This is a genomic window from Pseudomonas sp. SWRI99 (genome assembly GCF_014270125.1).
Lineage (GTDB): Bacteria > Pseudomonadota > Gammaproteobacteria > Pseudomonadales > Pseudomonadaceae > Aquipseudomonas > Aquipseudomonas hamedanensis.
Window position 1 is genome coordinate 115,344 of record NZ_JABWQR010000009.1, and the last position, 57,671, is coordinate 173,014.

Below are 57,671 nucleotides of genomic sequence, written 5' to 3' on the forward strand. Positions count from 1 at the left end.
TGGTGCCGAGGGCTATATCGATTACCCGACGTATCCCGCCTAAGAATCCAACACAACCTCCCTGTAGGAGTGAGCCTGCTCGCGAAGGCGTCCTGTCAGCCGACGAATGTTCAAGGTGACCCACCGCATTCGGGAGCAAGCCCCCTCCCACAGTGGATATGTGGCAGGTCAGGGATCATGCGGCGTGTCCGAAATCTCTGTAGGAGTGCATGGCCATGATTACAGAAACCTAGACCGCATGGCGCTGGCCAAGCAAGATGCGCTGTGGCAGCGCGGGCAACGGCTGCTGGATAAACTCGATAACGGTGAGGCGTTCTGAGATGCTTCAGGCGTCTGCAGCCAAGCAATTTCGCCCTCCCGCTTTGGCGCGGTACAGCGCCTGATCGGCTGCCTCGATCATCGCAGGCACTCCGTTCAGATGCATGCCTGAAGCTGCCGCAACACCAATGCTCACACTCACCTGGCCAAAGGGACTGCCCGGATGGGCAATGTTCGCCTGCCGCAAACGTTCGAGCATCAGTTGCGCCACCACCGTCGCGCCAGCGCTGTCAGTGGTCGGCATGATCACGGCCATTTCCTCACCGCCATAACGCGCGACCAGATCCGACGGGCGCCGCACGCAGCTTTCAAGGATCTTGCTGACCGCTTGCAGACAGGCATCGCCGGCGACGTGGCCCAAGGCATCGTTGAATAATTTGAAGTGGTCGATATCGATCATCAGCAAGGCCAGCGAGGTTGCGTCACGCTGCGCCCGCCGCGCTTCAACCGCCAGCGTTTCATCGAAACAGCGTCGGTTGGCCAAACCGGTCAGCGCATCCTTCATTGCCAGCAATTCCAGCTGACGATTGGAGGCCAGCAACTGCTGCTGGGCATCGCGCAAGGCCTCCTCCGCCTCGGTACGCCGACGTATATCGAGGATCAAAAACCAGCCGATCAACCCGGTCAGTCCCAATAGCCCGACCACCACCACCGCCGACAACGCCGCCTCGATGCGCCACGCTGCCAGGGCTTCGTCCTTGCCCAGCGCAACGGTGGTAATCAACGGCAGGCTTTCGCTTTTGCGAAAGGCGTAGAGCCGCTCGACGCCGTCCAGGCTGGAGGTGTACGAGGCGGTGCCGACCGAGCGGTCGACAAGGTATTTAGCGTAAATCGGCGATTTGGAAAAGTTGCGGCCCATGTCCTGCTCGCGGAACGGATAGCGCACCAGCAGCGTGCCGTCGGTGTACGACAGACCTATCGCGCCGTCCTGGCCGACGTCGAGTTTGCCGAACACACGGAGAAAGTTTTCCACCCCCAGTGTCACCGAGACGACGCCGGCAAACTGTCCCTCGGCGTCGCTGAAACGGCGGCTGATGGTCACAACCCATTCGAGATTGGAACGGCTCTGGATCGGCGGTCCAATGAACGGCTCGCGGCTCGGGTCGTCACGATGGTGGATGAAATAGGCGCGGTCGCTGCTGTTGGCGCCTGCGGGAATCGGCCGGTTGGAAGACATCAGCCAGTGCCCATGCCGGTCATAAATGGTGATGCCGCTGAGCTGCGGCATCAGCGACTGCTGGCTGTCGATCAGGGTCTTGATGCGCTGGATCTGCGCCGGGCCGTTGCCCTCCGCTTCCAGGCGTTCGACCAGCCCGAGCAACAGCAGTGAACTTTGCCGGACGATGCCTTCGGTGTAGGTGTTGAGCGCCTGGGTCAGGTTCAGACCATGCACGTTGACCTCGGCCAATGCGCGCTCACGCGAGGACCAGACTTTCCAGATCGTCAGCGAAGTCAGGGAGCAGCCAATGACCAACAGCAGGAGCATTACAAGACGGGTATCACGCTTCACGACAGTACCTTAAGGAAGTCCGGTTTCCATTCCAGCCATCAATCGAACATCGGCACTGACCGCGGCCACGTGTTCCGTGGCGCAAGCATACAAGCAGTCTGAAGCGGCTGCAGCAACAGAGTGTGCAGCGGGTTGGCCGGCGCTACGCGGCGGGTGTGGCCGGGGCCACGGGATTGAGGATTTCCAGCAGAAAATCGATGAATACGTTGATTCGGCTGGAGCCACGGTGGTTGGGCAAATACAGTGCGTTGATGCAACTGCTGGCGCTGCCGGGATTGACCTCGTAGTGCTCAAGCAAGCGAATGAGGCGCCCGGCGGCAACATCGTCGCGCACCAGCCAGTCAGCCAGCAGCGTCACCCCGCCGCCACCGATGGCGGCTTCGCGCAGGATGTCGGCGTTGTTGCTTTGCAGACGCCCATGGACGTTGAGTTGAATGGGCGCTTCGTCACTCTGGAAGGTCCAGTGGTGATGACTGCCGCCGTAATCGAAACGCAGGCATTGGTGTTCGAGCAGATCCCGGGGATGAGCCAATACGGCGCTGCGCGCCAAGTAATCCGGACTGGCGACAACCCAACGCTGGAACTGCCCGACGCGTTTGCTGACGATGTCCTCGCTGACCACCGACGAACCCAGGCGCACTGACACATCGATCTGCTCGCTCAGCAAATCGCTGACCTGATCGCTCAACGACAGGCTGATCTCCAGCCCCGGATGGCGCTCGAGCAAACGGCTCAGGTGCGGCGCGATAAGTCGACGACCGAACTCCACTGGCACGCTGATGCGCAATCGCCCCTGTGCGTCGCTGCCGCGGTCGGCCACTACCGCATCGGCTTCATCGATGGCATCGAGAATCGCCACGGCCTTCTCGAAATAGGTCTGGCCAGCGACGGTCACGCTGGTGTTGCGTGTGGTGCGATTGAGCAGGCTGGCGCCCAATTCGTGTTCCAGCCCCGCCACTTGCCGTGTCACTGAAGACGTCGAGATCCCGAGTTTGCGCGCCGCCGAGGAATAACCCCCGCAGCGCACGGTTTCAACAAACATCTTCAAGGCCAGCAACTTGTCCATAAGCGGAGTCCGGTGGTGAGGGAGCACCGGTGATTGTGCATCAGCGTTGGCCACACGTCTTGTACCGGCGTGCTTGGCGGCGTCTGGCGTGGGAAACAATTGCATCCTGGCATACCTCAAACCTGTGGGAGCGGGCTTGCTCGCGAAGGCGGCGTGTCAGTCAACAAATGTGCCAGCTGACCCACCGCTTTCGGGAGCAAGCTCCCTCCCACAGTAGTTATGTGGTGGGACGCGAGCAGGCGGTGCACTCGCCCCCCCTGTGGGAGTGAGCCTGCTCGCGATAGCAATCTGTCAGTTGATACAGAGTTGACTGACACTCCGCCATCGCGAGCGGGCTCACTCCTACATGGGTCTTGTGCAGTTCTTGAAATTCAAGTCCGGTCAGCCTTGCGGCCCAGGAACAACGCCAGCGCCAGCGCCGGCAGCACCGCCACCAACACGGCCGACAGGTTCCAGCCAAAATGCTCGTACAGCGGACTGGCGATCAGGGAGCCGAGGGCGCCGCCGACGAAGATGCTGGTCATGTACACCGCGTTGAGGCGCGCACGGCTGTGCGGATCGAGGGCATACACCTCACGCTGGCCAAGCACCATGTTCAGTTGCACGGCAAAATCCAGCAGCACCGCGCACACCACCAGCCAGACATAGCCGCTGCCCGGAAGCGCCGCGATCAACAGCGACACGGGCGCCAGCAGCAGCGCCACCAGCGTCCCGCGACGAGCATGCCCGGCATCGGCCAGACGCCCGGCAATCGGCGCCGCAATCGCCCCGACCGCACCGACCAAAGCAAAGATCGCCACCTGCGCCAGGGTAAAACCGTGATGGCGCATCAGCTCAATCGGCGCGAGGGTCCAGAACAGGCTGAAGCTGGCAAACAGCAAACCCTGATACAGCGAACGCTGACGCAACAGCGAATAGCGCCGGGCCAGGGCGAACACCGAACCGATCAACGCGACGTAGGTGGCTTTGTGCGTCGGCACCCGACGCGGCAGCGCCACAGCGGTAATCAATGCGATAACGGCCATCAGTGCCGCGGCGCTGTAAAACACCCCGCGCCAGCCGAACACTTCAACCAGCAGGCTCGACAGTGGCCGCGACAACAGAATCCCCAGCAACAGGCCGCTCATGATATTGCCGACGACTCGGCCACGGCTGGCTTCCGGCGCCAGATGCGCGGCCAGCGGCACAAGAATCTGCACGGCCACCGAGGTCAGGCCGATCAGCAACGACAACAGCAGAAACAGCGACGGCGAATGGGTCAGGCCGGCGCACAACAGCGTGACGCTCGCGGCCAGGGTGAAGCCCACCACCAGACGGCGGTTCTCCATCAGATCGGCCAGCGGCACCAGTAGCAACAAACCCAGCGCATAGCCGAACTGCGTCAGCGAAACGATCAGGCTGGCATTGGCGCTGGACAGGCCGATCTGTGGCGCGATCAGTTCGACGATGGGCTGCGCGTAATACAGATTGGCCACAACCGCGCCGCAGCAGAAGGCCAGAAACGCGACCATCAGGCCGGACAGTGAAGCAGGCTGTTCGGCCTGAGCCGCAACGGCAGGATTGCCCGTAAGCATGGTGACACCTCGTTGAGTTCGGGAAAGTTGCGCCAAGGCTACGGTCAGCCGACGGCAACGAGAATCCGTGCGCCGGGCAACGCACTGATGCGCCAGGCGCAACGTTGCTTTCGACGCAACGCGCTGTTGCGTGGACCGGTGATTCTCCGCCGCAAGTGCCTTCTCTACGCTTTGGCCCCAGGCGCAGACGTCCACGTCGGCGCCCTTCCCCGGCTGCTACAAGGAGCGTTTCCATGACCCGTACTTCACTCGTCCTGCCACTGCCCGCCGCGTTTTCCTGCCGACCATGAACAGTCATTTGCTCAAATCCAGAACCCTGTGGGTCAGCGTCGCCGTGCTCGCGGTGATCGGCCTGATCGGCGCCGTCGCGCTGATGTGGCGCCCGGCGATCGCACCGATCAAAGGCCCCACCTCATTCGATGCTGCACAATTGCAACGCGGCGCGCGGGTGGTCGAGGCCGGTGATTGCGCGGTGTGCCATACCCGCCCCGGCGGCGAATACCTGGCCGGCGGGCTGCCGTTAGTGACGCCGTTCGGCACGCTGTACAGCACCAACATCACCCCGGATGCGCAGACGGGTATTGGCGAGTGGTCGCTGCCGGCTTTCGAAAGGGCGATGCGCGAAGGCATTGCCCGCGACGGCCATTTTCTCTATCCGGCCTTTCCCTATGTGCACTACCGGCGCATGAGCGCAGCGGACATCGCCGACGCCTACGCCTACTTGATGAGCGGCCCCGCCGTACACGCTCCGGCGCGGCAGAACCAGATGAATTTCCCGATGAACATACGTCCACTGGTGTCGTTCTGGAACCTGCTGTTTCTGCATGGCGAACCGTTGACGCCGATGGCCGAACACAGCGCGGCGTGGAATCGCGGACGCTATCTGGTCGACGGCCCGGGTCACTGCGCCGGCTGCCATTCGCCGCTGAACCTGATCGGCGCGGAGAAATCCTCGGAATATCTTCAGGGCGGCAGCGTCGATGGCTGGAACGCGCCGCCGCTGGTGGGCCTGGGCCAACGCGCCAACCCGTGGAACCCTGAGCAATTGGTCGGCTACCTGCGCGCCGACGTCGTCGATGGCCACGGCACGCCGGCCGGCCCGATGCGTCCGGTCAGCCTGAGCCTGGCGCGTCTGCCGGCCAGTGAAGCCGAGGCGATTGCCGAGTATCTGCTGAGCCTGCAAAGCCCCCACGCAGTAACGGAAACCACCGCGAAAAAGCAGCCGAGTAGCCCAGCGGATCACACAACCGGCGCCCAGCTCTTCAGCAGCGCCTGCGCCGGATGCCACGCCCCCGCCGCGCCAATGCGTGAGATCGACGGACGCCCGGGCCTGCAAAACACCTCGGCGTTGCAAGCCGCCAGTTCCCGCAACTTCCTCAAGACCGTGCTCGAAGGCGTGCCCGCCATTCCCGGCTCGCCCGGCCCGGTGATGCCGCCGTTCGCCGCCAGCCTCGACAACGCCCAACTCGCCGCCCTCGCCGCTTACCTGCGCCAGCAAGCCAGAGCCGATCAGCCGTGGGCCGACCTCTCTTCCACTATTGAAGCGTTACGTCAGGAGACGAAATGAGCCAGATCACCCTCAACGTCAATGGAGCCACCCAAGCGCTGGAGCTGGAGCCGGACATGCCGCTGCTGTACGCGCTGCGCAATCACTTGAACCTCAACGGCGCCAAGTACGGCTGCGGCTTGGGCCAGTGCGGCGCCTGCACGGTGATTGTTGACGACCAACCGGTGTTCGCCTGCCTGACGCCGTGCGCAGGTCTTGAAGGCAAAAAGATTCGGACCGTGGAAAGCCTCGGCAGCGCAGAAAAACCCGGCGCACTGCAAGCGGCGTTCATCGACAAGCAGGCGGCGCAATGCGGCTACTGCATCGCCGGCATGTTGATGCGCGCACAGTCGTTGCTTGAACGCGATCCGCATCCGGATGAGCCAACCATCCGCGAGCACATGGCCGGCAATTTGTGCCGCTGCGGTACGCATCTGCGCATCATCGAGGCGATCAAACAGGTGGCCGGGCACAACGGGAGCCTGTCATGAGCGAATCAAACGGCTTGAACCCCAGCCGCCGAGCCTTCCTGCGCGGTGGCGCGTTGCTCATGGCGTTCACGCTGATGCCAGTGGCGCGGCGTACTTTGGCCGACAGCGAAGTCGACACTCTCGGCACCGTGGTGCTGGCCCCCGATCTGCCGGGCAGTCTGCGCACCAACCCTTACCTCGACGCCTGGATTCGCATCGGCGCCGACGGTATCACCGTGTACACCGGCAAGGTTGAACTGGGCACCGGTGTGAAAACCGCGCTGCTGCAAATCGCCGCTGAACGTTTGCAAGTGCCTGCGAGCGCGATCAACTTGCTCACCGCCGACACCGCGCTGACGCCCAACGAAGGTTACACCGCCGGTAGCCACAGCATTTTCGACAGCGGCACCGCGCTGTACAACGCCGCCGCGCAGGTGCGCGAAATGCTCGTCGATGCCGCCGCACGCAATTGGCAAATCGATGCAGCATTGCTGAACACCCGCGACGGCGTGATCGAAGGCCCGGCCGGGCAACGGATGACTTACGCCGACGCGGTCGGCCATGTCGATGTGCACCAATACGCCAAGGCGCAGTCACCGACGATGGCGGCGGCCGACTTCAAACTGATCGGGCATAACTTGCCGCGTCTGGACATCCCGGGCAAAGTCAGCGGCGGCGCGGCATTCGTGCAGGACATGCGCTTGCCGGGCATGCTGCATGCGCGGGTGATCCGCCCGCCGCGCCCGGGCTGCACGCTGCAAGCATTCGATGCCGCGCCCATCGAAGCGCTGAACGGCGTGGTCAAGGTGATCCGCGATGGCAGCTATCTGGCCGTGGTCGCCCGGGATGAATGGCAAGCGATCAAGGCCATGCGCAGCGGCATTGAAAGTGCCAAGTGGAACGGCGGCGAGGCCATTCCCGAGGCCGCCGGGATTCATGATTTGCTCAAGCGCTTGCCCTCCAAGCGCTATCCGATCAGCCATAGCGGTTCGCCCAACGGCGCCGCCGATGTGCGATTCAAGGCGCGGGTGACCAAGCAATACCTGATGCACGGTTCGATCGGCCCGTCCTGTGCGGTGGCCTGGTTCAAGGACGGCGTGCTCACGGTCTGGACCCATACTCAGGGCGTCTATCCGCTGCGCGCCGGCATCGCCGAAATGCTGCGCCTGCCGCCAGAACGCGTGCGCTGCATTCATACCGAAGGCTCAGGCTGTTACGGCCACAACGGCGCCGATGATGCCGCCGCTGATGCCGCATTAATCGCCATGCGCCTGCCCGGCACGCCAGTGCGCGTGCAATGGATGCGCGAGCAGGAAAATCTCTGGGAGCCGTACAGTTCGGCGATGGTCACAGAGGTCGACGCTGGCCTCAGCCAGGGCCGTTTGCAGGACTGGAACTACGAGCTTTGGACGACGCCACACAACGAACGCATCGTCAATGCCGGGCGCCTGTTGCCAGCGCGCTTGTTGGCCAAACCATTCGCCTCGGCGCCCTCGGTGCCGATCGCCCAGCCCGAAGGTGACGGCGATCGCAACGCGGTGCCGCTGTACGATCTGGGTTCAACGCAGATCAACATGAACTTCGTCACCGAAATGCCCTTTCGCACCTCGGCCATGCGCTCGCTGGGCGCGCACATCAATATTTTCGCTATCGAGGCGAGTATCGATGAGTTGGCGATCAAGGCCGGCATCGATCCGCTGGCGTTGCGTCTCGCGCACCTGAGCGACCCGCGCGCCCGTGCGGTGATCGAGCGTGTGCGTGACGAAATCGGCTGGCCGCACAAAAGCAGCGAGCCCGGCGCGGGGATCGGTTTCGCCTTCGCCCGCTATAAAAACATCATGGGTTACTGCGCCATCGCGGTGAAGCTGTGGGTGCATCCGCAGACTGGCGACATCCGGGTCGATCATGTGGTGACGGCGGTGGACGTCGGCCAGATCGTCAGCCCCGATGGCCTGCGCAATCAGGTCGAGGGCGGCATCGTGCAGTCGGCGAGCTGGACGCTCTATGAAAAAGTCGCCTACGACGCCGGCGGCATTCGCAGCTACGACTGGAGCGGCTACCCGATTTTGCGCTTCACGCAGTTGCCGAAAAAAGTCGACGTGCACTTGCTCGATCAACCGGGAGAACCTTTCCTCGGTGCCGCTGAAATCGTTCAAGGACCGATGGCCGCCGCCCTCGGCAATGCGCTCGCCAACGCCACGGGCCGGCGCTGGCTGAACCTGCCGCTGACCCGCTCCAGCCAACCCGCCTGAACCCCGCCCGCGTTCATCGCCGATGAGCGCGGGCGCCGTTGCGTTGCGCGCAAAACTGCGTAGCGCCGGCCACGGATTATCAGCCCCGCGCCCCCCGGTTAAGTTACCTGCACTGCGAGCGGCACCTGGCTGCCGCGCTTGAACCCAACTCATCGAAAACCGGAGCTACCCATGACCCGTCGCCTGTTTCAACCGATCGCACTTGGCCCTTACACCCTTGCCCACCGCGTGGCGATGGCGCCGCTGACCCGCTCGCGCGCCGGTCAACCGGGCGACGTCCCGACCGCGATGAACGCCGAGTATTACCGCCAACGCGCCAGTGCCGCACTGATCATCACCGAGGCCACGCAGATTTCTCAGCAAGGCCAGGGTTACGCGTGGACGCCAGGTATTTACACCGACGAGCAAGTCCAGGCGTGGCGTGAAGTCAGCACGGCGGTGCACGAGGCGCACGGTCTGATCTTCATGCAGCTGTGGCACGTCGGCCGCGTATCGCATCCGAGTTTCCAGCCGGACGCCGGTCTGCCCGTTGCACCGAGCGCACTGCCAGTGCCGGGCAAGACCTTTATCGTCGACGACGAAGGCCATGGCGTCTGGGGCGATGTGCCGGTGCCACGTGCGCTCGAAACAGCGGAAATCGCCGACATTGTCGAAGACTATCGCCGCGCCGCACGCAATGCGTTGAACGCCGGGATGGACGGCGTGGAAATCCATGCCGGTAATGGTTATCTGCTCGATCAATTTCTCAACAGCAACAGCAACCAGCGCAATGACGGCTATGGCGGCAGCGTGGAGAACCGCGCGCGCTTTCTGCTCGAAGTGGTTGCAGCCGTCGCTGACGAAGTCGGTGCCGAGCGCGTTGGCGTGCGCCTGACGCCGATGGGCCGCTTTATGGGCATGGGCGATGACACGCCCGAAGCGACATTCGGTTATCTGGTCGAAGCGCTCAATCAGTGGAATCTGGCGTACCTGCACCTGGTCGAGCCGGCCATGGTCGGCACGGTCAAGGACGAACACTTCGATCCGCGCTGGGACGCAATCATCGCCCAGTTGCGCAATACCTGGAACGGCGTGTTGATCCTCGCTGGCGGGTATGACGCAGCGTCCGCCGAGCAGGCGCTGATCGCCAATCGCGCCGACCTCATTGCCTTCGGCCGGCCGTTTCTGGCCAATCCGGACCTGCCGCGTCGTCTGCGCGATGGCCTTGAGCTGAACACGCCGGATCCGAGCAGTTTCTTCGGCGGCGATGAGCGCGGTTACGTCGACTACCCGTTCCACGCCTGAGGTCCGGCCTTCATAACTTTTAAGGTTTGTTTAAGGACTTTAAATGTCGCCCGCGGCCAGACTTTCCCCATCGATCAGGAGAGCCGCCATGAACCCGCAATCGGAGAAGTCAGACCCGCCCTGCCACCTGGCGCGCCCATTGGGCGCGCTGTCCGGCTGGCAGGAGCGTCGTGCCAAGGCCTACATGCTGCGCGACGTGAGCCGCAGCTTGCGCGTCAGCGAAATCGCTGAACATTGCAATTTGTCGCGCAGTCATTTTTCCCGGGCGTTCAAGATTGTCACCGGCTGCTCGCCACAGGAATGGATGCTGAAGATGAAGATCGACAAGGCGAAGGCTTTGTTGCTGACCTCGATGGCGATTACCGACATTGTGTATGAGTGCGGTTTTTCCGATCACTCGCACTTCACGCGCACGTTCGGGCGGTTGGTGGGAATGCCGCCGAAGGTTTGGCGTCAGGCCGTGTGTGGTGCGCGGCTGGCGGTGGTTGATGGCGATACGTGGCGGCTCAACGAGGGTTTGCTCAATTCGACGGTCTTGAAGCATTCGACGGAACTGCGGCCTTGATTTGATCTTCAAAGCGTTTTGTTCACTCCTCCCTTTTGGGCCGCGTTACCGCGGCCTTTTTTTTCGCTAGTCAGCCAGCACGCGCGTCGGGAGAGACTAGCGGCGTTCGAGCCTGGCACCCGATGCGAGCGGCAGCCTGAAACAAATCCGCGCACCCGCCTCGCTGTCCTCCACGCGCAACGTCCCGCCATGGGCGCCAATCACCGTCCGGCAAATCGCCAGGCCCATGCCCATTCCACTGCCCTTGGTGGTGAAGAACGCATCAAAAATCTCCTCACGCTGATGCTCGGCGATCCCCGGTCCACTGTCCTGAAAGCACACGCAGACCTGCCCATCGCTGATCGTCGATTCGATACTCAAGTGTCCGTCAGCAACGCCATGCCCGGCCATCGCCTCCAGTGCGTTAAGGATCAGGTTATAAATCACCTGCTGAATCTGCACCCGATCCCCCAGCACCGGCTCAGCAGCATTGAGTTGCGTGTGCAAGGTGACGCTACGGTTGTGCACGTCGCTGGCCGTCAGTTGCACGACCTCACCAATCAACGCATCAATCGACACTGGCAGCCGCTGCAACGGCGCCTGTTTGGCCAACGCACGCAAGGCCTGAACGATCTCAGTGGCCCGCGCGCTGTCGGAACGGATATCCTCCAGGCCCTGAATCGCTTCGGTCAGATCCGGCGTGTCGCGCTTGAGCCAGCGCAAGCTCGCCGAGGCATTGGAAGAAATCCCCAGCAGCGGCTGGCTGATTTCGTGGGCAATCGAGGCCGACAACTCGCCCATCATTTTCAGGTGCGAGTTACGCGCCAGTTCCGCCCGCGAACTGCGCAAGTCGGCTTCCATTTGCGCGCGCAAGCGATTGTCTTCGACCAGTTGCGCGTAGAGACGCGCGGTTTGCAGCGACACCGCTGCCTGCGAGGCGAGGATTTCCAGCATGGTCAGGCGTTCGGCACCGAACAGCTTGGGCACCAGACTGTTCTCCAGGTAAACCAGGCCAATCAGCGCACCTTGCTTGAGCAGCGGCAGGCACATCATCGAGCGCGTCTGCCGCTGGTGCAGGTCGGCGCTGTAGGCTTCGGGGCAATCGGCGCGGGCATCGTCGAGCACCAGCGGCGTGCGGGTGCGCATGGTGGCGTTGAGCACTGAAACCGGCGCAATGTGCTCCAATGAGCGGTCGTTGTCCTGACTGACCCGCACATTGCCTGCTTCCACGTGCGCAGCGGCGGCCAGTTGCAGCTCACCCTCGGCGACCAGCAGCAACGCTCCCTGATCGGCGCCGGCCTGGATCATCAAGTGATTCATCAGGGTTTCGACCAGCCGATCCAGCAACACTTCTTGCGAAACCGCGCGGGCCGCTTCAATCCCGACCTCCAGATCAAGGCGCCCGCGCGTCACCGGCGTTACGGTTTCCAGCGAGTGCTCGCGGGCGAGAAACGGGTGCAGTGCTTCGAGCTGCCGCGCCTTGGCTTCAGCCCCCCACAGTCCATAGCAGTCGCGGGCGACACGCAGGTGATGATGCATGCCGGAGACCAGGCCATTGAATCGGCAGACCTCGGCCAGTTGTTCATGGGCCAGTGCTTGCTCATGGATAAACCCGGCGGCGGCCGCGGCAATCTGCGACTGGTCGAAGCAGCGAATGGCAACCAGCCCCTCACCGCGAACGCGGGCCATTGCACCTTCGATCAGCAGCAGTTTGTTGCTGAATGTCGATGGATTGAGCTCAACCCACGGCAAAAAGCGCTGACGTTGCTGCGCCAGTTTCTCCAGCTTTTCGGCAACAGAACCCGGTGCCTCGGGACTGGCCAGCGCCAGGCTGTAAAACAGGTAGTATTGGGCCAGATCGATGTGCGCCGGCAACGACCAGGTCAGCGCCTCGGCCGCTTCAAAGCGTCGCAACGCATAGCGCACATCGCCGAAATAGAACGCCGACATGCCTGAGTACAACCACCGCCAGAACAGCGTGGGCTGCGAAACACGCTCACGATCGAGCGGGCCGAAGCGGTCATGTTCCAAGGTATCCAGTTCGCTGATCGAGCGAGGCTCAGGTCCGTTGCGCAAGTCACTGGCGAACGTCTGTTGCGCCAACAGAATGCGCTCAATGTCGATGTAGTGAAACTGCCGCACCCAGCTCAGGCCGAGGTCCAGCTCGTTCACCACACTGTGCAGCGGTTCGCCCATGAACAGCAGATCCGAGCCGATGTGATTACAGGCATAACACGACATGCCCAGGTCGCCACCGGCCTGGCCGCACTCAAACGCGGCGAAGGCTTTTTGTCGGGCATAGGTCATTGGCCGGGTCCACGGGCTGACCTGATCAAGCGCCACCAGCGTGCCGGCGCGCCCGGCTTCATAGCCGTGCAGGTCGGTGAGTGCCAAGGCCAGTTCGGCGAAAGCGACGCCGTCGACGTACTCGCCATAGCGGTCGGCGATCATTACGCCGTACCAGGCAAAACCATAGCCGCTGCTCGGCGTGGTGCCGTGCAGCAAGGTCAGTTCGACCATCTTCGCCAAGTGCAGAAAGGCAATATCGTCCTGCACGAAGAAGGAAGCGATCAGCGTGCTCAGCAGCTGCATTGCCACTTCGATTTGCGGGTCGCAAGCCTTGGGCAGCGCGGTCAGTTCAGCAATGCGCCGTGCGCCGACCAATTGCCGAACCCGCTCGAACGCTTCGCCCACTTGCGCCTTCGATGGCCGGCGCTGCAAGGCAATGCCCAGCAGTGCGAGCCCGTCCAGCGCTTCGCTGATCGCGCCATGATAATCGGAGTCCAAGGTGCGCAGGGTCGCCCGCAGACGATAGGTTTTGGCTTGGTCCAGCGCGGTACCGGCGTGGCACAGACAGTCATCAAGGCGCTGTTGCGCACCCGGCAGATCCGCCAGCAACATCGCGCATTCGGCCGCCAGCCAGCGCGCGGCGAAGGCTTGCGGGTAGAGCTGCGACCATCCCGCGTCGCCCAGCAAGCGCTCGGCAGTGCGCAGATAATCCACGGCCTGCTCGACAGCCGCGGTGTCGCGGGCGCGCTCGGCGGCCTCGACCAACAATTGAATGAAATCGGCGCGCCGGGGTTCTTGCAGACCATCAACCTGACTGCGCTGAATCTGACTGGCAATGTCGAACACCCGCGCCTGACGCTGCTCGCCCCAGTGATCGAGCATGGCGCCGGCAATGCGCGCATGCTCGGCGGCGCGCCCCTCCGGTGCTGACAGGGCGGCGGCCGCCTCCAGCACGCGGTCGTGGGGAAAGACCAGTTGGCCCGGTTCGCGTAGAAGAAGCCCGGTGCCGACCAGATAGTCCACGTCACGCGGCCATTGCGCGGGATCGCCCGGCAGCAAACGGCGCAACAGTGCGTCGTCACAGCGGCCACCGACATAACCCGCCGTGCGCAGCACTTCCCGGGCACTGGCCGGCAGACGCTGCAAGCGTTGCACCATCAACTCGGCGACATTATCGGCGTAGCGGTAGCCGTCCACGTCACCCTGATTCCAGACCCAGTGCCGCGTCCCGGCATCGAAACGCAGCAGGCGCTCATCGACCAAGGCGCGCGCCACCTGACTGACGAACAACGGATTGCCAGCGGTTTTGAAATGCACGACAGAGGCCAGCGCCGGGAGGTTGTCGACGTCGGCATCGAGTTCGACAGCCATCAGTTGCGTGACGGCCTGCACCGACAGCGGGCCTAACTCAAGGTCGGTGACTGGCAACGCCGGGGCTGCGCGTAGCTGATCAAGCCATCCGCCCTCGCCGTTCGGCAACTCGCCTTCGCGATACGCGAGAATCAGCAGTAAATGCCGCGTTGGCCGGGCAATGAAGGCTTGGAGAAACGCTTGGGTCGAATCGTCGGCCCACTGCACATCATCGATGAACAGCAACAGCGGATGCCCCGGCTGGGCGAAGACCTCCAGCACATCGAGCAGCGCCCGATTGACCCGGTCGAGGGCATGACGCGCCGGCATGTTCGGCAGTTCGGTGGTGGCGCCGATCAGCAATTCGGCTTCTGGCGCCAGGTCCACCAGCAAACGGCCACGGCCCTTGAGGGTTTCACTCAGTTGCTCGCTCAGGGCCTGCAAGGCCAGCCCGGGCTTGGCCAACACCTGGCTGATCAGCGAGCGGAAAATCTGTGCCAGTGGCGCAAAAGGCCGATTGTTCTGCGCCAGATCCATTTTGCCGGTGGCCCAGTAACCGGGCGCTTGCGTGCGCAGGCCTTGCTGGATCAGCGCCGACTTGCCCGCCCCCGGCGCGCCGGCGACCAGCAGCACGCGAGCCGTGCCGTCGCTGCGCACGCGCTGGATCTGTTCCAACAGTTGCGCGCGTTCGCCATCGCGGCCAAACAGCACGTCACCGCGCGTGGCCGCCGCCCGCGCATCGAAGGCACCGAGGCGGAACGGCTCGATCTGGCCCTTTCGCTGCCACTGGCGTAGACACCAGTCAAGGTCGGCGGCCAGCGATTCGAGACTCTGATAACGCGCGTCCGGCTCCTTGGCCAAGCCTTTGAGCAACACATGGCAAATGCCTTGCGGCAGTTCGGGAATATAGTCGGCCGGCGACAACGGCTCGACGGCGGCGTGCACATGCAGCCATTGCGACGCATCGCGAGCGGTCAGCGGCGGGCGACCGGTCAGGGCCTCATAGAGGATGGCCGACAGCGCATACACATCGCTGCGTTCATCGACGTTGACGCCATCGCGCTGCAGCTGTTCCGGCGCCAGATAAGGCCAGTGCTCGGGACTTGGCAGTTCAGCGACCGGCGTTTCCTGCGCCTGAATGTGGAAGCCCATCAGCCTGACGCTGTCGTCCGCGCCGACCATCAGATGCCACGGCAATAGAAATCCCTGTGGCAGCGAGCCTGCTCGCGCAGGGGTCATTTGAGCCGACATCTCTGTTGCCGGATCCACCGCTTTCGCGAGCAGGCTCGCTCCCACAGGGTTTGGCGGGGGGCCGGGATGGCGAGTGTGGGCCAGAGCAGTGGCAGCCGCGACGGCGATATTCAGCACTCGACCGAGCGGCAGGCCGGCGGCGTCGATCAGTCCAGCCAGCGGCGTGCCCCAGTGCGGATAGACCAACACGGGACCGTCGGCCGAACGAACAAGCGCCAACGGGTTGATCGCCCACTGCGAGGGCAACTGCACATGGAGACCGCGCTCCAGCCGCTTGCACAGCGCCGGTCGTTGAATCGGCGCGCGCACGGCGAACCACGCCTCGCCCGAGCGGCTGTCCTGGAGGGTGAACCAGGTCAGCTCATGGTCGCGGCGCAACAGGCTGAACCGGCAATCTTCAAGCCACGCGTCATCGAGCGCCGGGGCATCGTTAGCGCAGGAAACTGCAGGCAAAGAGGGCTGGCCGGGCATACACATTCACCACTGGAAATGGAATTCAGGCTGGTGACGAAGTATACGCAGCGGTTTTTGCAAAAGGGCCAGCCGCTGCGCCGATGTCCGTCGACGGCCTCAAGATGGCCGTCCAGAGCCTTGCACCGGCTCACGTGGTGCTCTGAAAGCGCGCGTCTTATCCCTCGGGATAATTGCTTTATCGCAAGCCGTCCCCTAGCGTACGAGCCAGATAACCCGGCGCCCCGCCTTCTCCTTTTCACCGCGACGCAGAGGCCTGCATGATCCGACTCGGCCAAGCCACGATTTCCCTGGAACGGCGCGAAGCCTTTCTCGATGGCCGGCCCCTGCGCGTGGGCGGGCGGGCGTTTGAAATACTTTCGGTGCTGATGCAGGCCGACGGGCGGATCGTCAGCAAAAACGAACTGATCAATCAGGTCTGGCCGGACATCGTCGTCGAAGAGAACAATCTGCAGGTGCAGATTTCCTCGCTGCGCAAACTGCTCGGGGAAAAAGAAATCATCCAGACGGTTCCCCGTCGAGGTTACCGATTATTGAAAGACCACGAACCCAAACTGCCCGTGTTCACTGCCCTGGCCTCGGCGCCGATCGTGGCGCAGCCGCCGCCGATCGAGGCGCACTCGGTGCCGGTATTTATCGTCGACGATGAGGCCTGCGTGCGCACCGCACTGAGCCGGTTGTTGCGCGCCGAAGGCATCGGGCACCGGATTTTCCGGTCGGCCGAAGAACTGCTCGAGGCCAACCTCGACAATGGCCCGGCGTGCCTGCTGCTCGACGTCAGTCTGCCCGACACCACAGGTTTGCAGTTGCAGGCGGCACTGAACGAGCGCGGCCATCCGTGGCCGGTGATCTTCATGACCGGCCACGGCACCATTCCGATGTCGGTGCAGGCCATGAAGGCCGGCGCCGTGGAGTTTCTGACCAAGCCGTTCAATGACGATGAACTGCTGGGTGTTTTGCGCAGCACCCGTCAGCACGCAGCGACGGCGTTCGATCAGTGGCAACGGGTTCAACACGTCCGGCAACTGGCGGGGCAGCTGACGCCGCGTGAACGCGAGGTGCTGCCGCTGATCGTCGGCGGTCTGTCGAACAAACAGATCGCCAACCAGTTGGGCACCAGTGAAGTGACCGCCAAGGTTCATCGCAAGCACATCATGGCGAAGATGCAGACCCGCTCGCTGGTCAATCTCGTCGAACTCTACGGACTGATCAGCGCTGCGCCTTCGCCTGGCCCATCGAGCCTGTCGTGAGCGGCGTGGCAGGTCGCCCGACGGCGGCCGACAGCGCCCGCCCGACCATCGTCTGTATCGTTGACGACGACGCTTCCGTGCGCAAAAGCCTGTCGAACCTGCTGCGTTCGGTTGGCTACCGCGCGCAGGTCTATGCCAGTGGCGAAGCGTTTCTGGCTGAAGCCGATCTTGCTGACATCGCTTGCCTGCTGCTGGATCTGCGCATGCCCGGTCTTTCCGGCATCGACGTGATGCGCGCGTTGCTCGACAGGCCCCGACAGTTTCCGGTGATCTGCATGTCGGCCCATTGGGATGAGGCAGCAGTCGCCGAGACCGGGCATTACCAGGCGTTCGAGTGTCTGTGCAAACCCTTTGACGAAGAGCTGCTGCTGGTGGCCCTCGACAGGGCACTGCATCGCCAGCACTGAAACCATCAGCTTTCCTGCGTGGCGTCTTGCGGCGATTCGATGACCGGCAACGAAGCCGTCATTTCGGCGTGACACACCGCGAGGATTTCATCGGCCAGCGCTGAGTCGTCCGGGCACGCCCGCGAGAGCATGATCGCGCCGACTGCGCGGGCCAACAGGTCGATCATTCTGGTTCTGCCCTCGCCTGCCGGCGCATCCGCTGCATGCGGATATTTGTCGCCGAGCGTCTGCAACGTGCGCTCGATGCCGTCGGCGAAGGCTGACTTCAAATCGCCCGACTGACGCGCCGCGTCGCCACACAGCGCCGCCATGGTGCAACCGGTGGCGCGGCCGTCACGATGCTCGCGCGACACGTACATATCGATGAAATCCTGCACGCTCAACGCCTCGGCGCTGGTCAGTGACCGCGCCAGGCTGTTGGCCGACGCTTCGGCCATCAGATCGGCCTTGGAGCCGAAATGTTTGTAGAAACCGCCATGGGTGAAACCAGCGGCCGCCATCAGGTCAGCCACGCCGACCCCGTCATAACCGCGTTCGCGGAACATCACTGAAGCCGTTTCGACAATGTGCTCCCGATTGGCCTGGGCCTGAGCCTTGGATACGCGCATGTTGGATACCTCGCCAGCGCTGAAAAATCATGCGTCGATGATACATAGATGTTGGCCATAATCAAAATCATTGACAGTTTAGATTTCGGTCATCATCCTAAAAGCCAGCCACATCACTTCACTCCCATGGCCGGAACAAAAACACATGAGCGACCTGAATCTGTTTTCTTCGTACACCCTCGGCAGCCTGACACTGGCCAACCGCGCAGTCCTCGCGCCGCTGACGCGCAACCGTGCCGGCGCAGGTTTTGTACCGAGCGAATTTGCCGCGACCTATTACAGCCAGCGTGCCAGCGCCGGTCTGCTGATCAGCGAGGCCACACAGATTTCCCAGCAGGGCCAGGGTTATCAGGACACACCGGGCATCTACACCCAGGCGCAAATCGATGGCTGGCGTAACGTCACCGATGCGGTGCACGCCAAGGGCGGGAAGATTTTCCTGCAACTGTGGCATGTCGGCCGGGTGTCTCATGTCGACCTGCAACCGGACGGCGCCGCGCCGGTCGCTCCGTCCTCGCTGCGGGCGGCCACCAAAGTGTTCGTCAACAATCGCTTCGAGGATGTGTCCGAACCGCGCGCGCTGGAAACCGCGGAGCTGCCGGGCATCGTCAATGATTTTCGTCAGGCGGCGGTGAACGCGATGGCGGCAGGTTTTGACGGCGTGGAAATCCACGGCGCCAATGGCTATCTGCTCGATCAGTTCATCAAGGACGGGTCCAACCAGCGCACCGAGCCTACGGCGGCTCGATCGAAAACCGCGCACGTCTGCTGCTGGAAGTGGCTGCCGCCGTAGTCGCCGAGATTGGGGCCGATCGCACTGGCTTGCGTATTTCGCCTGTGTCACCGGCCAATGGCGTGTCGAGCAGCGACCCGCAGGCGCAGTTCGACTACATCGTTGACCAGCTCAACGCACTGGACATCGTTTACCTGCACGTTGTCGAAGGCGCCACCGGCGGGCCACGCGACGTCGCCGCGTTTGATTTCGACGGCATTCGCCAGCGCTTCCAGAACACCTACATCGCCAACAACGGCTATGACCTGGATCTGGCCAATTCGCGCATCGCTCATGACAAGGCTGACCTGATCGCCTTCGGCCGTCCGTTCATTGGCAACCCGGATCTGGTCGAACGCCTGCAAGTCAGCGCGCCGCTGGCCACTTTCGACCCTGCCACACTCTACGGCGGCGGCGCGGCCGGCTATATCGACTACCCGACGCTCGCTGAATCCAGCGCTCGCTAACTTGCTGCTCCCCTATCCCCTGAAAAAGAGCTGACATCATGACTACCCGCCCTACTGTTCTGATCACTGGCGCATCCACCGGCATCGGCGCGGTCTACGCCGCACGTTTCGCCCAACGCGGTCACGATCTGGTGCTGGTCGCCCGCGACCAGTCGCGGCTGGACGCACTCGCCGCCGGCCTGCGCGCCGAACACAACGTCAACGTTGAAGTGCTGCCGGCCGACCTGACCCAACTCAGCGACCTGCACACCGTCGAAGCGCGTCTGCGCGATGACGCGCGCATCGGCATCCTCGTCAACAATGCCGGCGCCGCGCAGTCCGGAACGTTCATCGAACAAAGCACCGACAGCGTGGCGCAACTGGTCGCGCTGAACACCACCGCGCTGGTGCGTCTGGCCAGTGCCATTGCCCCGCGTCTGGCCAAGGCTGGTGACGGCGCGATCATCAACATCGGCTCGGTGGTGGGCCTGGCACCGGAGTTCGGCATGTCGGTGTATGGCGCGACCAAGGCGTTCGTGCTGTTCCTTTCCCAAGGCCTGAGCCTGGAGCTGTCGCCACAGGGCGTATATGTGCAAGCCGTACTGCCCGCCGCGACCCGCACGGAAATCTGGGACCGCGCTGGCATCGACATCAACACCCTGAGCGACATCATGGAGGTCGACGATCTGGTCGATGCCGCGCTGGTCGGTTTCGACCGTCGCGAAGTCGTGACCATTCCGCCGCTGCACGAAGGCGAGCGCTGGGACGCTTTGCAAACTGCGCGTCAGGGCCTGTTGGGGCAGATTCGTCAGTCGGCCGTCGCGCAACGTTATCTGACTCAAGTCTGACCTTATCCGGACCCGCCGATATCGCGGCGGGTTCCAACCGACAAGAGCATCCACAATGAAAGCATTTTTTATCGAGCGCTACGGCAAGCAGAACGGCCGGATTGGCGACCTGCCCGACCCGACGATCGGAGCGCATGACGTAGTGATTCAGGTGCACGCCAGCAGTGTGAACCCGCTCGATCTGAAGATTCGCACTGGTGAATTCAAGATGATCCTGCCGTACCAAATGCCCTTGGTATTGGGCAACGATGTAGCCGGAGTGGTGGTCAGCACCGGTGCGGCGGTCACGCGTTTCAAGCCGGGTGACGAGGTTTATGCGCGCCCGCCGGAATCGCGGATCGGTACATTTGCCGAACGCATTGCCGTCGACGAAAACGCCCTCGCGCTGAAGCCTTCTAACCTGGACATGAAAGAAGCGGCGTGTATGCCTTTGGTTTCGTTGACCGCATGGCAGGCGCTGGTGGAAATCGCTCAGGTAAAGAAGGGCCAGAAGGTTTTGATTCACGCCGGCTCCGGTGGCGTCGGCACCGTCGCAATCCAGCTTGCCAAACACCTGGGCGCCTTCGTCGCGACCACCACCAGCACGGCGAATGTCGACTGGGTCAAAGCGCTGGGCGCTGATGTCGTGGTCGATTATAAGCAGCAGGATTTCGCCAACGAACTGCGCGACTACGACGTGGTGCTCAACAGCCTCGGTGGCGATGTGCTGGAAAAATCGCTGAAGGTGCTGAGACCGGGTGGGCTGTTGATTTCCCTGTCCGGGCCGCCGACCGCGCAGTTTGCTCAGGAGCAGGGTTTATCTTGGGTGCTCGGGCTGATCATGCGCCTGCTGAGCAGCGGCATTCGTCGCCAAGCGCGCAAACACGGGGTGCGTTACAGGTTTTTGTTCATGCGCGCCGATGGCATTCAATTGCAGAAAATCACCGCGTTGATCGAGGCTGAGGTGATCAAGCCGGTCATCGACCGCAGCTTTTCGTTTGACCAGATCGCCGAGGCATTGCGCTACGTCGAACAGGGTCGAGCCAAAGGCAAGGTCGCCGTCACGCTCGGCCAGGCATCGTAAACAATGCCAGCCGATGAAGCCCGGGCGGACGAACAACCGCCTCGCGAGACCGAAGCCGATCCGCCACCCTCGAATGATCCGCAGCCGCTGCAACCTCCGCTGATCGAATGGCGCCCCCTGCTGCTGGAGCCCTGACAATTCCCGTTCCGACTTGCGTTTTGCTCATCCTGCACCACGCTTGATTCCCAGAAGTGCACGGTTTCATGGCAAAACTGCGGTTAACTGAATGGTTAGTTACCGCTATAATCCCGCGCTTCATTCAAACGGGACTTTCAATGTGAACCACAGTCAACGCGTCTCAGGCGTTTCAACGTTCATTCTGGTCGGTCTTGGCGTGGTCATCGCCCTGCTTGGTCTCGCGCTCGCGGCCGGCGGTGTGAAGCTGGTCAGCCTGGGCGGTTCCTGGTACTTCCTGATCGGCGGTCTGGCGATGACCGTTGCCGGTCTGCTGATCGCGCTGAAGAAAACCGCCGGCGCCTGGCTGTTCGCCGCGTTTCTCGTGGCCACCGCGATCTGGGCGGTGATTGACGCCGGTCTGGTGTTCTGGCCAGTGTTCTCACGGTTGTTCATGTTCAGCGCGATCGGTCTGGCCGTCGCACTGGTTTATCCACTGCTGGCCCGCGCCAATGGCCGCGCTGCCGGTCGTGGCGCCTACGCCGTTGCCGCGGTGCTGGCGGTCGGCCTCGCCGTTGCTGCGGGCAACATGTTCGTCGCGCATCCAACGGTTGCCGCCACTGGCACTGGCCCGGGTCTGACTCCGGTCGAGCCGGCCAAGGCGCAGAAAGACTGGGCGCATTATGGCAACACCGAAGGTGGCAGCCGCTTCGCCGCGCTCGATCAGATCAACCGCAACAACGTCGACAAGTTGAAAGTCGCGTGGACTTACCACACCGGTGACGTCGCCGAAAGCGATGGCAACGGCGCCGAAGACCAGCTCACCCCGCTGCAGGTTGGCAACAAGGTGTTCATCTGCACCCCGCACAACAACCTGATCGCCCTGGATGCCGACACCGGCAAAGAGCTGTGGAAGAACGCGATCAACGCACAATCGAAAGTCTGGCAGCGATGCCGTGGCATGGCTTATTTCGACGCCACCGCCACCATCGCTCAGCCGAGCAACTCTTCGATCATCGAAGCCAAACCGGCCCCGGCCGCCAACTGCCAGCGTCGCCTGCTGACCAACACCATTGATGCGCGCCTGATCGCAGTCGATGCTGACACCGGCGAGTTCTGCCAGGGTTTTGGCAACAACGGCCAGGTCGATCTGAAGGCTGGTCTCGGTGACGTCCCGGACAGCTACTATCAATTGTCGTCCGCGCCGTTGATGGCCGGCACCACCGTTGTGGTGGGCGGTCGCGTCGCTGACAACGTGCAGAGCGACATGCCTGGCGGCGTGATTCGTGGTTTTGACGTGATCACCGGTGCCATGCGCTGGGCATTCGATCCGGGCAATCCGCAGGATCGCAACGCGCCGGCTGACGGCAGCACCTATGTGCGCAGCACGCCGAACAGCTGGGCGCCGATGTCCTACGACGCGGCGACCAACACGGTGTTTCTGCCGATGGGCAGTTCGTCCACCGACATCTATGGTGTCGAGCGCAGCGAACTGGACCACAAATACGGCGCCTCGATTCTCGCGCTGGACGCCAGCACGGGTGAAGAACGTTGGGTGTTCCAGACCGTGCACAACGATCTGTGGGACTTCGACCTGCCGATGCAGCCGAGCCTGATCGACTTCGACAAGGACGGCCAAAGCGTTCCGGCGCTGGTCATCGGCACCAAGGCCGGGCAGATCTACGTGCTCGACCGCGCTACTGGCAAACCGTTGACCGAGGTTAAGGAAGTACCGGTCAAAGCGGCCAACATCCCTAACGAGCCGTACTCGCCGACCCAACCGAAATCCGTGGGCATGCCGCAGATTGGCGCGCAACACCTGACCGAATCCGACATGTGGGGCGCCACGCCGTACGATCAATTGCTCTGCCGCATCGACTTCAAGAGCATGCGTTACGACGGTCTGTACACCGCGCCGGGTACTGACAAGTCGCTGAGCTTCCCGGGTTCGCTGGGCGGCATGAACTGGGGCAGCATCTCCACTGACCCGGTGCACGGTTTCATCTTCGTCAACGACATGCGTCTGGGCCTGTGGATCCAGATGATCCCGTCGCAGAACAAAGGCCAGGCCGCTGGCGGTGGCGAGGCGTTGAACACCGGCATGGGCGCTGTACCGCTCAAGGGCACGCCGTACGCAGTGAACAAGAACCGCTTCCTCTCGGTGGCCGGCATTCCGTGCCAGGCGCCGCCGTTCGGCACTCTGACCGCGATCGACATGAAGACTCAGAAAGTCGCGTGGCAGGTTCCGGTTGGCACCGTTGAAGACACCGGTCCTCTGGGCATTCGCATGCACCTGCCGATCAAGATTGGTCTGCCGACCCTCGGCGGCACCCTGTCGACGCAAGGTGGCCTGATCTTTATCGCCGGCACTCAGGATTTCTACCTGCGTGCGTTCAACAGCGGCAACGGTGAAGAAGTCTGGAAAGCGCGTCTGCCGGTCGGCAGCCAGGGCGGCCCGATGACTTACGTTTCGCCGAAGACCGGCAAGCAGTACATCGTCGTCACCGCGGGCGGCGCTCGTCAGTCGACCGATCGCGGCGATTACGTGATGGCGTACGCCTTGCCGTAAATCGCTTCGTTTACTCAGTCAGCAACCCCATGCGCGCGGTGCCTCAGGGCACCGCGTCGTTGTTTTATCGCGTTGAAGATTTCAGCAGGAAGGATTCACATGTTATCGGCTGTTCGCTTTTCCCGTTCCGGGCTTTTCACCGGCCTGCTGTTGGGCCTGAGCTGCATCACTACCCTTCCCGCGCTGGCCGCCAGCGACTCCGATCCGCTGACACGCAGCACCCTCACCGGCGACTGGGGCGGCTTGCGTCATCAGCTCAATGAAGACGGCATCAAGTTCACCGGCGATTACAGCGGCGAAACCGCTTACAACGCTGACGGCGGCCTGCACCGTTCGGCGCGCTACTCGCAGAACATCAAGCTCGGCGTGCAGTTTGATCTGAGCAAACTGTATGGCGTCGACAATGCCGGCAAGGTCCAGTTGACGATCAACGACCGGCGCGGCAACAGCGCCTCGCAAGACCTGGTCGGCAACCGCTTGCCGATTCAGGAAAATTACGGCGGGCTGTACACACGCCTGACCGAGCTGAGTTATGAGCGCAGCCTGTTCACCCCGGCGCTGAATGTGAAGCTCGGTTACATGGCCATGGGCAACGATCTCGGTGGCCTCGACAGCGGCATTTTGTGCAACTTCATGAACGCCGGTTTCTGTGGGCATCCGCTGAACATGTCCGGTGGCAGTGGCTGGACCAATTACCCGAATGCGCATTTGGGTGTGCGGGTGAAATACGACCTTTCGCCGTCCTGGCAACTGCGTGTGGCGGCGTTCAACGTCGAACCCGAGAGCAACGGCAATTCCAGCCGCGCCTGGCATCTGGGGCCGAAACACACCACCGGCACCGTGGTGCCGATCGAACTGGTGTACAAGCACGCCGGCGAGCTGCCCGGTGAGTACAAGGTTGGTTATTACTACGACAGTTCAGATGTGCAGCGCATTGGCAGCGACGATGAAGTGTCCGGTCGCGGCGGCCATTATCTGCTGGTCGATCAGGCCGTTTGGCGCTCGCCGACTTCCGAGGGCCGTAGTCTGCATGCGTTCGGCCAATATTCGGCCGCCAGTCAAGCGGCTTCGCCGTTCAGCAAGTGGTACGGCACCGGGTTGGTGCTGTACAAACCGTTCGAAGGCCGCCCGCACGACACCCTCGCTCTGGGCTATGGCCGCGCCGTCCCCAACCCGCGCAGCCGCGACGTGCAGCAGGACGCCGCGCTGGCCAATGGCGCAGCGTTCCCCAACCTGGACAGCGCCGAACAACTGATCGAGTTCGGCTACGGCTATCAGGCAACCCCGTGGCTGACCCTGCGCCCGAATGTGCAATACATCATCGAACCGGGCGCATTCTCCGGCCAGGACATCGACAATGCCCTGGTCATGGGCCTGCAAGTCAAAGCCTCACTCTGACCGACATCTGCTCGCGAAAGCGCCGGGTCAGTGAAATCGATGCTGACTGACCCGCCGCCTTCGGGAGCAAGCCCCCTCCTACATCGATCTCCAACACTTGCGGGCACCCCAAAGTTTCACACCGGCAACTCGACCCGTGCTACCAGTCCGCCCTTGCGTGCGTTGCGCAGTGTCAGTTCCCCGCCCTGCTCGCGCGCAATCGCTCGGGCGGTCGACAGCCCCAGGCCGACGCCGCCGGTGTCGCGGTTGCGCGACGTTTCGAGGCGGAAGAACGGGTCAAACACCTGCTCCAGCGCAGCCTCGGGGATGCCCGGGCCGTCGTCACTGACTTCAATGGCGATGGCATATTCCTCACGATTCAAGGCAATGCGCGGGTGCTGCGCATACTTGCGCGCATTCTCCAGCAGATTGACCACCACCCGCTTGATGCCTAACGGCCGGCCTTCGTACACCAGGTGCGCCGGACCGTCGAAAACGATGTCAATGTGCTGATCGCGGTAGTCATCGACGATGGTTTGCAGCAACTCCGACAGGTCGAACGCCGTGGTTTGTTCGCGATGGGTGTCCTCGCGGAAAAACGCCAGGGCGGCATTGATCATCGACTGCATTTCCTCGACATCGCGAATCAGTTTGCGCTGGTGGTCGAGGTCTTCCATGAACTCGCTGCGCAAACGCATCCGCGTCAGTGGCGCGCGCAGGTCGTGGGAAATCGACGCGAGCATGTGCGTGCGCTCGCTGATGAAATGCTGGATCTGTGCCTGCATGGTGTTGAACGCCACGATGGCCTGGCGGATTTCGTGCGGGCCTTCGATCTTGATCGGCGGTGCGCGCAGGTCAGTGCCAAAACGCCGCGCCGCGCTGGCGAAGCGCTGCAAGGGATTGGCCAACTGACGCGTGGCGATCCAGGCGACCAGCACTGTCGCAATCAGGCCCAGCGCGATGATGATGGCGATCCGCGTGGACAACTCCAGACCCCAACTGCGCTCGGGCGGGATAAAGGACAACCAGCTGCCGTCGACCAGTTGCACCAGTGCGGCGTAATGCGCCTGCGGATTGTCGCCGGGCCAGTCGCCGGGGTTGAAGGCTTCGATCTTGCGCTGATCACCGAGCAATTGCTGCAGCACCGGCACCCTGCTCGCTTCTACGCGAGCGCCGTCGCCCGGCAGCTCAAATTCAGCGCGTTGCGCTTTCCACGACACTTGCAGGAGGCTGCTGCTCGCCGCGGCGGCCAATTGCGGGCGCAGGCTGGCGGGCGCCGCCTCGATCACCCGTGAGGTTGCGGCAATTTGCTCAAGCAGGCCGGTGCGCTCGATGGGCGGACGCGCCCAGATGCCGGCGACCTGAACGAACAGCGCGTTCATCGCCAGCGACGCGAGCATCGCCGCCAGAATGGTCAGGGCGATTCGCCGTCTGAGGGTGTCGCCCGGCAGCAGTCGGCGGATCACGAGCGGCTGACCTTGGCGGTGAACATATAACCACCATTGCGCACGGTGCGAATGAGGTCGGGCCGTTTGCAGTCAGGCTCGATTTTGCGCCGCAGACGACTGACCTGCACGTCGATGCTGCGATCGAACGCGTCGTGGCCCTGGCCGTGGGTCAGATCGATCAACTGTTCGCGGGTGAGGATGCGTTGCGGATGGTCGAGAAACACCACCAGCAGATCGAACTCGCCGCCGGACAGCGGAATCATCACGTTGTCGGGTGAGCGCAATTCGCGACAGGTGATGTCCAGGTGCCAACCGGCGAAGGCGACGACTGGCCGCGCTGGCGTGGTCGGATTGCGTTGCTCGCCGGCGCGCCGCTGCAAGGCGCGCACGCGTGCCAGCAGTTCCTGCGGGGCGAACGGTTTGGTCAGGTAGTCATCGGCGCCCAGCTCCAGGCCGACGATGCGATCACTCAACTCGGCCATGGCGGTGAGCATGATGATCGGAATGCCCATCTGCGCGCGCACTTTCTGGCACAGGCTCAAGCCGCCTTCGCCGGGCAGCATCAGGTCGAGAATGATCGTGTCCGGACGTTGCGCGGCAATCGCCGCCCACATGGCCTCGCCGTGTGCGGCGACGTCGACGTCATAGGCGTGCTGCATGAAAAACTTCTTCAGCAGCGCGAGAATTTCCACGTCATCGTCGACGATCAGCAGTCTGCTCACGGTTCCAGGCCCACCCACGAAAAAACACGCAATCTAAAGCCAATCGGCGCCCGGGTCATTTATTTCAATCGCGCAACATCTCTACACCACGGACACCAAACGGACATCGTCCGGCAAAACCGCTGGGGCACTCTGCAGCCATTCCAGTCCAGGGGGTTTGCATGAAGGATTTGTATAACAGCAATCGCGTCGGCGGGCACTGCGTCAACCGGCCTTTGATCCTCAGCCAGCGCACCGCCGCGCTCGGCCCTGACACGCCGATTGTGTTCCAGGAGTCATGCCTGGGCGTTTCCGACGACCAGAGCCGAATCGTCCTGCGCCGTTATTTCGAGCACTTCAGCCCGGCCAGTGCGCACTGGGTCGAGTACGTCCACAGCATTTCGGCGGCCGATCTGGTCGCGTGGATCATGACTCACGGCCAGCTCCATATCGAGTGCTCGGACCACACCGGGTCTCAACACAAGGAAACTTCGCTTTGATCAACAGCGTTCGCTCACTGTCGCTGGCGCTCGCCGCCGCCCTGAGCCTGTCGGCGTGCACCAGCAAAAAAGCCGAAAACAGCGGCTTTCTGCATGATTACACGGTGCTGACCGAGCGTCAGTCACCGTCCGGTCAACCCGTGCTGGCCTGGGTCAGCCCGGCATTGGCCAGAGGCCGTTATACGCAGGTTTACCTGGCGCCGAGTCAGTTCTACCCCAGCGCCGAACCGACGGTGCGGATTCCTCTCAGCACGCTGTCCGGGGTCACCGACTATTACGACGCGGCGCTGAGACTCGAACTGAGCAGAGTGCTGCGCGTCGTCGACAGACCCGGACCGGGCACGCTGACGGTCCGGCCGGCGATTACCCAGGTCGCCACTCACGTGCAAGGGTTGCGCTTTTATGAGTGGCTGCCCGTCACCCTGGTGGCCGCCGGGGTGAGTACCGCGACCGGGATTCGCGACCAGGACAGTACCGTCGCCACCGAGGTCTCATTTGAAGACGGCTCCACCGGAGAAGTGATCGCCGAAGTGGTGCGCACGGGCACCGGTCTGCCGCTGGACAACGACCGGCAGGTATTAAGCCCCGATGACGTCAAAGGGGTGCTGGACGGCTGGGCCAGCGACCTCGGCCAATCCTGGCTGACGCTGCGTCGATAATTCACTGCGCGATGGGTTAGTGAAGAAAATAAGCGTGAGTGGTGAATTATTTGGTTACTTCTGATCTCTGATCTCAAAGAAGGTGCCATCGAAAGGATGGCATCGCATGAGAACGGAACTCGTCTTCCCTGCCCCACCCCGGGGCCGCGGTTGTGACAAGACGGACCAGCGACAGAGTAATTCACATGAAATCACGCAAGAACACGGTCAAGCCGATCGGCCTGAAAGACATCACCATTGTCGACGACGCCAAGATGCGCAAGGCGATCACCGCCGCCGCGCTGGGCAACGCTATGGAGTGGTTCGACTTTGGTGTGTATGGCTTTGTTGCCTACGTACTCGGCAAGGTATTTTTCCCCGGCGCCGATCCTGGCGTGCAGATGATCGCCGCGCTCGCGACGTTCTCGGTGCCGTTCTTGATCCGGCCGTTGGGCGGGCTGTTCTTCGGCGCCCTGGGAGACAAATACGGGCGGCAGAAAGTCCTCGCCGCGACCATCGTGATCATGTCCCTCAGCACCTTTGCCATCGGCCTGATTCCGTCCTACGCCTCGATCGGCATCTGGGCGCCAATTCTGTTGTTACTGGCGAAAATGGCCCAGGGCTTCTCGGTCGGTGGCGAGTACACCGGTGCCTCGATCTTTGTCGCCGAATACGCGCCGGATCGCAAACGCGGCTTCCTTGGCAGTTGGCTGGATTTCGGCTCGATCGCCGGTTTCGTCTTCGGTGCCGGCGTCGTGGTCTTGATTTCGACCATTCTCGGCGAGCAGCGCTTCGAGGAATGGGGCTGGCGCATTCCGTTCTTCCTCGCCCTGCCCCTGGGCATGATCGGCCTGTATCTGCGCCACGCGCTGGAGGAAACTCCGGCGTTCCAACAGCACGTGGAAAAACTCGAGCAAGGCGACCGCGAAGGTCTGGCGCGCGGCCCGAAAGTTTCGTTCAAGGAAGTCGCGACCAAACACTGGCGCAGCCTGATGACCTGCATCGGCGTGGTCGCGGCGACCAACGTCACCTATTACATGCTGCTGACCTACATGCCGAGCTACCTCACGCATAACTTGCATTACAGCGAAAACCACGGCGTGCTGATCATCATCGCGATCATGGTCGGCATGCTGTTCGTACAGCCGCTGATCGGCTTCATCAGCGACAAGATCGGCCGCAAGCCGTTCATCGTGGTGGGCAGCATCGGCTTGTTCATCTTCGCCATTCCGGCGTTCATGCTGATCAACAGCGGCAGCATCGGTCTGATCTTTTCCGGGTTGCTGATCCTCGCGGTGCTGCTCAACTTCTTTATCGGGGTGATGGCGTCGACCTTGCCGGCGATGTTTCCCACGCACATCCGCTACAGCGCGCTGGCCAGCGCCTTCAACGTATCGGTGCTGATCGCCGGCCTGACCCCGACCGCAGTGGCTTGGCTGGTCGAGAGCACCAACGATCTGTACATGCCGGCGTACTACCTGATGGTGATTGCCGTGGTCGGTCTGGTCACCGGTGTGACGATGAAGGAGACCGCTAACAAACCCTTGCGCGGTGCGGCCCCGGCAGCGTCCGACCTGGAAGAGGCCAAGGAATTGCTGCAAGAGCACCACGACAATATCGAACAGAAAATCGAAGACATCGACACGCAAATCGCCGAGCTGGAAGCCAAGCGCAAGGAACTGGCGCAACAGCATCCGCGGATTGATTGAGGCCAGGTCCGGTCACGGTTCAGGCGTTTCCTCGACAAGACGGCTGACATCCGCCGGCTGGTAGACCCAGCCGATGAACAACTCATAACCCACCGCGAGAATCACTGGACCTGTGAACAAACCGATGATGCCGCTGGTGACCATGCCGCCGAGTGCACCGATCAGCACCACCGGCATCGGCACCGCGACGCCGCGTCCCAGCAACAGCGGCTTGAGCACGTTGTCGGAGAGCCCGGCGATGATCATCCAGACGGCAAAAATGATCGTGCCGGCGCTGACGCCGTCATGGGCGAATACGAAGATCACCACGGGAATCGTGATCAGCAGCACCGGTAACTGCATGATGCCCAGCAGCAACACCATCAGCGCCAGAATGCCCGCAGCGGGAACGCCCATGATCACCAGCGCGACACCGATCAGCAGCATCTGAATGAAGGCGATGCCGACCACACCCTGCGCCACTGCGCGGATGGTCGAGGTGCACAATTGCGCGATTTGCGGGCCGCGCACCGGGCCGGAAATCCGCGTGGTGATTGCCACGGCGGTGCGGTGGCCGCGCTCGCCGTGGGTCATGATCAGCCCGGCGATAATCAGTGCGATGACAAACACCACGATCCCCGCGCCGACGCCGGCGGCCTGATGCAGCAGCACCTTGCCCCAGCTACTCAGGTGCGGCGCCAGTTCCTTGAACGCCCAGCTCAAATCCTGCGAGGCGTGTTGCCAGATGCCGAAGATTGGCGCACCGATCAGCGGCCAGTCGGCGACGCTGGGCGGTGGTGGCGGAATTTCAAAATGATCAGCCTCCATCGTGTGCATGCCGGCTTTGACCGAGTCGGCCACCGACGCACCGAGCAGGCTCAGCGGCACCATCAGGATCAGCAGGCCGAGCAGCACTAGCAGGATCGCCGCCCAGCCATGGCGATTGCCCAGTTTTGCCCCGAGCTTCTGGTTCAGCGGATACAGGGTGATGGCGAGAATCAGCGCCCACAGCATCACGTTGAGGAATGGATGAAAGATATCGAAGCAGAACAGCACCAGCGTGGCGATCAGCCCGGCCCGGATCAGCACGTCCAGCAGGGCTCTGGAACTGTTGAAGGCAATGTTCGGCTGTTCTTCCATTTCGCGTTCTCCCATGGCTGAAAATCGACACTGCGCTGAGCCTAGATCACAACCGCGCGGTCGTCGTGTTTTCGAGCACTGGCGCCAGTTGCGACACTGGTGCTTCGGCCGATTCCCGTCTAAACCTGATGCACATCCCTGTTGATAAGGAAGTTGCGGATGCGGTCGACACACTCACTGATGATTCTGGCGTTGGCCGGCAGCGCCGGGCAGGCACTGGCGGGCGGTATTGAGCTGTATGAAGCCGGTCAGGAAGGCGCCGGGCTGGCCAATGCCGGTTCGGCGGCGCTGGCCAGCGATCCAGGCGTGTTGATGAGCAACCCGGCGGGAATCGCTGCGCTCCACGGCCGCAAATCACTCTGACCGGTCAGGCAGTGTTCGGCGGACTGGGTTTCGACCGCAACGTGGATAACGACTTTTCCGGCAACGAGGGTGGCAACCCGCTGCCGATTCTGCCGGGCAGCAGTTTTTTCATCAGCCATGAGGTCAACGATCGCGCCAGCGTCGGCTTTGGCCTGTATGGCAACTTCGGTCTGAGTGTGAAATACGACGATGACTGGGCCGGCCGTTACTTCACGCAGGAGTCGACGCTGATTGGCGTGTCGATGCAGCCGACGTTCGCCTACAAGATCACCGATGATCTGTCGATGGGGATCGGCCCACGGTTGGTGTACGGCTATTACTACACAAAAATGGCCGTCGACAATAGCGCCTTCCTGCCGGGCACGCCGTTCCGGGAGGATGGCAACGTGCAATACAAGGACACCGACACCGGCGTCGGCCTCAACCTCGGCCTGCGTTATCAGCTGGACCCGCGAACCACGGTCGGTTTCGCCTACACCAGCAAGGTCAAACTGGAGTTCAAGGACTCGCCTTCGGCCCACGGCATTCGCAATCCCCTGCTCAATCTGGCGTTGTCGCGGCTGGACGTCGAGGCGCTGGAAATCGACATGAACATCCCGCAAAGCGCGACTTTGAGCATCGCCCATCAGATGAACCAACAATGGACCCTGCTCGGGTCGCTGAACTGGCAGGACTGGAGCGACTTTGCCGACATCGGCGTGAACGTCGACACGGCGGCCGGCAACGTTTCCCGCTCGGTGAATCGCCAGTATCAGGACACCTGGCACCTGTCGATCGGCGCGCAAAACCAGATCAGCCCTACCCTGCACTGGAACATGGGCATCGGTTACGACAGCTCCGCCGTCAAAGACAAAAACCGCACCGTCGACAATCCGATGAACGAGACCTGGCGACTGGCGACCGGACTGAGCTACGCACTGGCGGAAAATACCGACCTCAACCTCAATTACACTTTGGTCTGGCTTGGCGACATGGACGTGCAGCAGAGCAAACGTAACGGGCAGACGCTGTCGGGCAGCTATCCCAATAGCGCCCTGCATATCGTCGGCGGTGGCGTGACCTGGCGGTTCTAGCCATGTCCGGCGCCGTACAAACGTGTGGGAACAGGCTTGTTCGAAGGCGCCGGCCGCGTCGAAAATCAATCCTGCCGATTACTCCGCACGCGGCTTGGTGTTAAATAGGCGCCAGTCTTAACCTTTGTCGTCTCAAGCTGTGCACCGAGAACCGAAATGAACACGCCTTCCAGACAAAACACGCCCTGCCTGACAGCGGTGATTGCATGATCGAAGTCACCGAAGTTTCCATCGCCCAACTGCGCGCTGCGCTTGAATCCGGCCAGACCACCGCGGTCGAACTGGTACAGGCTTATCTGGCCCGTATCGATGCCTACGACGGCGCGGACACACCGACGGCGCTCAATGCCGTGGTGGTGCGCAATCCTGAAGCGTTGAACGAAGCACGCGCCTCCGATGCCCGGCGTGCCCGAGGCGAAACCCTCAGCCCGCTCGACGGCATTCCCTATACCGCCAAGGACAGTTATCTGGTCAAGGGCCTGACTGCCGCGTCCGGCAGCCCGGCGTTCGCCGATCTGATTGCCTATCGCGACGCCTTCACCATCGAACGTTTGCGCGGTGCCGGCGCCATTTGCCTGGGCAAGACCAACATGCCGCCGATGGCCAATGGCGGCATGCAGCGCGGTGTCTATGGCCGTGCCGAAAGCCCGTACAACGCCGACTACCTGACAGCGCCGTTCGCTTCGGGTTCGTCCAATGGTGCCGGCACCGCCACCGCCGCCAGCTTCGCCGCATTCGGTCTGGCCGAAGAGACCTGGTCGAGCGGGCGTGGCCCGGCGTCCAACAATGGCTTGTGCGCCTATACCCCGTCGCGCGGGGTGATCTCGGTGCGCGGCAACTGGCCGTTGACCCCGACCATGGACGTGGTGGTGCCCTTCGCACGGACCATGGCGGACCTGCTTGAAGTGCTCGACATTGTCGTCGCCGAAGACCCGGATAACCGTGGCGACCTGTGGCGCCTGCAACCATGGGTGCCCATCCCCAGCGTCAGCGAAGTGCGCCCCGCGTCTTACGCTGATCTGGCCGCCGATGCCAAAGCCCTTGCCGGCAAGCGTTTCGCCGTGCCGCGCATGTTCATCAATGCCGATCCTGAGGCGGGCACCAGCGAAGCACCGGGTATCGGTGGGCCGACGGGGCAGCGCATTCAGACCCGCGCCTCGGTGATCGAGTTGTGGAACCAGGCGCGGCAGGCCCTCGAAGCCGCCGGTGCCGAAGTGATCGAAACCGACTTCCCGCTGGTGTCCAACTGTGAAGGCGATCGCCCGGGCGCGCCGACGGTGTTCACCCGCGGGCTGGTGTCGAAAGCGTTCTTGCACCATGAGTTGTGGGACCTGACAGCCTGGGCATTCGACGATTTCCTGCAAGCCAACGGCGACCCTAAACTCAATCGTCTGGTTGACGTCGACGGGGCGAAAATCTTTCCGCACGATCCGGGCACCCTGCCCAACCGCGAAGGTGATCTGGCCGCCGGCATGGATGAATACGTGCGCATGGCCGAGCGCGGTATCACGCCGTGGAATGAAATCCCCACCGTGCCCGATGGCTTGCGTGGGCTGGAGCAGACCCGGCGCATCGACCTTGAAGACTGGATGGACCGACTCGGCCTCGACGCGGTGCTGTTCCCCACCGTCGCCGACGTTGGCCCGGCCGACGCAGACGTCAACCCGCAATCGGCCGACATCGCCTGGAGCAACGGCGTCTGGGTGGCCAACGGCAACCTCGCGATCCGCCATCTCGGCGTCCCGACCGTCACCGTGCCCATGGGCCTGATGGCCGACATCGGCATGCCAGTCGGCCTGACCTTCGCCGGCCGCGCCTACGACGATTCGAATCTGCTGCGCCTGGCGTCGGCATTCGAATCGACCGGCAGCAAACGCCAGATCCCACCGCGCACGCCGCCACTGGTCTGACGCAACACAATTTTGGGAGCGAGTTCGCTCCCACAATCGGGTCTGTGTAAGCCCCATTAATCTGATCCAGGCAGAGATCCCCGGGAGCCTGCGTCGGGCCATTATTTTGGCGGATGCATTACAATCCGCGGCTTTCTCTCACTCCCCAAGGAGTTTTCATGTCCGGGCTCGAACTGTTTGCCGCCGCCCTCGGCGTGATCGCCGTCTGGCTGACGGTCAAACAGAATCCCTGGTGCTGGCCGATCGGGCTGGTCATGGTGTTGCTCTACAGCTGGATCTTCTTTGAGGTGAAGCTGTATTCGGACATGTTATTGCAGGTGATCTACGCCGCGCTGCAACTCTACGGCTGGTGGCAGTGGACCCGCGCCGGCACGATGCACGACGGGCGGGATGTCACACGGCTGACTTCGCGCGCGATTCTGTCCGGTCTGGGCATCGGTGCAGTCGGGAGTCTGTTGCTCGGCGCGGCGATGGCCCATTGGACGGATGCCGCGCAGCCCTGGCTCGACGCGGCTCTGACCGGGTTCAGCCTGGTGGCGCAGTGGTGGATGGCGCAGAAACGCTTGCAATGCTGGACGCTGTGGTTCGTGCTCGATGTGATTTTCGTCGGGCTGTTCCTCTATAAAGGGCTGTACCTCACCGCCGCGTTGTACGGGCTGTTCACCCTGCTCGCCGTCCAGGGTTATCGCGAATGGCGAGCCGATCCGGCGCTGCAACGATGAAAGTTGTCGTGTTGACGGGACCTGAGTCCACTGGCAAAAGCTGGCTGGCGGCGGGTCTGCAACAACGTTTCGGCGGCGTTCGGGTGGATGAATACGTGCGTCGGTTTATCGAACTCAACCCCCGCGATACCTGCCTGGCCGACATTCCCGAAATCGCCCGAGGCCAGTTGCAATGGGAGGATGAGGCACGCGCGCAACAGCCGTCGTTGCTGATTCTCGATACCCATCTGTTGAGCAATATTCTCTGGAGCCAGACGCTGTTCGGCGCCTGCCCGGCCTGGCTGGAAGCGGAACTGCTCAAGCGCCATTACGACTTGCACCTTCTCTTGTCACCGGAGCAGATCGACTGGACCGAAGATGGCCAGCGCTGCCAACCAGACCTGCCCGAGCGTCTGGCGTTCTATCACGCCACTCGCCACTGGCTCGAACAGCACCAGCAACCGTTGCAAATCATTCAGGGCGACTGGGCCGCACGGCAAGTGCAAGCCTTTGCCGCCGTCGAGCAATTACTCGCCGAATAACCCGACGGCGGGTGCCAACGCCCGTCGAGTCGGCGCAAAGTGTCCATTTCTGAAACACCGCCGACCGCTCAAAGGCCGCTGCGGGCCATGTTCATGGCTTTGTCATCAGCGTTGTTACACCAATGAAACACCTCGACGTTAGCCCCGCGCCAGAGCATCTCTCAGGCCAGTGCCAACTGCGTGCCGCTCGGCGTGTTTCACGTTTGAAACAGATCCCAGCCCAAACCCGCACGGGGTTTACGCAAATCATTGAAAAGCCAAGGCATTCCAAAAGCGGCACAGCTTTCGCTCTCTCCTTCACAACGCTGACCAAGGGCAGCCCACCGAAGAAGGAATTGCAGCCGTGGGGAATTTCAAGAAAGATTTGACCTGTCTTCTGCTGATCGGATCAGCCGCCAGCGTCGTGTTCAGTGTCAGCGCGCAGGCCGAAGGCAATGGCGTGATCGTCCTCAATCGCGACGTGCAGCCGATCCCTATCGGTCGCAATGGCGGCAAAGACCCCTACCCGACCACCGTCAACGCCAACCCTTCGGCGCGGATCAATCAGACCCTCAGCAACACCGAACTCAGCGACGGCGACTTCGCCAGTGTCGCCAGCGGTTCTTCGATTCGCGGCAACATGACCACCCCCAGCTCCAACCTGCCCGGCATGAATACCCTGACCAACCAGAACGGTCTGCCCGGCATGCGTGTTGGCACGGGTGGCGGCGCGGGCGGCTCGATCTCCAATACGGTCAACCGGGCGATGAGTACCGGTCTGGCACCCCTGACCCGCATGGCCGGAGGCCAGTGAGATGAATCGCACTCTTCTGCTGCTCGCTCTGCTCGGCTGCACCAGCGCCATGGCCGATTCGACTTCGGCCAACAAGGCAAATATTCAGGATTCAGGCGCGCAGTACCGCGGCAATTTCAACGTCAACCAGGCCGCGGGCGACCAGATGCAGCAAGCCAACACCAAGGCGATTGCCATCGGTACCGAAGCGCACGCCAGCACCAGCGTCAGGCAGAACATCGACACGCCTGCCAGCCGCGCCATCGACGCGAGCGCCAACATCGGCGGCAACTCTTTCAGCAACGGCAACGGCATCCTCGGTGTGAACCAGGGTGCCGGGGCCAATAACCAGATGGCCAACGTCACGCGCGTCAGCATCAGTGCTGCACCGCAGAGCGTTGACGACAGCGCCCTTTCACAACAGAACGTGGCGTTTTTACCGAGCTCAGGAGCAACTGGTACCCCACCCGGCAGTCGCCAGGTCACGACAAGTGATCAGGCCTTCACCGGCAGCCGCGGGGTGATCCAGGTGAACCAGAGTGCCGGGGTGGGGAACCGCATGGCTAACACCCTGAGCATCCGGGTCGCAGACTGACCCAAACACACGCAGTGCAATTAGAAAGTACCAACACTTAACCAACTAATAAGCACGATGGAGAAACACCATGAAACCTACAATGGCTCTCAAACCACTGGTTTTCGCACTTGCAGCAGTGATGGCAATCGCAGCACAGGCAGGCGGCCGCGACAACGGTCATGGTAATGGGCATGGCAACGGGCACGGTAATCACCAACCCAAAGGCCCTACCCTGGAACAACTTCTGCAAATCACTGCCGGCGCCGGCGCCGCCGTACTTGACGTGCAAGACAGCGACGGCAACGTGGTGAAAAACCAGGGCACGCTCAATAACGCCAATGCCAGCGACTCGCTTAATGGCTCCAACGGCAACATGGGCGCCAACGTTGCTGCCGGCGACGGCAACCAGCAGGACAATGCTGCTGCACTGGCCACGGCTGACGAAAGCTTCATCTTCGGTAACGCTGTTGCGGCCTCGAGCGCGACTCAGGTCAACAACAATAACTACGTGAAAAACTCGTCGACCTTCAACAACGCCAACCTCAACAACGCAGGCAACAGTGGTTCCGGCAACATCGGGATCAACGTGACGGCCGGCAACTTCAACCAGCAGAAAAACAACCTCGCCATCGCCGTATCGGGTGGCCGTGTAGCGCAGGCTGCAGCTTCTGCCAACCAGTCCTCGACTGGCCTGGTCGTCGAGAACAAAGGCGTGCAGGCGTACAAAACCGACACCCTTACCGACACTTATGCAGCCGCTGGCACGTTCAAAGCCACAGGCAAAGGCACCTCCGAAAGTACGAACAACCACGGCGGTTGGGGCAATCGTGGCGGCGGCCACGGTGGCGACGATGATCAGAAATTCAAGTTCGAAGCCGTGGGTACTTTTGGCCTCGCTGGCGTCACCACCCACCAAGTGTTGACCAAAGATGGCTGGAAAACCCCTGTTGTCAACAATGCCAACATGACCAACTCGATGAACAACTTCTCCGGCAACGGTGGAGCCAACGTCTCGGCCGGTGTGGGCAACCAGCAAAGCAACTCGCTGTCCATCGCCGCAGGTTGCAAAGCCTGCATGTAACGCGATCGAAACGAAAGCCCCGGCAACGGGGCTTTTCCTCGGTTCCACAAGGCGTATTCGATCATGCGAACTCCTGCCCTCCTCGCTCTGCTTTGTCTGTGTGGCCTGACTCAGGCAGCGCAGATGCCTGTCGCTGCCCTGCCGGGTGGCGTGCTCGTTTACAAGGACGTGCAGAGCCTGCGTGAGCGCAAGTTTGCCGACATCGTCGAACAGAAAACCGATTTCAGCTGCGGCGCTGCTGCACTGGCAACGGTCCTGCGCCAGGCCTATTGGCTCGACGTCGATGAGGAGCACATCATCAAAGGCATGCTGGTCAACGCTGACCAGGACCTGGTGCGAACCCAGGGTTTCTCCATGCTCGACATGAAGCGCTACGTGGAAAGCATCGGCATGCGCGCCCGAGGCTACCGGATCCCGCCCGAGAAACTCGAAGCGGTGACCATTCCGGTGGTGGTTCTGATGGACATTCGCGGCTACAAGCATTTCGTCGTGTTGCAGCGTTCGGACAAGCACTGGGTGTACATCGCAGACCCGGTACTCGGCCACAAACGCTACAAACATGATGACTTTGTCAAAGGTTGGAACGGTATTGTCTTCGCCATCGTGGGTCCCGGGTATGACAAGGTCAATGCCTTGCGCAGCCCTCCGGTGCCGCTGACGGCAAAGAACAAGCTGGACGGTTTCAACCCGGTCAAAGATGCGGAATTGATGGATTTCGGGTTCATTCAGAGCGACTTCTTTTAATCGCCGAGTTAGAGAATGGGACTGGATGTCCCGGGAGCAGCAAATGAAAAGCTCATACTGGCTGGCCGCCGCCTGCCTGGCAGCGAGTGCATCAGGTTTTGCCCAAGCGGGGTTCAAACCCATTGAGATCAAGGACCAGGAGCTCGCCGAGCTGCGTGGTCGGTATGTGATGCCGGGGCGGATTATCAGCTTCGGCATTGTCATGAGCAGTACCTGGCGCAACGCCAGCGGCGACCTGATCGGGGCCGCGACCTCAATGCAGATCCAGGCTGCAACGGTCAAACCGGAATTTTATGTCTCGACCATCAAGGAGTCGGGCAACGGCAGCACCCCCACACTGGGCACTGGCACCGTCATCGGTGGCGCCGGCCTCAACAGCACGCAGGGCGTGACACAAAGCGTACGCGCGGCGGGCGATGGCAACACCGCCAACAACAATGTGGCGATCAACGTCAGCGAAGCCAGTCAGGCGCCGGCACTGCTGCCGTCGCAAGGTCAGGCGCTCGTGGCCGGACAGACCATCACCGGCAGCAACGGCGCCGGCAGCGTCGCGGTTTCCGCGTCGGGCGGTGGCGTGCAAATGGCCATTCAGGCCAGTGGCAACCAGGGCACGGCATTGCAACAAGTCGCCCAGGGCGGACTGCTGCAGAACACCCGCCTGCTGGGCAGTGCCAACGTGGTCAACAACCTCACACAGCTCAACGTCGTATTGAACAATAACGGCAGAAGCGCCGGCGCACTGGACTGCAACCTGACTCAACTCGGGGCCCTACGCATAAGCGGATATTGAACTACGCTGACTCTCGATCATTGGGCTTAAAGGGACGGCTTATTCATGTATCGATCAGTATCACTGCGTGCCGCAGTGTGTTTGAGTACCCTTCTACCCGCGGCGATGCTGCAAGCAGCTCCCGACGCCGATGTAGAAGCCCTGAAACGGGAACTTCTGGAACTGAAACAACGATACGAAGTACAGCAACAGGCCCTGGCGGTACTCGAACAACGGGTTCGCCAGGTCGAAGAACAGCCCGCCGCCCCACCGCCAAAACGACTGGCCAAATCGCCATCGGACATGAAAGGCAACCGTGTCGCCACCGGCACCGGTGCGGCCGCTGCATCGGGAGGCGCCGCCGGGGGCAGTGGCGCTTCTTACGGTCAGTCGCTGGCCGACGATTCGCAACCGGCGCAAAGCGTCTCCAACCTGTATGACGAAGCCAGCGGCTTTTTTGGCGGTGGCAAGTTCAGTGTCGAGACCGGCATCACCTATTCGCGCTATGACACTCGCCAATTGATCCTCAACGGTTTCCTCGCGCTGGATTCGATCTTTCTCGGCAACATCAACCTCGACCGGATCAAGGCCGACACCTGGACCTTCGACCTGACGGGTCGCTACAACTTCGACAACCGCTGGCAGTTCGACCTGAACGTGCCGGTGGTGTACCGCGAATCGACGTACCAGTCGGGTGGCGGCAACGAAGGCGCGGCCGGCGTCACCACCGAAGAAACCGTGACCAAGGACCCAACCCTGGGCGACGTCAACTTCGGCATCGCCTATAAATTCCTCGACGAATCGGTCAACACCCCGGATGCGGTCGTCACCTTGCGGGTCAAGGCGCCGACCGGCAAGGATCCGTTCGGCATCAAGCTGCGCCAGACCGATGCCAACTCCAACCTGTTCGTCCCCGATACCCTGCCGACCGGCAACGGCGTCTGGTCGATCACCCCGGGTATCTCGCTGGTCAAGACGTTTGACCCGGCGGTGCTGTTCGGCAGCCTTTCGTACACGCACAACCTGGAGGAGTCGTTTGACGACGTCAGCTCCACGGTCAACCAGAAAAACCCGGGCAAGGTGCGCATCGGCGACAGCTTCCAGATCGGCGCCGGTATCGCTTTCGCGTTGAACGAGAAGATGAGTATGTCGTTCTCGGTGTCCGACCTGGTGCAACGCAAGAGCAAGCTGAAACAGGATGGCGGGGACTGGGAATCGGTGGTGTCCAGCGACGCCAACGCCGGTTACTTCAACGTCGGCATGACCATTGCCGCCAGCGATAACCTGACCATCGTGCCGAACCTGTCGATCGGCCTGACGGACGATGCACCGGACTTTTCCTTCAGCCTGAAATTCCCGTATTACTTCTAAAAGCAAAAGATCGTCCGAAGGCTCGGACCGCGTTCGGACGATCTTTTGATCTTCAGCTATCTAACGGATCTGATGTTTGTGCAGGAGCCGATAAAACGTCGGCCGCGACACGCCCAACACTTTGGCGGCGACGCTGAGGTTATCGCTGTGGCGGTTCAACACATCGCACAACGCCTGGCGTTCGGCGCGAGTCTTGTAATCTTCAAGTGTGCCCATGGGCGCGGTGACTGACTGCTGGCTGATCAGTCCGAGGTCGCGCGCCTCAATTTGCCGGCCTTCGGCCAATACCAGCCCGCGGCGCACCCGATTGGCCAGTTCGCGCACATTGCCCGGCCAGTCATGTTTACCCATGGCGATCAACGCATCTTCGCTGAAGCTGCGCGGCCGCCGTCCGGTTTCGTGGCTGTAGAAGTGTGAAAAGTGATTGGCCAGCATCGACAGATCGCCGTGGCGTTCGCGCAGAGGCGCGGTCAGCACTTGCAGCACGTTGAGGCGGTAATAGAGGTCTTCGCGAAAGCGCTTTTGCTCGATGGCGGCCTCAAGATCGACGTGCGTCGCCGCCAGAACGCGTACATCTACCGGAATGGGCTGACTGCCGCCCACTCGCTCGATGTGTTTTTCCTGAAGAAAGCGCAGCAGATTGGCTTGCAGTTCCAACGGCAAGTCGCCGATCTCATCGAGAAACAACGTGCCGCCATTGGCCGCTTCGATGCGTCCGACCTTGCGCTGATGGGCACCGGTAAATGCGCCTTTTTCATGGCCGAACAATTCGGACTGAATCAAGTGTTCGGGAATGGCCCCGCAGTTGATCGCTACAAACGGTTTGCTGTGGCGTTGCGATTGCCGATGCAGCGTCCGCGCCACCAACTCTTTGCCGGTGCCGCTTTCACCACGGATCAGCACGGGCGACTCGGTGGGTGCGAGTTTGCTGAGCAACTTGCGCAGCTCACGAATCGGTTTGCTGTCGCCGAGCAACTCATGCTCCGGCTGATCGACATGAATCGTCCCCTGCCCGCGCAGGCGTGCCATGCCGAACGCGCGACCGAGCGTGACCTGCACCCGCGAGACATCGAAGGGCAAGGTGTGAAAATCGAAAAACCATTCACAGACGAAGTCGCCAACGTTCTGTAAGCGCAGGACCTCCTGGTTCAGCACGGCAATCCACTCGGTGCCACTGCGGCTGATCAGCTCCTTGACGGCTTCGGGACGTTCCAGATGAAAAGGCTGCAAACGCAGCAAGCCGACATCACACGCGCGGTCAGCGGCATGCTCCAGCGAACAACTGTCGACATCCCAGCCTGCCGTGCGCAAGCCGGGCAATAAACGGTGGCAATCGTCGCAGGGGTCGACAACCAGTAGACGGCGTAAGGCTGGCGCTTCGTTCATGTCTGATCCTTGGCGCCAAATTTTAGGAAATGATTGTAAAAACAGTCATTTGGCAGACCTGGCTGTAACACTAGCAAGATTTTGACAGAGCCTTGTACCGTTTGCTTATAGATGTACCAGCAAATCCGTTATAAGAACGGGATTGGTTAGTTGCCTATCGACACAAAACTTTCAGCACGCTTTCAAACGGCTCTTTATGGCGGGGCCATGAAATAAAGTCGAAATTTCTTTGTCTCAGGTGTGACCTGCTCCCCGGTTGCGTGCATCAGTACAAGTAACCAGCCGAACGGTAAGCCCAACCGACGGCACATCATTTGATTGGGCACTTATAGAGAGAAGACCCCATGACCGCCCCGCTCCGTATCAACGAAGCTCTTTTGATTGCCAACCACGCGTTCAAACCATTCCAGTGCGTGGCCTGGGCACCACAAGACGGCAATGGCGAATTGAGCCTGACCGTTATCGACCGCACCAATTCCCACATCGGTCGCACACAGATTCCTAGCAGCACCTACTCTGATCCTGCGCAACTTGAGCAACTGCTGCAGCAGGCTCGAAGCGAACTTAGCAAAGAAGGTCATAAGCTGCAGTCCTGGTCGATGCCTCACTGATCACAGTGATAATGCGGATGACATTCACGTCATCCGCATGCTTGCCTTAGTTACCCTTTCTTTTTTAAAAGACAGTCTTTCGTACAACTTTTAACAGCACTTTTTCGTAAAGTTGCTTGGCAGGCTTGCGACTGGTTCAAAAAGACACTGTTCTGGCACAGTGCGACCGTCCGCCTGCTACTTCTAACAGTTGTGCTTCCTCGCGTTCAGGTTTTGAATGTTCCGCTCATGCAGTTATCCCCGCCGGCTCCCGGCCGTGGTCAACTCGCAAGGAGATGCGTGCATGTCCACCCTGAACGCCTTTGCGCTTCCAGCGTCAGCAGACCATCCGGGACCACTTGATTCGACGTTCGCCTTGCGCGGCGTTGCGCAGGTGTACTTTGCCGGCAGCTTGTCCAGCCTGACCCAGGATGTCGCCCTTGATGCCCAAGGCCGGATACTGGTGGCCGCCAAGGTCGGTACCCTTGAAGGCTGCCGTTTCGGTCTCGCGCGCTTGCTCGCAGACGGCTCGGCCGACTTGTCCTTCGGCGTTCAGGGCAGCGTGATCGGTACGTTTGCCGCGGGTTTCGAAGCCATGGCCGGCAAGGTCCAGGCGCTGCCGGACGGGCGCATTCTGCTGGCCGGCCTGCATTATGAAAACAGCCATCGCACCCTGCCCGGCCTCGCCCTGTTCGATGCGCAGGGCCGGCCAGACCCAGCGTTCGCCGATAACGGCTTTCAGGTTGTGCGACTGCCGGGCGACTTGTCCATGGGCACCCGCGACCACTGGTTACCGCCCGGTGTCCCGGGTGTCGAAGCCTGTGATTTTGCCGTGCAGGATGACGGCCGCATCTTGCTGATCGCCAACCATCATTTCGAACTCGCGGACCATGCCGGCCTGCTCATTCGTCTGAGGGCCGACGGCAGCCTGGATGACAGCTTTAACGGCCGCGGCTTCGTGATGGTCCGCCACTTGTTGCTCAATACCTGGCTGAGTCGCCTGCTGCTGAAAAACGACGGGAGGATTGTGGTCGCCGGCTCCATCGGTTTTCCGCAAGAAGGCCTGCTGGCCGTCTACCTGCCCGATGGGCGCCTGGATGAACGGTTCGCCGTGGACGGCTTCATGGCATTCACGGCTCACGGCAAAAGCGCCCAGGTCAGTCAGGTCATCGAGTCCGGTGAGTCGCTGCAGTGTTTTGGCAGCAGTCGCGACCCGATTCGCTGCCTGGCGTTCAGCCTGCACGCCAACGGGCGCCCCGACGCACATTGCAATAACGGCCAGCCCCAGTTGCTGGATATCGGCCCCAGCGGCTGCCAGTGGAGCGCCGCCCAGCGCATGGCCAACGGCAACATCATCGCAGTGGGCGCAACCATCGGCGGGGTCGAGGCCGACTTTATCGTGGCCCGGTATCGGCCCGATGGGCACCTCGACCCAAGCTTTGGCGATGGCCAAGGCTGGCTGCGTACGCGACTGGGCAGAAGCCTCGACACGGCCAACTCACTGGTGGTGCAAGCGGATGGGGCGATTGTCGTGGGCGGGTATTCGCTGGATGGCAACTATCGGGCGATGGTTGCGCGGTATCTCAACCGATAAGACGAGTACAGCGCTCGCCTTTCGTCGGATTTAGCCGTGCACCTGTTATTTCTGACAGTAGACGCTTTTATTGATCGGGGTTCAGATGGCGGGACGCGCAGACGGCTGCGTGTTTAATCTGAAAAAAGGAATTTTTACATGACAGACCAAGAGAAATTATCCGGAAAACTGACGGGGGTAGATGCTTCAGGCAAGCGCACCAGTAGCGTCGCACCGTACATCCTCAAACTTACCGACCTGAAAAATAACTACATCGCATCGGGCAGCGTCGTTGAGATTAGCGACTTTATTCTCCATGGCTCGGCCAGCCCCGGAGAAAATGTAGAAATTCGGGATAGGGGAATTTCCGTTGCTTCGGTTCCCGTCAATATTGATGGCGACCTCGCATATGTGCTGCATGAACAGCACGGCGGCTTTCATGAGTACACGATTGTCGATCGGGAGGGGCGAGAATCACGCTCTTGGGAAGTCATCGTGGACTACGCGACACAGACATACATCGAATCTGTTAAGGGGCCTGACGGTCAGCCCATCGCAGACGGTTCGAGTACATCCCATACGACTCTGTATTTTGTAGGCAGAGGTGTGCCTGGTCACGTCGTAGAAGTTACGAGTGACGGCACGGCGGTGCGTCTGGTAACCGTCGATGATGGCAGGCATTGGAGCACCAACCTCACGGATCTCAAGCCAGGCCGGCATGACTTCACTGCCCGAGAGCTCAACGGCAAAGAATCCCCCCCTTGGCGGATCGAAATAGAAAAACCGGCATTGTTGAGTATCCAATTTGGGTTAGGCCAGGGGAATTATCAACTCATCAAAGATGGTGAAACCACTAACCAGACATCGGTGGTCCTGGTCGGCACGGCGAAGCCGAATGAAGAGGGTAAGATTCTCAGCGATGTCCATGGCCCGGTTGACTTCCAAGCGAATGGGTTCGGGATTATCAACGCGATTGTTGAAGATTTGGCACCTGGCTATAGCTATACGTTCGTCTGCCGCTCCGGGGCGGATCGAACTTCGGAGCCTTTCAAACTCACGGTAGATTCTTCGGAATCTGCCATAAGGTAGACTTGTTTCAACACTAAAAAGGCCTGCCGAGTAACGACTCGGTAGGCCGTTGTTGTTTAACTGGAGATACCCGCGTATCAACCGCAACAGTGCTGAATAATTCCACGAACACCTTGAACTTGCCCGTCACATCCGGCAACTTGCGCCCTTCAATAAAACAAGGAGCAACCGATGTCCGGATCAATGGCCCAGGCGTTCGCGCACAACTTTCTCGGGCAGTCTCCGCGCTGGTACAAGGCGACGATCGTCGGTTTCCTGATCCTCAATGCGCTGGTGCTGTTCACCATCGGCCCGGTCGCAGCGGGCTGGTTGTTGGTGATCGAATTCATCTTCACCCTGGCCATGGCGCTCAAGTGCTACCCGCTGATGCCTGGAGGCCTGCTGCTGGTCGAAGCGCTACTGCTGAAGATGACTACGCCGCAGGCACTCTATGATGAGCTGCTGCATAACTTCCCGGTGATTCTGCTGCTGATGTTCATGGTCGCAGGCATCTACTTCATGAAAGATCTGCTGCTGTTTCTTTTCTCGCGCCTGTTGCTGGGCGTGCGTTCGAAAGCGATCCTGTCGTTGATGTTCTGCTTCCTCTCGGCGTTTCTTTCGGCGTTTCTCGATGCCCTGACCGTGACCGCGGTGATCATCAGCGCGGCGGTGGGGTTTTATTCGGTGTACCACCGCGTGGCTTCGGGCAACGATCCACGCCAGGACAGCGAGTTCAGCGACGACCAGCACCTGCCCACGCTGCATCACGACGACCTGAACCAGTTTCGCGCGTTTCTGCGCAGCCTGTTGATGCACGGCGCGGTCGGTACGGCGCTAGGCGGCGTGTGCACCCTGGTGGGCGAGCCGCAGAACCTGTTGATCGGTCACGAGATGGGCTGGCATTTCGGCGAATTTTTCCAGAAAGTCGCGCCGGTCTCCCTACCGGTTCTGGCGGCGGGTCTGGTGACGTGCGTGTTGCTGGAAAAGCTGCGCTGGTTCGGTTACGGCACGCTTTTACCGGATAACGTGCGCACCGTGTTGGCGAACTACGCCGCCGAAGACAACGCCGAGCGCACGACGCGTCAGACTGCAGCATTGCTGGTGCAAGGTGCGGCGGCGCTGATTTTGATCGGTTGCCTGGCCTTTCATATCGCTGAAGTCGGCCTGATCGGGTTGATGGTGATTGTGTTGATCACCGCGTTTACCGGGATCACCGATGAGCATCGCCTGGGCACTGCCTTCAAGGATGCGATGCCGTTTACCGCGCTGTTGGTGGTGTTTTTTGCCGTGGTCGCGGTGATTCACGATCAACAACTTTTTGCCCCGCTGATTCAGTGGGTGCTTGCCCTGCCGGTGGACCAGCAGCCGGGCATGCTGTTCATCGCCAACGGTTTGCTCTCGGCCATCAGTGACAACGTGTTTGTCGCGACGATCTACATCACCGAAGTCAAACAGGCCTTCCTCGCTGGACACATGAGCCGCGAGCACTTCGAGACGCTGGCGATTGCGATCAACACCGGCACCAATCTGCCGAGTGTGGCGACGCCTAATGGTCAGGCCGCGTTCCTGTTCCTGCTGACCTCGGCGATTGCACCGCTGGTGCGCTTGTCGTACGGGCGAATGGTGTGGATGGCGCTGCCCTATACCGTGGTCATGGGCCTGCTCGGCTGGTATGCCGTGAGTTATTGGCTATAACTGACACCACATGCCCGTTGTAGGAGTGAGCCTGCTCGCGAAGGGGCCGTGTCAGGCAACCCGACTGCTCGATGACACACCGCATTCGCGAGCAGGCTCGCTCCTACAGTTGGGTTTTGTGCTGGATCAGCGCCGGAGGATGTATTGCTCGATCGCCTGGGCCACGCCGTCTTCGGTGTTTGGCGCGGTGACGACATCAGCCTGACGCTTCACCGCCTCCTCCGCCTGGCCCATGGCGATCGACAGGCCGGCGCATTTGAACATCGCCGGGTCGTTGCCGCCGTCGCCGATTGCAGCCGTTTGCTCCAGCGGCACGCCGAGGTAATCGGCAATGGTCGTCAGTGCGGTGCCTTTATTGGCCTCCAGTGCAGTGACATCGAGATACACCGGTTGTGAACGCGACACTTGTGCCATGCCGTTGACCTTCGGCAGCAGTTGCGCTTCCAGTTCGATCAACAGTTCGGTGTTGTTGCTGGTGGCGACGATCTTGTCGATACGCTCCAGATACGGCTCGAAGCTTTCCACCACTACCGGCGGGTAGCCCAGGCCGTGCTGCTCGCGGGGCACCATCGGCCCGTGCGGATCCTTGAGCAACCAGTCGCCGCCACTGAAGACCCAAATCTCGACATCCGGCTGATCGGCAAATTGCGCCAGTGCGATCAGCGCCGTTGTCGCCGGTAAATAATGCGCGGCCAGCAAAGTGCCGTCGGGATTGACGATAGTGCCACCGTTGAACGCCGCGGTCGGCAGATCAACGCCCAAGGCCTCGATCTGCTGCAACATGGCGCGCGGGGGGCGTCCGGTTGCGAGGCTGAACAACACGCCCGCCTCGCGCAGCGATCGCACCGCGTCAATGGTGCGCTGACTCAGCGTGTGATCGGGCAGCAATAGCGTGCCGTCCATGTCACTCAGTAGAAAACGGATCGGCTTGCTCATCCCAGGCCATGCCAGACGCGGCCATCGCGAGTCAAAAGATCTTCAGCCGCTTGGGGGCCATCTTCACCCGCCGCGTATGTCTCGACGCTTGCATCCTGCTGCCAGGCATCGAGAAACGGCTGCACCGCGCGCCAGCCATTCTCGATGTTGTCGGCGCGCTGGAACAGTGTCTGGTCGCCGGTCAGGCAGTCATAAATCAGCGTTTCGTAGCCGGTCGACGGCTGCATCTCAAAGAAATCCTTATAGGCGAAGCCCAGCTCGATATTGGCCATGTTCAACGCCGGCCCGGGTCGTTTCGCCAGCAAGTCGAACCACATGCCTTCGTTGGGCTGAATCTGGATGCGCAGGTAGGTCGGCTGCAATTCATCCACTTCGGTGTCGCGGAACTGCGCGTAAGGCGCCGGTTTGAAGCAGATGACGATTTCGGTGTCGCGCACGCTCATGCGTTTGCCGGTGCGCAGGTAGAACGGCACGCCGACCCAGCGCCAGTTGTCGATCATCACCTTCAATGCCACGTAGGTTTCCGTGGTGCTGTCGGGCGAAACATTGGGTTCTTCGCGGTAGCCGTTCAATGGCTGGCCGTCGCGGGCACCCGCACTGTACTGGCCGCGAACCGAGTTGGCGCGGGCCTCCTCGACGGTCCAGGGACGAATCGCCCCCACGACCTTGGCCTTCTCACCGCGCACCGCATCGGCGCCGAACGCCGCCGGCGGTTCCATCGCGACCATCGCCAGTAACTGAAACAAGTGATTGGGCACCATGTCCCGCAAGGCACCGGTGTGTTCATAAAAGCTGCCACGGGTCTCGACGCCGACGGTTTCGGCGGCCGTGATCTGCACGTGGTCGATGTAATGGTTGTTCCAGAAAGCTTCGAACAGGCTGTTGGAGAACCGACTGACGAGGATGTTCTGCACGGTTTCCTTGCCCAGGTAATGGTCGATCCGGTAGATCTGCTTTTCCGTCATCACCTTGAGCAGGCAAGCGTTCAAGGCTTCAGCGGTCTGCAGGTCGGAGCCGAACGGCTTCTCGATCACCACCCTTCTGAACGCTTCAGGGGTTTCTTCGAGCAAACCGGCGCTGCCGAGTCGGCGCACCACTTCGCTGAAGAAACGTGGCGCGGTGGCCAGGTAGAACACCGCATTGCCGGTACCGCTGGCGGCGATTTTCGCCGCCAGCGCTGAATAAGTGCTGTCGTCCAGAAAGTCGCCCTGGACGTAGCTGATGCCTTTGGCGAGCTTGGCCCACAAGGCCGGATCAAGCATCTGATCGCCCTTGCCAACCTTCGCCGCCACTTCGCTGCGGATGAAATCCTCGAGCTTCTGCGCGAAGGCTTCATCGGTAATCGCGTTGTGGTCAACGCCGACGATCCGCAGATTATCGTCAAGCAGGCCGTCGCGACTGAGGTTGTACAGCGCTGGCATCAGCAAGCGCTTGACCAGGTCGCCGTGGGCACCGAACAGAAACAGCGTGGTCGGTGGTGCGGGTTCTGCCTTGGATTTTCTGCGGATCGTATGGGTCATTTCCTGGCTGTCTCCACGTGGCCGCCGAAGCCGAAACGCTGTGCGGACAGGATCTTGTCGCCGAAGGTGCCCTGGCCGCGCGAGCGGTAGCGCGAAAACAGCGAGTTGGACAGCACCGGCACCGGCACCGCTTGCTCCATGGCCGCCTCGATGGTCCATTGGCCTTCGCCGCTGTCCGCTACGGAGCCGGAGAAACCGTCGAGTTTCGGGTCGCTGGCCAGCGCATCGGCGGTCAGGTCGAGCAGCCACGAGGACACCACGCTGCCGCGACGCCAGACCTCTGCAATGTCGGCCACGTTCAGGTCGAAACGCTGATCTTCCGGCAGGCGCTCGCTGGATTTGGTCTTGAGGATGTCGAAGCCTTCGGCGAACGCGGCCATCATGCCGTACTCGATGCCGTTGTGGATCATCTTGACGAAATGCCCGGCGCCGGCGGGACCTGCGTGGATGTAGCCGTGTTCGGCGCGGTGGTCGTCGGATTTGCGATCCCTGGTACGCGGGATGTCGCCCATGCCCGGTGCCAGAGCGGCGAACAGCGGGTCAAGACGCTTAACCGTCTCGGCGTCGCCACCGATCATCATGCAGTAGCCGCGCTCCAGGCCCCAGACGCCGCCGGAAGTGCCGACGTCGATGTAGTGAAGGCCCTTCTCGCCCAACGTCCTGGCCCGGCGAATGTCATCTTTATAGTTGGTGTTGCCACCGTCGATGATGGTATCGCCGGCTTCAAGCAGATTGCTCAGGGTGTCGATGGTCTCTTCGGTCGGCGCACCGGCCGGCAGCATGACCCAGACGGCGCGTGGCTTGTCCAGACCGGCCACCAGGGCCGGCAGGTCGGCGACGCCCGTGGCGCCCTCGGCGGCCAGGGTGTCGATGAAAGCGGTATCGCGGTCGTAGACAACGGTGGTGTGACCGTTGAGCATCAGGCGCCGCGCAATATTACCGCCCATGCGGCCCAGTCCAATAATCCCGAGTTGCATGTGCTGATGCTCCTTACTACAAATAAATGTGTGTCATTGGTTATAGCCCAACGCGGTTGATGGAGGTTAGTCCAGAGCGTTGCGATGAAGTTTCCGGGCATTGTGCCCGATCCAGACTGATAACGCCTCGAATCGTGCCGAAGACACACCGACCATGAAAAATAAAAAAGTTCCATTCACAGGCAAAAGAAATCAAAATTGGCGCCGATAGTAAGTCACGCACCTCGAAAGCGGGGGCGACCTTACAGTTGATGCACGCCATTTGCGAGGTGAGCAATGGGCACAGTACACACAGCAATGCCGCCACAAACCCTCTACGTCACGATCCGTCGCGATGAATTGCGTCAGTTGAAGGACGAGCGCGACCAGTTGAAACACGAGTTGGCGCAGCTGCGCGCATTGACTCAAGACGCCCAGCCCCAACCCCGCCCGGTTGTGCTGCGCGCGCCCAACGCCTGATCCTGCCTGCTACGGGAGCGGCCATCGTCGTTCCCGACCTGTTTCACCCCTGCGCTTACGGCTGTTGCGTGGCGCCGATTAACGAAACTTTCACATTCGCTTGGGGATACTCCGCCCCCATTCTGGCCGTACCTGCGCGTACGGCTTTTGTTCGTCGGTGTCATGGATGCGTTCCGGCGGTGGTTTGATGACTGAGCTGGAGTGCTGAATGGCATTGTTCAAACGCAGCAAAACGACTGCGACAGGTTTCGACTGGGCTGGTTTTCTCTGGCTGTTCGTATTTTTCTGGTACTTCTCCGGTATCACCCAGCTGTTGATTCAGTTGACCGGCACTTCCGGCTTCACCGGTTTCCGCCAGGCGTTCGTCATGAGCGCGATCTGGCTGGCGCCAATGTTGCTTTTCCCCAGACACACCCGCTTGCTCGCCGCCCTGATCGGCGTGGTGCTATGGGCCTGCTCGATGGCCAGCCTTGGCTATTTCTTCATCTATGAGCAGGAGTTCTCCCAGAGCGTCATCTTCATCATGTTCGAATCGAACATCTCTGAAGCGGGCGAGTACATGACCCAGTACTTTGCCTGGTGGATGGTTCCGGCGTTCCTCGCGCATACCGCATTCGCTTACTTCCTGTGGACTCGTCTGCGCCCTGTATACATGCCGCGTGGCCGTGCGTTCGTTGCGGCGATGGCGATTCTGATCGCGGTGATCGGTTACCCACTGGTCAAACAGACAATGCGCATGGGCTCTTTCGCCCAGGGCTTCGAAAAATTCGAAACCCGTATCGAACCGGCCGTGCCATGGCAGATGGTCGTGGCGTATCACCGTTATCAGGAAACCCTCGCCGACATGCAGGGCATGCTGCACAACGTGAGCAAGATCCCTCCGCTGAAAAACCTCAAGGACGCCTCCGCCAATCAGCCGGCGACGCTGGTGCTGGTCATCGGCGAATCGACCAACCGTCAGCGCATGAGCCTCTACGGCTATCAGCGCAACACCACGCCGGAGCTGGACAAGCTCAAGGACCAACTGGCGGTGTTCAACAACGTCGTCACCCCTCGCCCGTATACCATCGAGGCGTTGCAGCAGGTGCTGACCTTCGCTGACGAAGAGCATCCGGACCTGTACCTGACGACCCCGTCGCTGGTCAGCGTGATGAAACAGGCCGGGTACAAAACGTTCTGGATCACCAACCAGCAGACCATGACCAAGCGCAACACCATGCTCACGACGTTTTCCGAACAGGCCGATGAGCAGGTGTACCTGAACAACAACCGCAACCAGAACGCCGCGCAGTACGATGGCGACGTCATCGAGCCGTTCAACAAGGCCCTGGCCGACGCGGCGCCGCGCAAGCTGATCGTCGTGCATTTGCTCGGCACGCACATGAGCTACCAGTACCGCTATCCGCCAACCTTCGACAAGTTCAAGGACCGCCAAGGCGTACCGGCTGGCGTGCGGGACGACCAAGTGCCGACCTACAACAGCTATGACAACGCCGTGCTGTACAACGACTTTGTCGTGTCGAGCCTGATCAAGGATTACGCCAAATCCGATCCCAACGGTTTCCTGCTGTACCTTTCGGATCACGGCGAAGACGTGTTCGACTCGGTCGGCCACAAAACCCTGGGCCGCAACGAAAACAAACCGACCGCGCCGATGTACACCATTCCGTTCATGGCCTGGGCATCGCCGAAGTGGAAGGAAACTCACGACTGGAACTTCGCTGCCGACCTGGAGCGACCGTACAGCAGCTCGCACCTGATCCACACCTGGGCCGACATGGCCGGCCTGAGCTTCGACGAACTCGACCGCAGCAAGAGCCTGGTCAGCGACAGTTTCAAGGTTCGCCCATTGCTGATTGGTGATCCTTACCAGACACAACAGCGTGCGTTGATTGACTTCAGTTTGATGAAGCCCAAAACCGCCGCTGCAGGACCTTCGGAAGTCGTGCAGAAATAAACCGTTGTTCGCTTGCAGGAGAGCCTCGTATCGAAAGATGCGGGGCTTTTTTGCGCTTGGAGGAAGTACAAACGCGCTCGCGGCGGGGTGTCATTCCAGATTTTCTGCGACTGATCCACCGCGTTCGCGAGCAGGCTTGCTCCCACAGGGGAACGGGTGTGCTTCGCAGGTTTTGCGGCGGTTGCCTGCCCTGCCCTCACTCCGACTTCTTTAAATGGTCGTGCGAAAAGCTGAAACATCCGCAAATAACAATACTTCTCGTCTCCCCCTAAATCCCCACCCCACCCTTCGTCTTTGAACAAACGGAAATTTTTCCCTCGAAGACAAGGAGTCGGCTGCGATGTTTGCGCCCATCACCCGTTCCATGACCCTGACCCTTGGCCTGTGCGGTGCTGCTTTGAGCGCTGATTTGCTGGCCGAATCCGAAGCTGAAAAGCCTCCGCAACCCGCCGGCAATGCACTGGAACTGGCCGCAACCAACATCAGTGCGCAAGGCCTGGGCACCAGCACTGAAAACACCGCGTCCTATACCACTGGCGCGATGAGCACGGCGACGCGCCTTAACCTGTCGATCAAGGAAACCCCGCAATCGGTGTCGGTGGTCACGCGTCAGCAGATGGATGATTTCAAGCTCGGCACGTTGTCCGAGGCGATGCGCCAGACCACGGGTGTGGTGGTGCAGCATCTGGATTCGGATCGCGTCAGTTATTCTTCGCGCGGTTATGCGATCGACAATTTCCAGATCGACGGGATGCTCAACACCTTCGATCGAATGAAGTCCGACTCGGACACGATTATCTACGACCGCATCGAAGTGGTCCGCGGCGCCACGGGGCTGACCACGGGCGCAGGGGATCCGTCGGCGACCATCAACATGGTGCGCAAGCGGCCGACTGCGCAATGGCAGGCGCTGGCCGGGGTCAGCGGGGGCAGCTACGACAATTACTACAGCTACGTCGATGTCGGTGGCCCGCTGGCGTTTGATGGTCGCTTGCGCGGCCGTACGGTGCTGGCCTATCGCGACAGCCAGTCGATCAAAGACAAATACGCGCTGCAACGGGAGGTTGGTTACGGCGTGCTGGAAGCCGACCTGAGCGACTCCACCGTGCTGGCAGTCGGTTACGACTACCAGAACAAGCACGTACAAGGTTCGTCCTGGGGCACCGTGCCTTACTGGAATGCCGATGGCAGCAAGGCCGGGCTGGGACGTTCAACCAACATGGCGACGTCGTGGAGTTCCTGGCCGCTGCAAGACAAAACCGCGTTCGCCACCCTCGATCAGCAACTGGTCGGCGGCTGGCGCCTGAAAGCTGCCTACACCCACCGGCAAAGCGATACCGACGGCAAGGTCTATTACGGCGGCGGCGGATTTCCCAAGGCCGACCGCAGCGGCATGACCGCCTACACCTCGCACATGATCGGCACGCAGAAAATGCAGGCGTATGACTTCAATGTTTCCGGCCCCTATTCGCTGCTGGGGCGTGAACACGAAATGATGTTTGGCTATGGTGAGGCCGAGCGGCGCTCGCACTCCCCTTATACGGTTGCCAGCGCGCAACCCGGCGATTACGAAACCATCCGCGACTGGAAGTGCATGAGCGGTATCGCCAAATTCAGCGACACCGTCACCGATCTCACTGGATCCAAAGACAATACCCGGCAGCAAGCCGGATACATCGCTACGCGCCTGAGCCTGACCGATGATCTGCATGCTGTACTCGGCAGCCGATACGGTAGTTGGGCAGCGTCCAGCACCGGCAACAAATTCGATACCAATCGGCAACTGACCGAGGTCGATTACACCACCCAAAAACAGAACGATGTCTGGACGCCTTACGCCGGGCTGCTGTACGACCTGACGCCGCAATACACGGTGTATGTGAGCTACACCGACATCTTCAAACCCCAGGGCAACCGCGACAAGAATCGCAAATACATTGACCCGGTCGTCGGCAGAAACTACGAGTTGGGCCTCAAGGGCAGTGTGTTCGAAGAACGCCTGAATCTGTCCATGGCGGTGTTCTGGAGCAAGCAGGACAATGTCGCCGAAGTCGACAACTCGGTGCCCCCGGACCCGGTAACCCGCGAACAGTTCTACAAGTCTGGCGGCAAGGGCAACAAGGTTAATGGCTTCGAAGCCGAGGTGTCCGGTGAAGTCATGACGGGCTGGAACATGACGGCCGGTTACACCTATACCCACTCGGTTAACGGTGCGAGCGAGCGCACCAACACCAGCGAGCCAATGAACCTGTTGCGGGTCTCCACGGCCTATCGCCTGCCAGGCGAGTGGCAGGCGCTAACCGTGGGCGGCGCGGTGAACTGGCAAAGCGATGTCTACGGCAACTCGATCCGCCCGGTCGGGCTCACTACAGAAAACGCGCGCATCAGCCAGAGCGCCTACACGGTGGTCAATCTGATGTCGCGATATGCGTTCGACCGCCACCTTTCGGCGTCGCTGAACATCAACAACCTGTTCGACGAGAAGTACTACGACAACGTCGGCTTTTACAACGGCGTGTATTGGGGCGATCCGCGCACCCTGACAGTGAGCCTGGACTGGAGGCTTTGAGCTGTTAACACCAACTTAATGCCGCCAACCCACAGTCATCTCCGAGGTCTGCTTCATGGATGAACGACTCCCACTTGTTCAGTAGGAGGCACCATGAAAATCACTACCGCAATGTTCGCTGCACTGCTCGTCCTCGTCTCTTCGAGCGTTTTCGCCGAGGGCGGCGCCGAGCGCATGCGTTACTACTACGACAATTTCCCGGTCCAGCACGCGCAAAGCGCACAGAAGGCCGACGCTGACGCAAAAGAAATCCGCGTTCCCGCCGACCAGACCGCGCAAGTCACCGAGTCTTCTCGCGACTGAATATTTGCATCACCGATGGACCTTCCATGGCTTCGCTCTGGCCTGGAAGTAGACAGTTGGCGCCCGTTTCGGGCGCCTTTTTTATGCCTGCAGGTTCTTGATCCAGAACAGCATCTGGCCATGATCGGGATTGAACATCCCCGGGGCGAAACCGAATTTGCGGTAAGCGCCTTGTGCCACAGCGTTGCCTGCGAGGACTTCCAGGGTGATCTTGCAGCAACCGCGCTGACGAGCGATATCCTCGACCTTGCAGAGCATTTTCTGGCTCAGGCCGAGGCCGCGGAATTTGCCCACCACCGCCACATCGTGGACATTGACCAGCGGTTTGCAGGCAAAGGTTGAAAAGCCCTCGAAACAGTTCACCAGACCGGCCGGCTCGCCGCCGACAAACGCCAGCACGCTGAAAGCATAGGGCCGCCGCGCAAGTTCTTCGGGCAGGCGTTGCAACAGCTCCCTGGCGATCGGGTGTCCGCCGCCCATGGGGTCTTCTGCATAATGATTGAGCACGATACCGATGGCCTCGGCGTGTAACGGATTGGTGTAGCTGGCCTGAAGCACAAGAATTTCTGCGGAATCCATTTCCATCCCCGAACAAACAATCGCCCCGGCACGCAAAGTGCGAACTGAAAGGCGGGTTGACCTTAGCGCGAGTACGGACCGGGCCACAATTGGAAAATAGAAAGATCCCAGCCTTCGGCAGCAGCTGCGTGGGGCCGCTGCGCTCTTTTGCTTTATCAATGTCCCCAGATCAGTTCCTCGGTCCAGCCCAGTTCGGCAAAGTCTTCGGCGCGCAGTGCGCTTTCGCCGGCACAGAAAAATTCATCCAGTTGCGGTGGCTCGACCGACGTCCCGCTGAGCATCGCATGGACCTGACCTCGATGATGGATCTGATGCCCAAACAGATGCGACAGCAGACGCAGACGACTGTCATGTTGCGGTGTGTCGCGCGCAATGGTGACGATTCGCGTCAGCTCGGCATCGCGCAGTTGTTCGCAATAAGCGATCAACCGTCGGTCGACGCGGGCCTGCTCGTCGCGCAACGAGGCGGCTTCGGTAAATGGCTCGTCCTGATTGAAGAACACGTAGCAGTCCGGGTGCGGCTCGTCACCGCGCAGCTCTCGCTCCAGCGCATCGACGTAAAACCAGTCGCAGGTGAGAATGTGGTTGAGCGTCAGGCGGATGCCCGGAAAGAAGCTCACCCGTGGCGCCGCCAGTTCAGCGGCGTCGAGCTGGATCCAGGC

General features: G+C 61.3%; 48 protein-coding genes and 2 pseudogenes (2 of these 50 cut by a window edge). 36 read left to right on the forward strand and 14 right to left on the reverse strand.

From position 1 onward, the window contains the following. Nucleotides 1–43: the 3' end of an alkene reductase gene (locus tag HU743_RS09695; protein ID WP_186648329.1), read on the forward strand. The gene continues 1,082 nt to the left of window position 1, outside the view; 43 of the gene's 1,125 nt are visible here — the last part of the coding sequence; the start codon falls outside the window, past its left edge; it ends in the stop codon at nt 41–43. A 141-nt stretch (nt 44–184) separates the two neighbouring features. Beyond that, nucleotides 185–319 carry a hypothetical protein gene (locus HU743_RS27350; RefSeq protein ID WP_273508324.1) on the forward strand — a complete coding sequence of 45 codons (135 nt, stop codon included), beginning with the start codon at nt 185–187 and terminating at the stop codon, nt 317–319. Nucleotides 320–325: 6 nt separating this feature from the next. On the opposite strand, the gene HU743_RS09700 is transcribed toward HU743_RS27350, so the two are convergent. The 3 genes from HU743_RS09700 to HU743_RS09710 form a co-directional block, all read right to left on the reverse strand. Beyond that, nucleotides 326–1,828 carry a diguanylate cyclase gene (locus HU743_RS09700; protein WP_186648331.1) on the reverse strand — a complete coding sequence of 501 codons (1,503 nt, stop codon included), beginning with the start codon at nt 1,826–1,828 and terminating at the stop codon, nt 326–328. Between the two features lie 142 nt (nt 1,829–1,970). Beyond that, on the reverse strand, nt 1,971–2,894 hold the full coding sequence (locus tag HU743_RS09705; RefSeq protein ID WP_186648333.1) for a LysR family transcriptional regulator: 924 nt from the start codon (nt 2,892–2,894) through the stop codon (nt 1,971–1,973). A gap of 371 nt (nt 2,895–3,265) precedes the next feature. After that, nucleotides 3,266–4,468 carry an MFS transporter gene (locus HU743_RS09710; protein ID WP_186648334.1) on the reverse strand — a complete coding sequence of 401 codons (1,203 nt, stop codon included), beginning with the start codon at nt 4,466–4,468 and terminating at the stop codon, nt 3,266–3,268. Nucleotides 4,469–4,754: 286 nt separating this feature from the next. Between HU743_RS09710 and HU743_RS09715 the strand changes: the two genes are divergently transcribed. The 5 genes from HU743_RS09715 (at nt 4,755) to HU743_RS09735 (ending at nt 10,585) form a co-directional block, all read left to right on the forward strand. Continuing rightward, entirely contained in the window at nt 4,755–6,035 is a 1,281-nt protein-coding gene (locus tag HU743_RS09715) for a c-type cytochrome (protein ID WP_186648335.1), read from the forward strand. Further along, the gene (locus tag HU743_RS09720) at nt 6,032–6,505 is read left to right on the forward strand and encodes a (2Fe-2S)-binding protein (protein WP_186619732.1); all 474 of its coding nucleotides are present in this window, start codon (nt 6,032–6,034) and stop codon (nt 6,503–6,505) included. The genes HU743_RS09715 and HU743_RS09720 overlap by 4 nt, the downstream gene beginning before the upstream one ends. Beyond that, nucleotides 6,502–8,736 carry a molybdopterin cofactor-binding domain-containing protein gene (locus HU743_RS09725; protein WP_186648336.1) on the forward strand — a complete coding sequence of 745 codons (2,235 nt, stop codon included), beginning with the start codon at nt 6,502–6,504 and terminating at the stop codon, nt 8,734–8,736. Before HU743_RS09720 ends, HU743_RS09725 begins: the two co-directional genes overlap by 4 nt. A gap of 171 nt (nt 8,737–8,907) precedes the next feature. Next, entirely contained in the window at nt 8,908–10,020 is a 1,113-nt protein-coding gene (locus HU743_RS09730; protein WP_186648337.1) for an alkene reductase, read from the forward strand. A gap of 88 nt (nt 10,021–10,108) precedes the next feature. Continuing rightward, complete coding sequence (locus HU743_RS09735; protein ID WP_186648338.1) at nt 10,109–10,585, forward strand: AraC family transcriptional regulator; 477 nt, start codon at nt 10,109–10,111, stop codon at nt 10,583–10,585. A gap of 96 nt (nt 10,586–10,681) precedes the next feature. On the opposite strand, the gene HU743_RS09740 is transcribed toward HU743_RS09735, so the two are convergent. After that, nucleotides 10,682–15,925 carry an AAA family ATPase gene (locus tag HU743_RS09740; protein WP_238351718.1) on the reverse strand — a complete coding sequence of 1,748 codons (5,244 nt, stop codon included), beginning with the start codon at nt 15,923–15,925 and terminating at the stop codon, nt 10,682–10,684. A 260-nt stretch (nt 15,926–16,185) separates the two neighbouring features. On the opposite strand from HU743_RS09740, the gene HU743_RS09745 reads away from it, so the two are divergent. Further along, entirely contained in the window at nt 16,186–17,175 is a 990-nt protein-coding gene (locus HU743_RS09745; protein WP_186648339.1) for a response regulator, read from the forward strand. After that, entirely contained in the window at nt 17,172–17,582 is a 411-nt protein-coding gene (locus HU743_RS09750; protein WP_346656516.1) for a response regulator, read from the forward strand. The genes HU743_RS09745 and HU743_RS09750 overlap by 4 nt, the downstream gene beginning before the upstream one ends. 5 nt (nt 17,583–17,587) lie before the next feature. On the opposite strand, the gene HU743_RS09755 is transcribed toward HU743_RS09750, so the two are convergent. After that, entirely contained in the window at nt 17,588–18,190 is a 603-nt protein-coding gene (locus tag HU743_RS09755; RefSeq protein WP_186648341.1) for a TetR family transcriptional regulator, read from the reverse strand. A gap of 145 nt (nt 18,191–18,335) precedes the next feature. On the opposite strand from HU743_RS09755, the pseudogene HU743_RS09760 reads away from it, so the two are divergent. From HU743_RS09760 to HU743_RS09780, 6 genes and pseudogenes are all read left to right on the forward strand, one after another. Beyond that, a pseudogene (locus HU743_RS09760) lies at nt 18,336–19,429 on the forward strand (alkene reductase). 38 nt (nt 19,430–19,467) lie between these two features. Further along, a complete protein-coding gene (locus tag HU743_RS09765) occupies nt 19,468–20,256 on the forward strand; it encodes an SDR family oxidoreductase (protein WP_186648343.1) in 789 nt (262 codons plus the stop codon). Nucleotides 20,257–20,311: 55 nt separating this feature from the next. Continuing rightward, entirely contained in the window at nt 20,312–21,319 is a 1,008-nt protein-coding gene (locus HU743_RS09770; protein WP_186648345.1) for an NADP-dependent oxidoreductase, read from the forward strand. Nucleotides 21,320–21,322: 3 nt separating this feature from the next. After that, on the forward strand, nt 21,323–21,454 hold the full coding sequence (locus HU743_RS27355; protein WP_273508308.1) for a hypothetical protein: 132 nt from the start codon (nt 21,323–21,325) through the stop codon (nt 21,452–21,454). 142 nt (nt 21,455–21,596) lie between these two features. Beyond that, nucleotides 21,597–24,002, forward strand: a complete 2,406-nt coding sequence (locus HU743_RS09775; protein WP_186630291.1) for a membrane-bound PQQ-dependent dehydrogenase, glucose/quinate/shikimate family — start codon at nt 21,597–21,599, stop codon at nt 24,000–24,002. Nucleotides 24,003–24,101: 99 nt separating this feature from the next. Beyond that, the gene (locus tag HU743_RS09780) at nt 24,102–25,400 is read left to right on the forward strand and encodes a carbohydrate porin (protein ID WP_186648347.1); all 1,299 of its coding nucleotides are present in this window, start codon (nt 24,102–24,104) and stop codon (nt 25,398–25,400) included. 116 nt (nt 25,401–25,516) lie between these two features. On the opposite strand, the gene HU743_RS09785 is transcribed toward HU743_RS09780, so the two are convergent. Beyond that, a complete protein-coding gene (locus HU743_RS09785) occupies nt 25,517–26,845 on the reverse strand; it encodes an ATP-binding protein (protein WP_186648349.1) in 1,329 nt (442 codons plus the stop codon). Next, nucleotides 26,842–27,549, reverse strand: coding sequence for a response regulator (locus tag HU743_RS09790; protein WP_186548271.1), 708 nt, complete (start codon nt 27,547–27,549; stop codon nt 26,842–26,844). Before HU743_RS09790 ends, HU743_RS09785 begins: the two co-directional genes overlap by 4 nt. 161 nt (nt 27,550–27,710) lie before the next feature. On the opposite strand from HU743_RS09790, the gene HU743_RS09795 reads away from it, so the two are divergent. The 3 genes from HU743_RS09795 (at nt 27,711) to proP (ending at nt 30,375) form a co-directional block, all read left to right on the forward strand. Further along, nucleotides 27,711–28,028, forward strand: a complete 318-nt coding sequence (locus tag HU743_RS09795; RefSeq protein ID WP_186648351.1) for a hypothetical protein — start codon at nt 27,711–27,713, stop codon at nt 28,026–28,028. Beyond that, a complete protein-coding gene (locus tag HU743_RS09800) occupies nt 28,028–28,687 on the forward strand; it encodes a DUF3313 family protein (RefSeq protein ID WP_186648402.1) in 660 nt (219 codons plus the stop codon). The genes HU743_RS09795 and HU743_RS09800 overlap by 1 nt, the downstream gene beginning before the upstream one ends. A gap of 185 nt (nt 28,688–28,872) precedes the next feature. Beyond that, complete coding sequence (gene proP / locus HU743_RS09805; RefSeq protein WP_186618939.1) at nt 28,873–30,375, forward strand: glycine betaine/L-proline transporter ProP; 1,503 nt, start codon at nt 28,873–28,875, stop codon at nt 30,373–30,375. Between the two features lie 12 nt (nt 30,376–30,387). Here the strand turns inward: proP and HU743_RS09810 are convergent, their stop codons facing one another. Then, nucleotides 30,388–31,494: an AI-2E family transporter gene (locus HU743_RS09810; protein ID WP_186648353.1), complete on the reverse strand. Its 1,107-nt coding sequence runs from the start codon at nt 31,492–31,494 to the stop codon at nt 30,388–30,390. 159 nt (nt 31,495–31,653) lie between these two features. On the opposite strand from HU743_RS09810, the pseudogene HU743_RS09815 reads away from it, so the two are divergent. From HU743_RS09815 to HU743_RS09860, 10 genes and pseudogenes are all read left to right on the forward strand, one after another. Further along, nucleotides 31,654–32,930 (forward strand): annotated as a pseudogene (locus HU743_RS09815) (OmpP1/FadL family transporter). A 206-nt stretch (nt 32,931–33,136) separates the two neighbouring features. Then, nucleotides 33,137–34,840 (forward strand): amidase, encoded by a 1,704-nt coding sequence (locus HU743_RS09820; protein WP_186648355.1) that lies wholly within the window; start codon nt 33,137–33,139, stop codon nt 34,838–34,840. A 158-nt stretch (nt 34,841–34,998) separates the two neighbouring features. Next, nucleotides 34,999–35,562 carry a nicotinamide riboside transporter PnuC gene (gene pnuC, locus HU743_RS09825; RefSeq protein WP_186618942.1) on the forward strand — a complete coding sequence of 188 codons (564 nt, stop codon included), beginning with the start codon at nt 34,999–35,001 and terminating at the stop codon, nt 35,560–35,562. Further along, entirely contained in the window at nt 35,559–36,083 is a 525-nt protein-coding gene (locus HU743_RS09830; RefSeq protein WP_186548286.1) for an AAA family ATPase, read from the forward strand. The genes pnuC and HU743_RS09830 overlap by 4 nt, the downstream gene beginning before the upstream one ends. Nucleotides 36,084–36,426: 343 nt before the next feature. Continuing rightward, nucleotides 36,427–36,876: a hypothetical protein gene (locus HU743_RS09835; RefSeq protein ID WP_186648357.1), complete on the forward strand. Its 450-nt coding sequence runs from the start codon at nt 36,427–36,429 to the stop codon at nt 36,874–36,876. A 1-nt stretch (nt 36,877) separates the two neighbouring features. After that, entirely contained in the window at nt 36,878–37,450 is a 573-nt protein-coding gene (locus HU743_RS09840; protein ID WP_186648359.1) for an adhesin, read from the forward strand. A 70-nt stretch (nt 37,451–37,520) separates the two neighbouring features. Further along, entirely contained in the window at nt 37,521–38,513 is a 993-nt protein-coding gene (locus HU743_RS09845) for a heme utilization protein (protein ID WP_186648361.1), read from the forward strand. 63 nt (nt 38,514–38,576) lie between these two features. Continuing rightward, the gene (locus HU743_RS09850; protein ID WP_186618947.1) at nt 38,577–39,257 is read left to right on the forward strand and encodes a C39 family peptidase; all 681 of its coding nucleotides are present in this window, start codon (nt 38,577–38,579) and stop codon (nt 39,255–39,257) included. A gap of 43 nt (nt 39,258–39,300) precedes the next feature. Next, a complete protein-coding gene (locus HU743_RS09855; protein WP_186630281.1) occupies nt 39,301–40,047 on the forward strand; it encodes a hypothetical protein in 747 nt (248 codons plus the stop codon). A 45-nt stretch (nt 40,048–40,092) separates the two neighbouring features. Next, on the forward strand, nt 40,093–41,397 hold the full coding sequence (locus HU743_RS09860) for a hypothetical protein (protein ID WP_186548298.1): 1,305 nt from the start codon (nt 40,093–40,095) through the stop codon (nt 41,395–41,397). Between the two features lie 60 nt (nt 41,398–41,457). Here the strand turns inward: HU743_RS09860 and HU743_RS09865 are convergent, their stop codons facing one another. Beyond that, nucleotides 41,458–42,783 carry a sigma-54 dependent transcriptional regulator gene (locus HU743_RS09865; RefSeq protein WP_186548300.1) on the reverse strand — a complete coding sequence of 442 codons (1,326 nt, stop codon included), beginning with the start codon at nt 42,781–42,783 and terminating at the stop codon, nt 41,458–41,460. Between the two features lie 344 nt (nt 42,784–43,127). Between HU743_RS09865 and HU743_RS09870 the strand changes: the two genes are divergently transcribed. From HU743_RS09870 to nhaB, 4 genes are all read left to right on the forward strand, one after another. Next, nucleotides 43,128–43,394 carry a hypothetical protein gene (locus tag HU743_RS09870; RefSeq protein ID WP_186618949.1) on the forward strand — a complete coding sequence of 89 codons (267 nt, stop codon included), beginning with the start codon at nt 43,128–43,130 and terminating at the stop codon, nt 43,392–43,394. A 283-nt stretch (nt 43,395–43,677) separates the two neighbouring features. Then, on the forward strand, nt 43,678–44,967 hold the full coding sequence (locus tag HU743_RS09875; RefSeq protein ID WP_186648363.1) for a hypothetical protein: 1,290 nt from the start codon (nt 43,678–43,680) through the stop codon (nt 44,965–44,967). A gap of 138 nt (nt 44,968–45,105) precedes the next feature. Next, nucleotides 45,106–46,035: a hypothetical protein gene (locus tag HU743_RS09880; RefSeq protein ID WP_186648365.1), complete on the forward strand. Its 930-nt coding sequence runs from the start codon at nt 45,106–45,108 to the stop codon at nt 46,033–46,035. A gap of 171 nt (nt 46,036–46,206) precedes the next feature. Next, a complete protein-coding gene (gene nhaB / locus HU743_RS09885; protein WP_186648367.1) occupies nt 46,207–47,709 on the forward strand; it encodes a sodium/proton antiporter NhaB in 1,503 nt (500 codons plus the stop codon). 126 nt (nt 47,710–47,835) lie between these two features. Here nhaB and HU743_RS09890 read toward each other — a convergent pair whose 3' ends face one another. The 3 genes from HU743_RS09890 to gnd are packed head-to-tail and all read right to left on the reverse strand — an operon-like array spanning nt 47,836 to nt 51,142. Further along, on the reverse strand, nt 47,836–48,645 hold the full coding sequence (locus tag HU743_RS09890) for an HAD family hydrolase (RefSeq protein ID WP_186648368.1): 810 nt from the start codon (nt 48,643–48,645) through the stop codon (nt 47,836–47,838). Continuing rightward, nucleotides 48,642–50,165, reverse strand: a complete 1,524-nt coding sequence (zwf, locus tag HU743_RS09895) for a glucose-6-phosphate dehydrogenase (RefSeq protein WP_186648369.1) — start codon at nt 50,163–50,165, stop codon at nt 48,642–48,644. Before zwf ends, HU743_RS09890 begins: the two co-directional genes overlap by 4 nt. Continuing rightward, nucleotides 50,162–51,142 (reverse strand): phosphogluconate dehydrogenase (NAD(+)-dependent, decarboxylating), encoded by a 981-nt coding sequence (gnd, locus tag HU743_RS09900; RefSeq protein ID WP_186648370.1) that lies wholly within the window; start codon nt 51,140–51,142, stop codon nt 50,162–50,164. Before gnd ends, zwf begins: the two co-directional genes overlap by 4 nt. Before the next feature lie 276 nt (nt 51,143–51,418). Between gnd and HU743_RS09905 the strand changes: the two genes are divergently transcribed. The 4 genes from HU743_RS09905 to HU743_RS09920 all read left to right on the forward strand — a co-directional run bounded on the left by HU743_RS09905 (nt 51,419) and on the right by HU743_RS09920 (nt 56,430). Then, complete coding sequence (locus tag HU743_RS09905; protein ID WP_186548314.1) at nt 51,419–51,601, forward strand: DUF6026 family protein; 183 nt, start codon at nt 51,419–51,421, stop codon at nt 51,599–51,601. 208 nt (nt 51,602–51,809) lie between these two features. Further along, the gene (locus HU743_RS09910) at nt 51,810–53,558 is read left to right on the forward strand and encodes a phosphoethanolamine transferase CptA (RefSeq protein WP_186648371.1); all 1,749 of its coding nucleotides are present in this window, start codon (nt 51,810–51,812) and stop codon (nt 53,556–53,558) included. Nucleotides 53,559–53,898: 340 nt separating this feature from the next. Next, entirely contained in the window at nt 53,899–56,127 is a 2,229-nt protein-coding gene (locus tag HU743_RS09915; RefSeq protein ID WP_186648372.1) for a TonB-dependent siderophore receptor, read from the forward strand. 93 nt (nt 56,128–56,220) lie between these two features. After that, nucleotides 56,221–56,430, forward strand: coding sequence for a hypothetical protein (locus tag HU743_RS09920; RefSeq protein ID WP_186648373.1), 210 nt, complete (start codon nt 56,221–56,223; stop codon nt 56,428–56,430). An 81-nt stretch (nt 56,431–56,511) separates the two neighbouring features. Here the strand turns inward: HU743_RS09920 and HU743_RS09925 are convergent, their stop codons facing one another. Together HU743_RS09925 and HU743_RS09930 are read right to left on the reverse strand one after the other, a co-directional pair. Further along, nucleotides 56,512–57,009: a GNAT family N-acetyltransferase gene (locus tag HU743_RS09925; protein WP_186648375.1), complete on the reverse strand. Its 498-nt coding sequence runs from the start codon at nt 57,007–57,009 to the stop codon at nt 56,512–56,514. Nucleotides 57,010–57,164: 155 nt separating this feature from the next. After that, nucleotides 57,165–57,671: the 3' portion of a DinB family protein gene (locus tag HU743_RS09930; protein ID WP_186648377.1), read on the reverse strand. The gene runs 75 nt beyond the window's last position; 507 of the gene's 582 nt are visible here — the last part of the coding sequence; the start codon falls outside the window, past its right edge — the gene reads right to left on this strand; it ends in the stop codon at nt 57,165–57,167.

Coding starts and splice junctions, on each gene's coding strand:
- HU743_RS09705 (WP_186648333.1), bottom strand. CDS start 2,894: ATGGACAAGTTGCTGGCCTTGAAGATGTTTGTTGAAACCGTGCGCTGC.
- HU743_RS09710 (WP_186648334.1), bottom strand. CDS start 4,468: ATGCTTACGGGCAATCCTGCCGTTGCGGCTCAGGCCGAACAGCCTGCT.
- HU743_RS09715 (WP_186648335.1), top strand. CDS start 4,755: ATGAACAGTCATTTGCTCAAATCCAGAACCCTGTGGGTCAGCGTCGCC.
- HU743_RS09720 (WP_186619732.1), top strand. CDS start 6,032: ATGAGCCAGATCACCCTCAACGTCAATGGAGCCACCCAAGCGCTGGAG.
- HU743_RS09725 (WP_186648336.1), top strand. CDS start 6,502: ATGAGCGAATCAAACGGCTTGAACCCCAGCCGCCGAGCCTTCCTGCGC.
- HU743_RS09730 (WP_186648337.1), top strand. CDS start 8,908: ATGACCCGTCGCCTGTTTCAACCGATCGCACTTGGCCCTTACACCCTT.
- HU743_RS09735 (WP_186648338.1), top strand. CDS start 10,109: ATGAACCCGCAATCGGAGAAGTCAGACCCGCCCTGCCACCTGGCGCGC.
- HU743_RS09740 (WP_238351718.1), bottom strand. CDS start 15,925: ATGCCCGGCCAGCCCTCTTTGCCTGCAGTTTCCTGCGCTAACGATGCC.
- HU743_RS09745 (WP_186648339.1), top strand. CDS start 16,186: ATGATCCGACTCGGCCAAGCCACGATTTCCCTGGAACGGCGCGAAGCC.
- HU743_RS09755 (WP_186648341.1), bottom strand. CDS start 18,190: ATGCGCGTATCCAAGGCTCAGGCCCAGGCCAATCGGGAGCACATTGTC.
- HU743_RS09765 (WP_186648343.1), top strand. CDS start 19,468: ATGACTACCCGCCCTACTGTTCTGATCACTGGCGCATCCACCGGCATC.
- HU743_RS09770 (WP_186648345.1), top strand. CDS start 20,312: ATGAAAGCATTTTTTATCGAGCGCTACGGCAAGCAGAACGGCCGGATT.
- HU743_RS27355 (WP_273508308.1), top strand. CDS start 21,323: ATGCCAGCCGATGAAGCCCGGGCGGACGAACAACCGCCTCGCGAGACC.
- HU743_RS09780 (WP_186648347.1), top strand. CDS start 24,102: ATGTTATCGGCTGTTCGCTTTTCCCGTTCCGGGCTTTTCACCGGCCTG.
- HU743_RS09795 (WP_186648351.1), top strand. CDS start 27,711: ATGAAGGATTTGTATAACAGCAATCGCGTCGGCGGGCACTGCGTCAAC.
- proP (WP_186618939.1), top strand. CDS start 28,873: ATGAAATCACGCAAGAACACGGTCAAGCCGATCGGCCTGAAAGACATC.
- HU743_RS09810 (WP_186648353.1), bottom strand. CDS start 31,494: ATGGAAGAACAGCCGAACATTGCCTTCAACAGTTCCAGAGCCCTGCTG.
- HU743_RS09820 (WP_186648355.1), top strand. CDS start 33,137: ATGATCGAAGTCACCGAAGTTTCCATCGCCCAACTGCGCGCTGCGCTT.
- pnuC (WP_186618942.1), top strand. CDS start 34,999: ATGTCCGGGCTCGAACTGTTTGCCGCCGCCCTCGGCGTGATCGCCGTC.
- HU743_RS09830 (WP_186548286.1), top strand. CDS start 35,559: ATGAAAGTTGTCGTGTTGACGGGACCTGAGTCCACTGGCAAAAGCTGG.
- HU743_RS09840 (WP_186648359.1), top strand. CDS start 36,878: ATGAATCGCACTCTTCTGCTGCTCGCTCTGCTCGGCTGCACCAGCGCC.
- HU743_RS09845 (WP_186648361.1), top strand. CDS start 37,521: ATGAAACCTACAATGGCTCTCAAACCACTGGTTTTCGCACTTGCAGCA.
- HU743_RS09850 (WP_186618947.1), top strand. CDS start 38,577: ATGCGAACTCCTGCCCTCCTCGCTCTGCTTTGTCTGTGTGGCCTGACT.
- HU743_RS09855 (WP_186630281.1), top strand. CDS start 39,301: ATGAAAAGCTCATACTGGCTGGCCGCCGCCTGCCTGGCAGCGAGTGCA.
- HU743_RS09860 (WP_186548298.1), top strand. CDS start 40,093: ATGTATCGATCAGTATCACTGCGTGCCGCAGTGTGTTTGAGTACCCTT.
- HU743_RS09865 (WP_186548300.1), bottom strand. CDS start 42,783: ATGAACGAAGCGCCAGCCTTACGCCGTCTACTGGTTGTCGACCCCTGC.
- HU743_RS09870 (WP_186618949.1), top strand. CDS start 43,128: ATGACCGCCCCGCTCCGTATCAACGAAGCTCTTTTGATTGCCAACCAC.
- HU743_RS09875 (WP_186648363.1), top strand. CDS start 43,678: ATGTCCACCCTGAACGCCTTTGCGCTTCCAGCGTCAGCAGACCATCCG.
- HU743_RS09880 (WP_186648365.1), top strand. CDS start 45,106: ATGACAGACCAAGAGAAATTATCCGGAAAACTGACGGGGGTAGATGCT.
- nhaB (WP_186648367.1), top strand. CDS start 46,207: ATGTCCGGATCAATGGCCCAGGCGTTCGCGCACAACTTTCTCGGGCAG.
- HU743_RS09890 (WP_186648368.1), bottom strand. CDS start 48,645: ATGAGCAAGCCGATCCGTTTTCTACTGAGTGACATGGACGGCACGCTA.
- zwf (WP_186648369.1), bottom strand. CDS start 50,165: ATGACCCATACGATCCGCAGAAAATCCAAGGCAGAACCCGCACCACCG.
- gnd (WP_186648370.1), bottom strand. CDS start 51,142: ATGCAACTCGGGATTATTGGACTGGGCCGCATGGGCGGTAATATTGCG.
- HU743_RS09905 (WP_186548314.1), top strand. CDS start 51,419: ATGGGCACAGTACACACAGCAATGCCGCCACAAACCCTCTACGTCACG.
- HU743_RS09910 (WP_186648371.1), top strand. CDS start 51,810: ATGGCATTGTTCAAACGCAGCAAAACGACTGCGACAGGTTTCGACTGG.
- HU743_RS09915 (WP_186648372.1), top strand. CDS start 53,899: ATGTTTGCGCCCATCACCCGTTCCATGACCCTGACCCTTGGCCTGTGC.
- HU743_RS09920 (WP_186648373.1), top strand. CDS start 56,221: ATGAAAATCACTACCGCAATGTTCGCTGCACTGCTCGTCCTCGTCTCT.
- HU743_RS09925 (WP_186648375.1), bottom strand. CDS start 57,009: ATGGATTCCGCAGAAATTCTTGTGCTTCAGGCCAGCTACACCAATCCG.